We start from the raw sequence: 57,671 nt of genomic DNA, 5'->3' as shown, positions 1-57,671 counted from the left end.
AAAAAAGCACAAAATTTTAAACTAACGGACCGTGGTTCCGCTACTCGGCAAAAAGAACCTGATATGGAGCAGTTTTAGGGGCAATAGCGGATCCTGTGTCCGATAAATTGCCAAATCGAGCAAAATAGAGGAAATAACGGATCCCATGTCCGTTAAGAATATTTTGAAAAAATGTTTTTAAAAGCTGCATTTTTAGGAAATAGTATATCGTAACAAACCATAATTTAAGTTTGATTTCCTAATAGGAGGAGCTAACGTGAAAACATTAGATACGATTGCCCTTACGCTGCTCATTATCGGCGGCATTAACTGGCTGCTAGTAGGATTGTTCCAATATGATCTGGTAGCATCGATTTTTGGCGGTCAAGACAGTGCAGGCGCTCGGATTATCTATACGATCGTCGGAATTTGCGCTTTGTATTGCATCAAATTCTTCGGAGGAACCGCCGTCGACAACAACAGGGCTGCGCGTTAAGCCTATTGCTAACCGCATGGCAGCAGGCGCTTACTCCAGTGGCCAACGATGCCCCGGAGTGATCCCGCTGCCATCGTCGGCTAGCCTTGCAGCCTGGCGCATTCACGCCCGCCAAGTAGGCAAGCCCCATGCTGGTCTGGCAGCAGGCGCTCACTCCGGGGGTAAACGATGCCTCCGGGTGATCCCGCCGCCATCGTCGGCAGCCGCACTGCCCTGGCGCATTCACGCCCGCCAAGGGGGCAAGCCCTATGCTGGTCTAGCGGCAGGCGCTTACTCCGGTGGCCAACGACGGCTCCAGGGTGATCCCGCCGCCATCGTCGGCAGCCGCACTGCCCTGGTGCATCTATGCCCGCCAAGCGCGCTAGCCATGCCACCTCGGCGTAGCCATGCCACCTCGGCGTAGCCGTGCCACCAATAGCCACAGGCATGCAGCCCAAAAAGCCGCCCCGCTCCATCAAAAAGGATGAAGCGGGGCAGCTTTTTTTGCGTCTGCTGCTGATTATACCGCAGAACAATAGTACCTCCGGCCAATAGTACCTCTGGCGCGATGCTTAAACTGTGGATCGTTCAATTAGCTTAAAGCCCAGCTCCTGAATAATCGTGCTGTCGGTCTGTTTGGTAATATGGCGGTAGATGATGCCGAAGGCCTCCGCTCCAATTTCATTCAGCCGGTTATCGATGGTAGTGATGCCAAGAAGCTTGGAGATCGGCTGATTATCCAGACCGATAATGGCAAGCTCGCCGGGAATCCGGATGCCTTCATTCTGCGCGGCAATCATCAATCCGGCGGCAACCTGGTCTCCGGTAATTAGGAGCGCGGTTGGCGGGTCGTCCATAGTCATGATATGTGCCAGCAGTCTGGCGCCATCTTCGAGCTGAAAGCAGTTGTCGAAGATCCAGGCTTCACGGCTCTCGCCTCCGAGGGAGGTCAGCGTATCCACATAAGCTTTGTGGCGGGTGATGCTGCTGGCGCTATTTCTGCGGTTGACCGTGTAGCCGATTCGGCGATGTCCCTTCTCCCACAAATACATGAGAGCCTTTTGGAAGGAGGCATAGTGATCGAAATAGACACTGGATAAGGCTCGCCCGCGCACTTCCTCGCATAACGTAATCGGGCCGTATTTGGCATATTTCTCGATCTGATTCAAGGACAGGGAACGCGAGACGATGATGAGCCCGTCAACGATCTTATCCCGCAGCATGTGAAGCGCCTTTCGTTCCTCATGGGCACGGTAGCCAGTCTGGCACAGCATCAGCTGATAGTTCACCTGCAGCGCGTGCTGTCCGATCCCTTCGACGACCTTTCCAAAGTAAGCATTATTGATCTGGGGAAGAACAACGCCGATTGTCTGCGTAGCTCCCTTGACCAGGTGAACGGCGTTCATGTTCCGCGAATATTGCAGGCGCTCTACGGCCTCCTCAACGGCCTTGCGTTTATCCTCCCGGACGTAGGGGTGATTGTTGAGTACCCGGGATACCGTGCTGATGGAGACTCCGGCAGCCTCGGCGATTTGTTTAATGTTCGGCATGTCAGCAGCCCACCCTTCCATCCCAATTTTTATGAGGTCTTACTTGATCTGAAATGCATTTCATAGTTTAAAATAAGGAAGTACCACAGAAAACAACACCTTGCTGTTCGGCGTGACCGGCTGCTGCGTTCGGGCGTGACGGGCAGGGAGTTGTTTTTTTGCATAATGTAATCGTCCAGTTAATAAAAGACCGATGCCCCTATGGAGCATCGGACATTTCGGTTCCATCAAGCTTCTTCGGATAACGGAATAGGCGAATAGCCTGCCTTATAAATGCGGTACCACATGGCTGCAAAGCCTGCCGCGCCGAATAATGTGAAGGCGACGCCGATGCGGTACATGATGACCGCCCCGAAGCTTTGGAACAGCCAACCGCCGAGGAACCCGGCCAGAATGAAGGCAAGACCGCTCAGTGCGAAGGCGTAGACGGCTTGTCCAGAGGAGCGAAGAGGACGGGGCAGCAGCAGGGCAGTCAGCCGGGTGCCTACATAGAAGAAGCCGCCGAATGTCACCGAATGCAGCACTTGGATAAAAATGATTTGTACTGGCGTAGAGGCTACGGACATCAGCTGCCACCGGAGAGCGAACAGGAGGCTGACGATCGTGATGCAGGCCATTAAATAGGTGATTCTTCGCTTAAGGAAGCGATGCAGCAGCACAAAGGCCCCCGCCTCGAATAGCGTGGACAGGAACACCGCCCCGCCAACCTCCAGCCTCGAGCTGCCCAAATCATTCATGAACAGCGGCATAAATATAGTGTTAATGGCATTGGGGATAGAGACCATCACCCCGAACGCAATAAAGGCGATAAAGTATTTATTCTGCACAGCCCGGGCGATTTCGAAGGATTTCAACCAAGGCGTGTTCGTCGTCTTACGAATGGACGGGAGCATCAAGGCGGAGCCGATCGCCAGCATCAAGGTCGCGGTAAAGAGCAGGGCAATGCCGTTATGTCCGACCTGGTCGATGACGAAGCCCGCGGTTAGCGCCAGCAAAGTCCATCCCAAGGAGCCCCACAGCCGATAAGTGCTGAATCTCAAATCGGTCCCTTCGATATAGCCGAGAATCAGGCTGTTGCTCTGCGATAGCAGGGGACTTTGAAAGAAATACAGCAGAAGCATCGTCAAATAGAGCATAGTAAAGGTATTAACCTGAAATACCATATGGCCGGCGATTAGCAGGCCTGTAAGCATAATTAGCAAGATGATGCGAATATTCTGAGTACGGTCGCTCAAATATCTCCAGAATGGATGGGCAAACAGGGAGACCAGAGGGGCAATCGCCATCAGGCTGCCGATTTCCAGCTTGTCCATGCCGACGTCCAACAAATATAATTGGAAGAAGGCTGCAAAGATAACCATAGTTCCATAAATGAAAAAATTAAGCAGCCCTAAGGGCAGTAAAGAATTTGACGGATTCTCAGTATAATTCCGCAAACGCGCCATTCCCTTCTGTCCAAATCGACACTGAATCGATAGCTCGCAATGATTTAAATGGTTACGTTCTCAATGTAACACAGGGACGAAAAAGGTTACAAACCATCTTTTACCGGATTAACAGAAATATTACTAATTATAACCCTTCTTGAACATAAGGAGACGATAAAATGGAATGGACTGGAATTATTTTGGCTGGCGGCCATTCGAGCCGGATGGGGACCAATAAGGCAGTTCTGCCTCTAGGAGGGCTTTCTGTCATTGAACGCATTGTAGGGGAACTGCAGAAGGCTGCCGGGCATATCGTCATCTCCAGTGGGCAATCAAGCGCTTATGCCGGGCTTGGGCTGCCTTTGCTGCCGGATATCTATCCGGGGTGCGGTCCGCTGGCAGGGATTCATGCCGGCCTTGCGGCATCGCCTCATCGGTGGAGCCTAGTCGTGAGCTGCGACATGCCCTTCGTAAATGCGCCGTTGTTCCGCTTTTTGGCCGAGCAGGTTCGGCAGCATGAGGAACAGGGCAGCGAGCCATGCGGAGAGATCTTGGATGCGCTTGTTCCCCGCATAGGCGGCCGGCCGCAGCCGCTGCTGGCCATGTATAACCGCAGTGTATTGTGCGGGCTGGAGCGTACGCTAGGGGAAGGCCGCCTGAAGGCAAATCAGTGGGTATCAGGGCTTAAAGCCAGATATATTGGAGAACAGGTGCTGAGCGAAGCCTCCGGGCTGTCTGCGGAGCTGGCGGCTTTCAATATGAACCGGCCGGAGGATTACCAGGCTGCGCAGCGGCTGTATGAACAACAGAATTTGCAGTAAAAAAGGCGAACCTTTTGGCGCTCCTGCGTCCTAGGCTCGCCTTTTTTCAAGATTAGCCCGATTTGCGGCATTACATTAAGCATAATGGGGAAGCCCAACGGGAAGCTTCCAGCAGGCAAATTGCAGCGGGCAGCTTTCAGCACACAAATACCAGAACGCATGATTTCCAGCAGGCAGCTTCCAGCACACAAATTCCAGCACACAAATTCCAGCACGCATGAATTACCAGCAGGCAGTTTCCAGCACGCAAACTCCAGCAGGCAACATTCAGCACGCAGCTTCAGTTTGCGGTGTTTTGTTGAATGACGGCGGTCGGTCGGCCATAGCTTCGTCCGCCGCCTGAGAGGAGGCTGCAGCGATCGGTCACAGAAATGCGGAGGAGTCGTGAATCCACCCAAGTCATCCAGCCAGGAATCCAGCAAGCTCCAGCTTAGATTCATCCCAAGCTCCTAGCAGTGCATCAAAAGCTTAGATTCAGCCCAAGCTCCTAGCAGTGCATCAAAAGCTTAGATTCATCCCAAGCTCTTAGCAGTACATCAAAAGCTTAGGTTCAGCTCAACTCCTTAGCAGTGCATCAGCACCCTTTAGCAGGGCATTAAACTTCTATAAAGCTCGCATAGGCCGCATAGGCCGCGCCAATTTTCAGGGTGAACGGCGACGGAGAAAGCGTTAACCAAAATGTAAAATATATCATATAAAGCATTTTCATTGTTAGGCTATAATGAAGGTGAGCGATACATGACCCCCTTAATCATGTGTCGGTATATGTTTACTTGGATGATTTCCGAACCAAGGAGGAAATCATCTTTTTTTCAAACTAAGCGGGGCATAAACCTTAATATACGGGCCTATACTTGTCTTATATTTCTTTGCGGGGAGATGACCGATATGAGCATGTTGTTCAAAGAGCCTGTTCAAGCATCGCCGGAGCAAATCGTATGGCTGGAGCGCCGCGGCTGGGTGTATGAGCTGCTGATGGATTTTTTGAGCCGTCCGCCGCGCATGTCTTTGATTGCCCAATGGCGGCAGCGTGCGGAAGCGACGGATCGAATTCCCAACAGCAGGGGCGGTAAGCGGCTGAGAAGTTATTTGGAGAGCATTCCCGAGCATCAATTTCGCAGTGTATGCCATTTGGAAGCCGAGGAATATCGGCGGCTTTTCATGGGAGATCGGGGCTTGCTGATCCCTTGGGAAGGGACATTTCGGGCAAAACGGGACGGGGCGAATGCCGCTGCGTGCATCTCCCATATCCGGTCCATGTACGCCGATAGCGGGGTAGTGTTCAATAAATTGTCCGGCGAACGGGACGATCACATTGCCATGGAGCTGGAGTTCATGGCCGTCATGGCGGAGGGGATGCGCAGCCGGGCGGATTTGGAACATATGCGAAGCAGCTGCCTGGAGCTGGCTGACGCCCAGATCCGCTTCCTGGAAATCCATTTGCTGAAATGGGCCCCGCGGCTGGCAGAGGAGATGATCCGGGCGACCGAGACTCCGCTCTACAGCGGATTGGCCGAGCTGCTGCGCGAGTTCCTGCACCAGGATCTGGAGCAGCTTCGCAAATGGAAGGCAGATATAAGCTAGTTCAGGCTTCAACCTCATACAGAAGGACGATCCGCCTAGGGGCGCTGAAATCAGGCACCCGGTGATCGTCCTTATTTTGTTTAGTTTCCATTCTCATCGAATTTGTACCCTTATGCGCTATAATGGAGGGAAAGAACATTTTATTAGGAAGAAACTTGCGGATCATGTAAAATAGAATCACTGCAGCATACTGTGAAAAGGAGTACAACCATGAGACGTGGATTGCAAATCTTGATTATTGCCGCCATACTTATTGCATTTTATTATTTCGGCTTCGGCGTCTTCGGCAAGTTCGGCGGTACGCTGGTCAGTATTTTTCAGACCTTGACCGTAATTACGATTGGTTTTGCGATATTTATGGAAAATCGAAACCCTTCGAGTACCGTGGCCTGGATTTTGGTGCTTGGCCTGCTTCCGGTCGTCGGTCTTATTTTTTATTTCCTGTTTGGCCAAAACTACTTCAAACGCCGGAATTTCGATAAAAAGGCCGAGGAGGACCGCAAAAACTACGAACGCATCGATAACAACGCTCATATGCTGCCCCGGGATTTATCGCAGTTCACGCCCGAAGAGCAGCGGCTGCTTCAGCTGTCCCAGCGTTTGGCGCGGACGCCTTTTTCCATGGCTACCCGAACGAAGGTGCTGACGAACGGCGAGGAGACCTTCTCTTCGATCTTAAGGGAGCTGAAGAAGGCTGAGCATCATATACATATGGAATACTATATTTACCGGGCGGACGACATCGGGAGGGAAATCCAGAAGACCCTGATCGAGAAGGCCAAGGCTGGCGTTGAGGTCCGGTTTATGTTCGATGCCGTCGGCAGCATCGGTCTGCCGAAGTCCTTCATCCGCGAGCTGGAGGAGGCCGGGGTCAAGGTCGGCATTTATGGACAGGTCCGTTTTCTGGCCCTATCGAGCCGGGTGAACTATCGGAACCACCGGAAAATCGTCGTCATCGACGGCACGACCGGCTTCATCGGCGGCCTTAACGTAGGGGACGAATATTTGAGCCGGAGCAAGACGTACGGCTTTTGGCGGGACACGCATATGCTCGTTAAGGGAGAGGCGGTCCGCTCGCTGCAAATTATTTTTCTGCAGGACTGGAAATACGTCACCGGAGAGAAGATCATGGATCTGCAATATTTCTCACCGGAGCTGGAGACTGGCTGCGGCGGTGCCGTGCAAATTGTGCCTAGCGGACCCGACAATGAGAGCCGTACACTGAAAAGCATCTTTTTCTCGATGATGTCCTCGGCCAAAAAGTCTATCTGGCTCGCTACCCCGTATTTCATTCCGGATGACGATATTTTTACGGCGCTTAAGATTGCTGGCTTATCCGGTCTAGATGTACGGATTCTATTTCCGGCCAAGCCGGACAAATGGCTGCCGTTTCTGGCCTCTCATTCTTACTTTCCCGAGCTGCTTGAGGCTGGGGTGAAAATTTTTGAATACGAAAAAGGCTTTCTCCATTCGAAGCTGCTCATCGTGGATGGAGAAATCGCCACCGTTGGCACGGCCAATATGGACATGCGCAGCTTCCATTTGAATTTTGAGGTAAACGCCCTGCTCGTGCAGTGCGACAGCATCGCGCAGATGGTGAAGGATTTCGAGCGGGATTTGTTGTTTACGAAGCAAATTGAGTACAAAGCATTTATGGAGAAGAAGCTGTTCGTACGGTTTATGGAATCTGCGGCCCGGCTGTTCTCACCATTGTTGTAGCTTGTTCAAGCTTGTTTTAGTTTGAGATATACGGGATTGCGAAAATAAGGAATAAGGAGGGGCAATATGGGAAATACATCCGGGCGCAAAAGTGAACATATCCGCATTTGTCTGGAGGAGCAGGTAGGCGCGGAAGGTGTGCTGACCGGTTTTCAGAAATATGTGTTCCGGCATAATGCGCTTCCTGAATTGAATTTTGATGAGATTAGCCTGCAAACCATCTTTCTGGGGGCTCCGCTCCGTACGCCGTTCTTGATCAGCTCGATGACCGGCGGAAGCGAGCTGGCCGGCGTGATCAATGAACGATTGGCTGAAGTCGCCGAGCACCGCGGCTGGGCTCTTGGGGTTGGTTCCGTTCGCGCGGCGGTCGAGCGCGAGGAGCTGGCGGCTACATTCGCCGTCCGCGGCAAAGCGCCAAGCATTCCAGTTATCGCCAATCTGGGCGCTGTGCAGCTGAACTACGGCTTCGGCGCCGATGAATGCATGCGTGCGGTAGAGATTGCCGGGGCAGATATGCTCGTGCTGCATTTGAACGGGCTGCAGGAGATTTTTCAGCCAGAAGGCAACACGGCGTTTCGCGGCGTACTGGCCCGCATCGAGGAACTGTGCAGGAAGCTGCCGATCCCGGTCGGCGTCAAGGAGGTCGGCTGGGGGATCGACGGGATGACCGCGAAGCGCCTTCATGAAGCTGGCGCCGCGTTCATCGACGTGGCTGGCGCCGGCGGCACGTCCTGGAGCCAGGTCGAGAAGTTCCGCAGCGCCGATCCGGTTCGGCGCATCGCGGCGGAGGCCTTCGCGGATTGGGGCATTCCTACCGCGGAATGCATCCGCGAGGTGCGGGCGTCGGTGCCGCGCACCGCGCTCGACGGCGGCCCGCATAAGAAGGGCTTCTGTCCCTTATACACATCTAGATGTGGATAAGGGACAGGACGGGGCCGGGTTTGGACGCGCGCTGCTGGAGCCGGCGGTGCACTCGGTAGAGGCGCTTGACGCGCAGCTGGAGCGCGTCGAGCTGGAGCTGCGCACCGCCATGTTCGGGATTGGCGCCGGCAATATTGCGGCGCTTAGAAGCACGGCGCGGCTGGTCCGGCGGGAGTAAATGCGAATTTCGGATAAATCCGATAAAATTACACAGATTTATATTGCGTTTCTACGGGTTCCCCCTTATATTGAAATCAGAAGCTCCTTTGCCGGTACGACATAAGGAACATGCTGACATGTTAGGAACGGCAATGAGCCTGACAAGTTGAGATTAAGGGGGAATGTATCATGAAACCATCCATCTGGAAGTGGAGCACCCGAACGGTTGTGACGATCGGGATTGGTGCTGCGCTGTACGGAGCGACGAGCTGGATCGGCATTCCGATCGGAACGGATACGCAGCTTCGGCCTTCGATCGCTTTGCTGGCGATTTTCGGGGCACTGTTCGGACCTGTCGTCGGCTTCATTGCCGGCTTCATCGGCCATGTTATCAATGATTTCATTACAAGCGGCACGGTCTGGTGGGGCTGGGCTCTCGGCTCGGGAATTTCCGCGGCTTTCATGGGGCTGATTTACCTGGCCAAGGGCTTCAATCCGCAGGATGGAGAGATCAGGAAGGGCCATATCATACAATTTATCGTGTACGGCGTTATTGGCATTTTTGTGTCCCTGGCATTCTCGTATTTGTTCGATATTTATATCATGGGCGAGCCTGGCGGGAAGGTTATCGTTCAAGCGGCAGTTGCAGGGCTTGCGAATACGGCGGTCTTTTTTGTTCTCGGGATACCGGCCGTATGGGCTTATGCGAAGCGCAATCGGAATGACTCGAATTTGAGTGTAGATAGTTAGGAGTTTATGTCCTTATGCAGCCAGTGATTTCATTTCGGAATTTTAGTTTTCGTTATAAGAAGCAGTCCAAGCCGACTTTAATCAATATCAATCTCGACATCCTGCGTGGCGAGAAAATATGGATTGCCGGGCCGAGCGGCTCCGGCAAATCGACCTTAGCCCATTGTATCAATGGGCTAATTCCCTTTTCCTACCGTGGCGACATTTCGGGGGAGTTATGGCTCAACGGGCAGCCTGCGGCTTCGTTAGGGATATTCGAACGCAGCCGCTCAGTCGGGACGATTCTGCAGAACCCCGATGCCCAGTTCGTAGGGCAAACGGTGGGAGAGGATGTTGCTTTTCAAATGGAGAATGAGGCTGTGCCGCAGCCTGATATGAAGGTCAGGGTCCTCTCCTCGCTCGATTTGGTCGGAATGCTCGACTATGAGGCGCAGGGGCCGCATGATTTATCGGGCGGCCAGAAGCAAAGCGTATCGCTCGCCGGCGTGCTGACGACGCAGGCAGATATTCTGCTGTTCGACGAACCGCTGGCTAATCTTGATCCGGTCAGCGGCATGCGAGCTATGGCGTTGATTGAGGATATCCATCGCCGCAGCGGCAAGACGGTGATTATTATTGAGCATCGGGTTGAGGATGTGCTGGAGCAGCCGGTGGACCGGATCATCGTCATGGACGGCGGGGAAATCGTTGCGGCGGGCAGCCCTGAGCGCATATTGTTGGATGGCGTATTGCCTGAGCATGGCCTTCGCCAGCCGCTCTATCTGGAGGCATTGGCCTATGCCGGAGTGCCGGCGGAGGAATGGAGCCATCCGGTCCAGCTAGGTGCAGGCGCGCCCACGCAGCAATCGCCCACGCAGCAATTAGGTGCGGCCCTGGCTAGTGCGGAACCAGACAAGCTCGCGCGGCTTCGCGCGAGTCTTGAGCAGTGGGCCGGTTCTATCCCTGTACGGATACCATCTGTACGGGATGGAGACCCGAAGGACCCTCTGCTTGAGGTCCGGAATGTTACGTATGCTTATCCCGGAGGACGGGAGGTTGTTCGGGGGATTTCTTTTCAAATATACCCAGGGGAAACGGTGGCTCTGCTAGGCAACAACGGGGCAGGCAAATCGACGCTGTCCGGGCTGATCACCGGGCTGATGAAGCCCCGCTCCGGGGCGATTGCCCTGCGGGGGGAGGATATCAGCAGCTGGTCCATACGCCGCCGGGGCGAGCAGATTGGCTATGTCCTGCAAAATCCGCATCAGATGATAACGCAGCATATGATCCGGGATGAGGTGGGGCTTGGCCTCGCTGCCCGCGGCGTTGCTGCGGAGGAGCGGGAGAGGCGGATCGAGGAGGCGCTGCGCATATGCGGGCTGTATCCGTATCGGAATTGGCCGGTATCGGCGCTGAGCTTCGGGCAGAAAAAACGGCTCTGCATCGCCTCTGTACTGGTTCTTGATCCCGCCCTCATTATTCTGGATGAGCCGACGGCCGGGCAGGACTATCGGCATTACACCGAGTTTATGGGCTTTATTGAACGTCTGGCGGCCCGGGGGACGGCCTTCTTGTTCATTACGCATGATATGCATCTGGCATTGGAGTATGCGGATCGCGCGGTTATTCTGGCCGATGGCGAGGCCATCGCCGAGGGCAAGGTCGCAGGCTTACTGTCAGACGCAGAAGTGACCGGCAAGGCCCGTCTGCGGGAGGACAGTCTGTCCCGGTTTGCCCGGTTATGCGGCCTGTCGTCGCCGTCTCGTCTCGTAGAGGCTTATCTTGCTGTGCATAAGGGAGGGCAGCTCTCTGATGAGTAGAACGGGAAGCTTGTATATTGAGGGGAACTCGTTTTTTCACCGGATGGACGGGGCGGTTAAGCTGATCCTGCTGCTGAGCTGGACGGTCGCTACATTTCTGTTCCTCGATTTGCGCATATTTGCCGTCATGCTGGCGGCTGGTGCTGCCATGCTGCTGATGGCGGGGATTCCGCTGAAGCGAATGTCGTTTCTTTTCTGGATACTGACGGTGTTTACCGTCCTGAACAGTGCTTTTATTCTGCTGCTTACGCCGCGCTTCGGGACGACTCTGACGGGCAGCGATACGCCGCTCATCCCTATCGGCTATAGTACGATTAACCGGGAGACGCTGTTCTATGTGCTGACGTTATCGCTGAAGTATATGACTCTGCTGCCGATTACGCTGCTCTTTATTTTTACGACGCATCCGAGCCGGTTTGCTGCAAGTCTCAATAAGCTGGGCGTACCGTATAAAATGGCGTATGCCGTGAGCATCGCCTTTCGTTACATTCCCGACTTGACGCAGGAATTCCGGACGATTCTGAACGCAATGCAAATGCGGGGGCTGGGCATATCGCGGGGAGACGGAAGCTTGCGTAGACGGCTGAAAAATCTGTCCCTGATCGTTGTTCCGCTCCTGCAATCGTCGCTGCAGCATATTGAATCGGTATCGGATGCGATGGATCTGAGAGGCTTCGGCACGGGCCGCAGGCGCACCTGGTACATGGGGACCGTCATGTCGCTAGCGGATAAGCTGGCGATCATGCTGTGCCTGCTGCTTCTTGGGCTGGCGATATTTTTGAAGCTGCAAATTTTCCGGGAGTTCTGGTATCCATTCTAAGGCCGCTGTTGCCAAGCAGGATATTCCACAACGGTTGTCCTTGAAATATGGACGGGGTATATGTACTATGATTGAAGAAGATAAGAAGCTGAGCAATTACTATAATGAGGAGTTGTCATTCATATGGCTTTAAAAGCAGGTATCGTAGGTTTGCCGAACGTTGGAAAATCTACGCTGTTTAATGCAATAACGCAGGCGGGTGCGGAATCCGCAAACTATCCGTTCTGTACGATCGACCCTAACGTTGGGGTGGTTGAGGTTCCGGATGAGCGCCTTGATAAATTGACGGAGCTGGTCGTACCGAACCGTACGGTGCCGACTGCTTTTGAATTCGTTGATATCGCCGGCCTGGTGCGCGGCGCGAGCAAAGGCGAGGGTCTGGGCAACAAGTTCCTGGCCCATATTCGCGAAGTGGATGCCATCGTGCATGTCGTGCGCTGCTTCGAGGACGAGAACATTACTCACGTCGACGGAAAAATCAATCCGATCAGTGATATCCAGACGATTAACCTGGAGCTCATTCTGGCGGATCTGGACAGTGTGGAGAAGCGGATCGAGCGTTCCCGCAAAAATATGAAGGGCGGCAACAAGCAGTATGCGCAGGAGGTAGAAGTGCTCGAGCGCGTAAAAGAGGCGCTGTACAACGACCTGCCTGCGCGCAGTGTGGAGCTGTCCGATGACGAGAAGCTGATCATCCGCGACCTGCATCTGCTGACGATGAAGCCGGTGCTGTATGCGGCTAACGTGAGCGAGGACGGTGTAGCCGATGCGGACAGCAATCCGTTTGTGCAGCAGGTGAAGGAGTTCGCCGCGGCGGAGAACGCTGAGGTGGTGCCGATCAGCGCCAAGGTTGAAGCGGAGATCGCTGAGCTGGAGGGCGATGACAAGGCGATGTTCCTCGAGGAGCTGGGCCTGGAGGCATCCGGGCTGGATCGCCTGATCCAAGCCGCTTACCGCCTGCTCGGATTGTACACCTACTTTACTGCTGGGGTTCAGGAGGTACGCGCCTGGACAATTCGCAAAGGAACGAAAGCGCCGGGTGCGGCTGGAGTTATTCACACGGACTTCGAGCGCGGATTCATTCGCGCCGAGGTTGTGTCCTATGACGACCTGGTGGCTGCCGGCTCGATGAGCGCGGTCAAAGAACGCGGCCAGCTGCGGCTGGAGGGCAAGGAATACGTCGTCCAGGACGGAGACATCATGCACTTCCGCTTTAATGTGTAGGTGCGGGCAACCGAATATTTGCAAATAAAAGCTTGCCGGAATCGGCAGGCTTTTTTATGCGTGGTGGACATTTTAACTGCAGTGAGCTCTACTGTTGATCTGTTGCTTTATTTTAAATACGAACTTCGCTATGCGGCGAATCCCACGCGTTGGGAGCTGCGTTACTGGAGTGTGGGGTATTGAAGAAGCGGAGGTTTAACGAGAACGGACCCTGAGTCCGCTATTTTACCAAAAAGGCCAAAAAATTAAAGCTAACGGACCCAGGATCCTTTATTTGGGCAAAAATGAGTTAAAATACTGTCATTTGCGCTCAATAGCGGAACCACGGTCCGTTAGCTTGTTGAATTTGCCCAAATTCATAGTAATAGCGGATCTCCTGTCCGTTAGCCGAGCGGTCTCCATCATTCAGGTGGTTCAGCAACGTGCTTTTAAGGGATTTCTTCGAAGTATGGCCCCTACTAAAAAGGTAGCCCGAAGCTTGTGCCTAATACCCTAGACTACAGTGGGAGTTAGCGCCAAGACCCAATGCCTGTCTGAACTCTCTGCCACCCCCCTGTTCGTTCGCTGGGATTACGCACTTTGTCCCAGCGTTACAGTCTAGAAGTACTTCAGCTTACCGCACGAGTTAGCGCCAAGACCCAATGCCTGTCTGAACCCTCGGCCACCCCCTGTTCGTTCGCTGGGATTATGCACTTTGTCCCAGCGTTACAGTCTAGAAGTACTTCAGCTTACCGCACCAGTTAGCGCCAAGACCCAATGTCTGTCTGAACCCTCGGCCAACCCCTCTGTTCCCTCGCTCGTATTCAGCACATATTCCCTCGCTACGATTCGGCGCATATTCCATCACCACGATCCAGTACTTTGTCCCAATGCCCCGGTCCAACACATTGTCCCCAACGCAACAGCTTACCCAATACTCCAGCCCGTCTCCAAAACAAAACGCCTAGTTTTCCATGATCTTGTAGGCGGTGGCTTCGTCGGTGACGAGCATGTTGATGTAGCCGCCTGTCAGAGCCGCTCGGATACTTTCAATCTTGTGCAGCCCGAAGGCCAGGCCGACTACGTTGTCGGCTTGTCTCAGTTGTTCAAGCCCGATTCCAATGACTCTTTTGTTGATCGGGTGATCTACGATTTCTCCATTTCGGTTAATGAATCTCGAGTTGATGTCGGCTACGGTATCCAGCTCTTTTAACTCGCGCAGCACCGTTTCATTCAAGTAGCCGTACCGTTCCATAGTGGACATGGAGTAGGGGTTGCCGATCCCCACAATCGCCAAATCTATCTGCTCCCCCTCCTGCAGGACGGATGCTATATTAGGCAGCTTGACGATTTGTCCATGTAGCTCTTCCGTCTCGACAATCGAAGGGGCATACAGCGATTCGCATTTTCCGCCGAGCCTTTTGGACAGCTCGTAGGCAATTTGATTCGAGTGAACCTCGGTTCGCTCGTTGCCGGTTCCCCCAATGAGCGGAATAATTTTGACGTCGTCCTTTTTATCCAGCGGGAACTCTCTGACCATATGATACAACGAATTCCCCCAAGACACTCCGATCCGGTCCCCGTTTTTGATCAGCTTCTGTACAAATTGAGCCGCAGCCTTGCCCACGGCGCTGGTAACAAGCTCTTTATTTAAATCCCGCGTAGGCACAACGAGCACCTGCTGCAGCCGGTAAGCCATTTCCAGCTCTTTTTCCAGCTCCGTCGTTTGCTGCGGGTCATCATGCACGATGATTTCTACAATGCCGATCTCCCTGGCTTTCTGAATCATCTTGGAAATGATCGGGCGCGATATGCTGAATTTCTCAGCGATTTTCTCCTGTGTCCAGGATTCATAGTAGTAGAGCTTGCAGATTTTCGTCATCATTTTGATGTTGTCGTCATTCACGGCAAAGCCACCTTTATCTTTAAAAATCTCTCTCTAACGTAGGATCACAACATAGTATACACGATTATTTGGCGCAAAAAAGTGAGGCGGCCTCGCTTGCGGCAGATTTTACAATCGGATGATGCAGTTTTAACGTAACAAAAACAATGCTGTTTTACAATTGTATTGTGCCTGAACAAATGTAAAGCGAATAACGGATGATAGGCACAGGTAATTTCCGCATAAGAAGAGCTTGAGGTGAGTGGATGTAATGGACATCAAAATTCTAGGTTATTGGGGAGGTTATCCTTCGGCAGGCGGGGCTACGGCTGGATATTTGATCAACACTGGTGAAGGTCAGATTCTCCTGGACTGCGGCAGCGGAGTGATGAGCCGCCTGGTGCAGCATACGAGCGTGGACAAGCTGGACGGGGTCATTCTGTCCCACCTTCATTATGATCATATGGCGGACATCGGCATTTTGCAGTATGCGGCGGTAAACGCCATCCGCAACGGGAGAATGAAGAAGAGGCTGAATCTGTACACCCCCGATGAGCCTGCCAATATTTTAGATACGCTGTATGGAGATCATTCCGAGATTCACCGGATCGATTCGGGCCGCATCATCCGGCTAGCCGGAGCGGATATTGAATTTGTACCCGTGTCCCACACGGTCCCATGCTACGCAGTGAAGGTGACCTATCAGGGTAAGGTGCTGGTTTACTCGGGCGATACTTCCTACTGCGATGCTCTGGTGGAGCTTGCGCGAGGGGCGGATATTTTTCTCTGCGAGGCAACGATTTGCGAAGGGAGCGTACATACGACCGGGGCAGGCCATATGAACGCAAGCCAGGCGGGAATGATTGCGGATCAGGCGAACGTCAAGCGGCTGGTGCTGGTCCATTTGCCGGGGGACGGCGACCTGGAATTCATGCGCCAATCGGCCAGCGAAGTCTTCGGCGGACCCGTTGAGCTTCCGAATACCTCGGTCCTTTATAGCGTTTAATGTGATATGGCAACAAAAGAGGACGGGAAATAAAGAAATGAATAGGCCAGCCATAACATATTCGACTATTCAAGAAGAGGGCGGGGATTAAACATTGCAAATGGCATTAAGCAGGCAAGACTCGGGAATCGCCCGGGTGCAGGGGTTGTATCGGCTGTTGGCATTGGACATGGATGGAACGCTGCTTAATCCTGACAAGGTCATAACGCCAGCCGTCCATGAGGAGATCAGAGCATACATGCGCAGAGGAGGGCGAGTTACTATCGCTTCCGGCCGCTTTCCGGCTTCGGTCTGGCTGCATGCCAGGGCAGCGGAAATGAACGCTCCTCTAATTGCGCTTAATGGAGCCGTGATTCTGGATGAAGCGACCGGTGGGCTAAAAGCGGGTACTCCGTTGCCGCCGAAGCGTATCCAGGAGCTGATCCGGTTTGCGGATGAGCATGGCGCTTACGTTCAGCTGTATGGCTATAACAAGCTTTATGTTCGCGAGATTAACGAGATGAATGCCCGCTGGCCGCTGGCAAATGTCGTCGTTTCCCCGGACAAGGAACTGAATGAGCAAAATTACGCCGAGCAGCTAGGCATGATCGAGGTCGTGGCGGTCGGGGATTTGCTGCAGTTCGTGTCCGGCATCTCCATGCCGGCCCCGCCGATTTATAAAGCGACGGTCATCGGCCCGTCCCCGGACTTGATCTCGGAATGGATGAGGCGGTTGGGGATGGAAGCAGAAGCTCCACAACTGGCGAAGCCATCGCAGGAATTGCATTTGCTGGCTATGCCGCAACAAGAGGCGGCTCAACCAGAGGGGGTGCAGGAATCGCCTCAGCTGGCAATAGCCCGGAGCGAGCCGGCTTTTACGCTGACCCGGACCGGCCGGCATCGCTTCGATGTAAATGCGTACGGGGTAAGCAAGCGCTCGGCATTGGAGCAGCTTTGCCGCGAGCTCCATATCCCGAGCTCGGAGGTAGCGGCGGTCGGCGATTACGACAATGATGCCGACATGCTGGCCTGGTCCGGACTCGGTGTCGCGATGGGCAATGCCAAGCCGCATATCAAGCGGCTGGCCAAGGCCGTCACAAGCAGTAATGGAGAAGACGGAGTAGCGAAAGCCATTCAAAAATTTTTACTTTAGGATAAGGGGAGAAACCTACGATGTTCATAAACCAAGAGAGATTGTTCACCTTTAAAAAGACCTCAGTCATGGCCGTCATGGCAGCAGCTATGATGCTGTTCAGCGCTTGCGGTTCGCCGGCCAAGCCGGCCGCTAACGGGAGCACAGACAGCTCTGCTGCCGGAACGGAGCAGTCCCAGTCCGCCGGGGCAGCGCCTGCCAAAATAGCGGGACAGCTCGCATTCTATACGTCCCAGCCGGAGGAGGACGCCGCGCAGCTGGTTCAAGCATTCAACAAGAAATACCCGGATGTCAAAGTGGAGACCTTCCGCTCGGGAACAGAGGAGGTTACCGCCAAAATCCAGGCGGAGAAGCAGGCGGGCGGCGTGCAGGCCGATGTCCTGCTGCTGGCGGATGCTGTTACCTTTGAAGGCCTGAAGCAGCAGGATTTGCTGCTGCCTTACAAGTCTCCAGAGGCGGTGCATATTGCCGATGAGCTCGTAGATCCAGACGGCATGTATACCGGTACGAAAGTGATCGCCACGATCCTGGCTGCCAATACCGACAAGGTGCCTGTGCTGCCGACATCCTGGCAGGCTCTAGCCGCTGCGGACAGCAAGGATGCCGCGATTATGCCGAGCCCGCTCTATTCCGGCGCTGCGGCCTATAATATTGGCGTATTCTCGCGGTCGGAAGGCTTTGGCTGGGATTATCTCCAGGTGTTGAAGGACAACAACATGTCGGTCATTAAAGGGAATGGCGCCGTATTAAAAGCAGTTGCCAGCGGAGAGAAATCCTACGGCATGGTCGTAGACTATATGGTCGTACGTGAAAAAGCCAAGGGCTCCCCGATCGATTTGAGCTATCCGACCGAAGGGGTGCCGATCATTACAGAGCCGATTGCAATCATGAAGGGCACGGATAATCAGGAAGCGGCGCAGGCCTTTGTGGACTTCGTCCTGTCCGAAGAAGGACAGAAGCTGTCCGTGGACATCGGGTACACGCCGATTCGCGAAGGGGTCGCACCTCCAGAGGGGCTGAAGGGAATCGCCGACATCAAGATTCTATCTGCGGATCTGAACACGCTGACCCAAGAACGCGAGGCTGACAAGAAGAAATTTACGGAACTATTCGGTAACTAAAAAGGTGGCATGCAGCTTATGACGAATATCAATACTCCCGGCGCGGAGCTGAGGGCCAGGAAGGGGAACGGGGGCTTCCCCTTTGCCCTTCCCGGCGCATCCCCGGCGGGTCGCAACATCGGCGCTGCTGTAGGGATTATCGCGACATTGTTTTTCTTCGTTCTGCCGATCGTCAAGCTTGTTATGCTCAGCCTACAAGGGGAGCAGGGCCTCTCTCTCAATTATTATGCGGAGCTGCTGCAGCAGGAACGCTTCTGGAGAACGATGAAGCACACGTTCGTCATCGTCGCCGGTTCAACCCTGCTGTCCGCCGTTCTGGGCGTGACTGCGGCCTGGCTGATGGCCTACACCGATTTATCGCATAAAAAACTGCTGCATCTGCTGATGCTGCTCTGCTTCGTACTGCCCTCCTACGTGCTGACGTTGTCATGGTCGTCGTTTATGAGCCCGCAGGGCTGGATGGCGAGTCTGCTGCAGTGGTTCAATCCGGGGGCCAAGCCTTGGAGCATGTACAGTGTGGGCGGCATTATATTTGTCATGGGCATACATCATTTTCCGCTTGTGTATTTATTTACGGTCAACGTGCTGAAAAAAATCCCCCGGGATCTGGAGTGGGCCGCGAGCACAGGCGGAGCCGGGAGATGGAGGACCTTCGCCCGAATCACGATGCCCTTGGCACTGCCTGGCATCACAGCAGGCGGTCTGCTCGTCTTCCTCGCTTCCCTGGATAACTTCGGCATTCCCGCTTTTCTCGGGACGCCGGTCAACATTAGCGTATTAAGCACACTCATTTATGAGGAGATTATAGGCTTCGGTCCCTCTGCCTTCGGGCGGGGCGCCTCCTTGTCCGTAATCCTCGGCTTGATTGCCGTCGCAGGCACGCTTCTGCAGTGGCTGTCCGTTCGCAAAAGCAAGCAGGCGGAAGCCCTGCGAGCCGATGAGGAGCCGCGCTATTTGCTCGGCAAGCACCGCTATTGGGTCGGACCCCTTCTGTGGGGCGGTCTTATTTTCATCACGATCATTCCGCTATTTGCGATGATTTCCCTTTCGCTCAAAAAATCCTACGGAGGCAAGGGGCTCGGCAATTTAACCCTGGACAACTACCGGTATATCCTGCTGGACAACCCGTCCACCTGGAAATCAATTCAGAACAGTCTGCTGCTCTCCTTCACAACGCTGATCGTTTGTCTGGTCATCGGCACCTTGTTCGCCTATTTCCGGGTGCGCCGGCCTTCGAAGCTCAACCGGCTGGCAGAGCTGGCCATTTCCGTCCCTTATACGCTGCCGGGGATCGTCTTCGCTTTATCGATGATTCTTGTATGGATGGAGCCGATCCCGGGCTGGAATCCGGGCATCTACGGGACGACGACGATTCTATTCATCGCCTATGTCTGCCGGTTTCTCATCCTGCAGATTCGGGCGGGGGTCACTGCGTTCACGCAGGTCGACGCCTCAATGGAAGAAGCCGCCCGCATATCAGGAGCCGGAGCCTGGCGGCGCTGGCGCAAAATCCTGCTGCCGATGCTGCTCCCGGGGCTGATTAGCGGAGCCCTGCTTGTCTTTCTGACCGCGCTGACTGAATTGACGGTCTCGGCGCTGCTCTACTCCTCCGGCTCGCAGACGATTGGGGTTACGATTTTCGGATTTGAGCAGGCCGGGAACACCCTTTATTCCACGGCTCTGTCCAGCCTGATCGTATTCCTGATCTTCGCAGGCGCGGGATTGCTGGGGCTTCTTCAGAAATTTTCCTTCAAAAAAGGGGTGCAGTCATGACGATTCAATTAAAACAGGTGAGCAAGACTTTCGGAAGCTTTCAGGCATTGAAATCCATCGATTTGAATATAGCCGATGGCGAATTCGTAGCCATCCTCGGTCCTTCCGGCTGCGGCAAAACCACTTTGCTGCGCATGCTGGCGGGCTTCGAACAGCCGACCTCGGGGGAGATTGCCATCGACGGCCGCGTCGTAGCGACGTCACGGTCCAGCCTTCCCCCGGAAAAAAGACGGATCGGCATGGTATTCCAGAACTTTGCCCTGTGGCCGCACATGAATATTTATGAGCATGTCCGGTTCCCGATCCGCATGCATAAGGAGACGCCGCAGGCAATCCGCGAGCGGGAGGATGAGCGGATTAACGAGGTGCTCCGCCTGGTGGGCCTGGGTGAGCTGGCAAAACGGATGCCGCATGAGCTGTCCGGCGGCCAGAAGCAGCGCGTGGCCATTGCCCGGGCGATCGCGCCCGAGCCAACGCTGCTGCTGATGGACGAGCCGCTGAGCAGCCTGGACGCGATGCTGCGGATGGACATGCGGCGGGAGATCCAGTCGGTGCATCGCGAGACAGGCTCCGCCATCGTCTACGTGACGCATGACCAGGGGGAGGCCTTGTCTATGGCGGATCGGATCGTCGTCATGAAGGATGGGCAGATCGAGCAGGTCGGCACACCGCAGGAAATTTATTTGCGTCCGGAGACCGAATTCGTTGCCCGCTTCGTATCCAAGGCCAATTTAATTCAGGGAAGCTGGAGCCAGAACCGCTTTACGCCGCTCGGCGCCGATTCTTCGATATTCTGGCCTGGAGAGGCTGTAGCGGACTGCTTCAAGTCACAGGGGCTGTACCCGGTGCGTCCCGATCAATTCCGGCTGGAGCCGGCTCATGCTGGAGGATTGTACGGCGAGATCGTGAACGTCCAGTTTCAGGGTAAAGAATTCAACTATGACGTCCGCGCAGCAGGCCAGCAGTGGGAAGTGATCTCCCCGGCCGCCTTCAAGCTTCATGACCAGGTATCCTTGCATATTCCCGGTATGGTCTCCAATGCGTCGCCGGGTGAAGCTGTGCTGCAGCAGGCTACAGCAGGGTGGTGAGCATGAATGGCAATCAGGCTCGCAGGAAGCAGTGTCCTTAGGGACACTACCTCAGGAAATAACATAGGGACGGCAAGTAAAAAAATGATATTTTTCGATATTGACGGAACGCTGCTGGATCACCGCAAGCAGCTGCCCGTTTCAGCTAAAGAAGCCATTCAGGCTTTGAAGGAGCTCGGCCACGAGGTAGCACTGGCGACAGGCCGCTCTCCCTTTATGCTGCGGCGAGTGGCCGAAGAACTGGGAATCGACTCTTACGTCGGCTTTAACGGCCAGTATGTTGTGATGAGGGGGGAACGCATTTACACGAACCCTTTCCGGGAAGAGGAGCTGGATGAGCTGTCCCGGTTCGCCGCGGCCAGCGGCCATCCCCTGGTCTACCTGGATGAAGATTTCATGCGCAGCAGCATAAAGCATCATTCCTATGTGGAGCATTGCATGGCGTCGCTGGAATACGCTCATCCCGAGTATGATCCCGGATTCTTCCGGGGGCGGCCGATCTATCAGACAATGCTGTTCTGCAAGGAGCCGGAGGAACGCCAATACCGGGAACGATTCGCGGAGCTTAGCTTTGTACGATGGCACCCCTTCTCGCTGGATGTGCTTCCCGGCGGAGGCTCGAAAGCGAGCGGCATCGCCTAGCTCATTCACAGCATGGGCTTCGAGCGGGAGGAGGTCTATGCGTTCGGTGACAATCTGAACGATTTGGAGATGCTGCAGTATGTAGGGCACGGCATTGCTATGGGAAATGCGCCGGATTGCGTCAAGCAAGCTGCAAGGTATGTGACCGCAGACGTAGACCGGCACGGAATTGCCCGCGGACTATCCATGGTCGGTCTGCTCCCTTGAGTGAGGAAATGGGTGGATTGCCGACGCATCGAGGTACGCAAAATGATCGCGATGGCTGAACAGGGTGCTGATTTGCCGCTGTATTGCTGTTGTATTTGCCGCTGCATCCCGCTGCATCCCGCTGCATCCCGCTGCATTTCAGCTTTATTGCTGCTATAATGCCGCTGTAATGTCGCAGTAATGTCGCTGGATGCCGGTGGCGACAGGTGCTGTAAGTTCGCTGCACTGTTGCTGTACGGTTGCTGTACTAGCGCTATGTTATTGCTCAAATATTGTTAGGTTGCCGTTGTACTGCGCGAAGGATTTTAACAAATGGCAAATGCAGAGGCTCGGGATCTCTCGTATGGAAGCGAGAAGCCGGGAAGAGGATTCGGTTGGGGGGTCTATTCAGAAGCCGGAAGTTATGGTATAATAAACAGTCGTTTGCTCTTGATGTGTTGAACGTTGAGGGACGGCTATTTTCAGGAAACTTCCATGTAAAGAGAGGTGGCTTCCCTTGTTAGATCGACTTCAATCCCTGGCTGATCGCTATGAGAAATTAAGCGAATTGCTCTGCGATCCGGATGTAGCGAATGACACGAAGAAACTAAGGGATTATTCTAAAGAACAATCGGACTTGCAGCCTGCTTACGAGGCTTATACCGAATATAAGAAAGTCATTGAAGAGCTCGAGGCGGCGAAAGCTATGCAGGCCGAGAAGCTGGACGATGAAATGCGCGAAATGGTCAAGATGGAAATTGAGGAGCTGTCCGCCCGCCAGCAGGAGCTGGAGGAACAGATTCGTATTCTGCTTCTGCCGAAGGACCCGAACGATGACAAGAACGTTATCGTGGAGATCCGCGGCGCGGCTGGCGGAGACGAAGCGGCTCTGTTTGCGGCCGACCTGTACCGCATGTATACGCGCTTTGCCGATAACCAAGGCTGGAAGGTCGAGGTTATGGACGTCAATGAGAGCGATCTCGGCGGCTTCAAGGAAATCATCTTTATGATCAACGGCCGCGGCGCTTACAGCAAGATGAAATACGAGAGCGGCGCGCATCGCGTGCAGCGTATTCCGGCGACGGAGTCGGGCGGACGGATTCATACTTCCACCTCGACGGTAGCGGTCATGCCGGAGGCCGAGGAAGTGGACGTCGAAATTCTCGACAAGGATATCCGCGTCGATACGTTCTGCTCCAGCGGGGCAGGCGGACAGTCCGTTAACACCACGAAGTCCGCAGTACGGGTAACGCATATTCCGACGGGGATCGTAGCGACGTGCCAGGACGGCAAATCGCAGAACTCCAATAAGGAGAAGGCGCTGCAGGTACTTCGGGCCCGGATTTCCGATATGATGCGCCAGGAAGAAGAGGCGAAATACGCCGGCGAGCGGAAGAGCAAGGTGGGTACGGGCGACCGCAGCGAGCGGATCCGGACATACAATTTCCCGCAGAGCCGGGTTACGGATCATCGGATCGGCCTGACCGTTCACAAGCTGGATCAAGTGATGAACGGGGACATCGAAGAGTTTGTTGCCGCGCTGACTTTGGCGGAGCAGGCTGAAATGATGGAAAAAGGAGAATAACGCTTTGAACAGAGACGGCGTAAGCTATACCCTATCTGACAAGCATAATATTTCGGAAGCCCGCAGAGAGGCTTCTTCTTTTTTAGCGGCGGCGGGCGTGCAGGAGCCGGATTCCAATGCCGAGCTGCTGATTAGGCATGTGCTCGGCCTGGAGGGCGCCGCATATTTGGCGGCGCTGCGCGATCCGTTCCCGCGCGAGAAGAAGGAGGCGTGGGAGGAAGTGATCCGCCGCAAAGCGGCGGGCGAGCCAGCGCAGTACATTATCGGGGAACAGGAATTCTACGGCTTGACCTTCCAGGTCACGCCGGCTGTGCTGATTCCCCGTCCGGAGACGGAGCTGCTCGTGGAGGCGATCGTGCAGCAGGCCGATCGCCTGCCCGCCGGCGGCGCGCTGTATGCCGCCGACATCGGCACCGGCCGCGGTGCGATTGCCGCTGCCCTCAAGCCCCTGCGCCCGAGCTGGCGCGGGGCGGCGCGCGATGTCTCGCCGGACGCCCTGGCCGTGGCCCAGGGCAATGTCACGCGGCGCGGCCTGGCCCTATCATGCAGAGCTTAAGCGCGGCCGATGTCTCCGTATACGCGTCGCAGTTCTGCGTGGCGTCAACGAGCTGGCCTGCCGAGAACATAGGATGTCCGGCGGCTCGGCCTGGACGTGGCGTTCAAGCAGGGGAACCTGCTTGAGCCGTTTGCGGGCGAGCCGCTGGACATCGTGGTGTCCAATCCGCCGTATATTCCGGCGGATGTGATCACGGGCCTCCAGCCGGAGGTGCGCGACTATGAGCCGCGCACCGCGCTCGACGGAGGCCCCGACGGGCTGGCGCCATACCGCGAGATGATGGCGCAGCTGGCGCTGCTCCCGCAGCCGCCCCGAGTGCTCGGCTTCGAGCTCGGCATGGGCCAGGCTGCTGACGTAGCCGCTATGCTTCGCGCCGCCGGGCACTGGCAGGAGATTATTACGATCCCGGATTTAGCAGGGATCGATCGGCATGTGCTGGGATTGCGGCTTTTTAAAGATGAATAGAGTATGGCGATGGGATAAATCCTCGGACGGATTAACGGGTGCGAAGCCTGTTAAAAATGTCCGGGGATTTTTTGTTCGAAAAAGATTTACAATAAATCCGGAAATATAGAAAATAATTTTCCTGAAAGCATTTACAGGATTCGTTTTTTTTGTTAGCCTAGGATTAGAAAGCGGATCATTTTAATCATTTTATTTGGGGAGAGGGGTTTGGGAATGGAAAATACACAACAATTTGACGTAGTTGTCATGGGAGGCGGCATTTCCGGCGCCATGGCGGCAATAGCCGCTTCCAGCACGGGCGCAAGGACACTGATCATTGAGTCGCATGGCTTCCTGGGCGGAACGCTTACCGCTAACGGGGTAGGGCCGATGATGACATTTCATGCGGGCGAGAAGCTGGCGATCCAAGGGTTTACGAATCAGCTTATCGAGCGCCTTCAGAAGCTGGGGAAATCGCCGGGCCATATTTTTGACACAGTAGGCTTTACGTATTCCGTTACGCCATTTGATGCGGAGGCGATGAAGCATGAGCTGGAATTGATGGTGGTCGAGAACGGCGGCGAAATTCTGTATCATACGATGCTGGCCGGGGTGAAGACGGAAGAGGGCCGAATTACCGGCATTACGATATGCAATAAATCCGGACTTAGTGAAATTCGCGCCAATGTATTTATCGATGCTACCGGAGACGGAGATTTATCGGCCGGAGCAGGAGTCGAGTATACGATCGGCCGGGAGTCCGATGGAGCAACACAGCCGATGACGCTGAAAATGAAAATGTACAACGTGGATATCCCGCGAGTGAAGCAATATATTCATGAGCATCCCGAGGATTTTCCGCTGTACAACGGCGACACCTCGATCATTGAGAAATCGCCGCGATTGTCGGTGGGCGGCTTTGACAGCCTGTTCAAAGAGGCGAAGGCGAAGGGAGAAATCTCGATTCCGCGCGAGAACATCCTGTTCTTTGAGACGAACAACCCAGGCGAGGTGATTTTGAATACGACCCGGATTCTAGGCCACGACGCGACGGATGCGTACAGCTTGAGCAAGGCGGAGATGGAAGGCCGCAAGCAGTGCCGGGAACTGGAAGCATTTCTACATAAATATGTTCCAGGCTTTGAGAACGCTGTCGTAGAATCGACAGGGCCGTCCATTGGTGTAAGGGGCTCGAGACAGATCAAAGGAATGTATACACTGACGGCGGAGGATATTTTGGAGCAGCGGAAATTTGAAGATACGATCGCCCACTCGGGATATCCGATTGATATCCACAGTCCGGACGGGGAAGGAACGAAGCATCAGAAGCTGGAATGGGGCGGCATGTACAGCATACCGTACTCCTGCATGATTACGGATTCGGTCAAGAACCTCATCGTTATTGGCCGGTGTATCTCGGCAACATTTGAAGCTCAGGCCGCGATGAGAACAACGCCTACTACGGGAGCGATTGGCCATGCTGGAGGCGTAGCTGCGGCGATTGCAGCTAAGGAGGGCATACCGGTCCAGGATATAGACATTAAGAAAGTGCAGACCATGCTGAAGGAGCAGGGAGCCTATTTGGAGGTCTAGCAGGGTCATGGCCATTAAAGTGAACATGCATCTAATTCGAGAGGGGAAATTACAGTGACATCTTTGATGTGGTTTCAAGCTATTGGAATTCTAGTCGTCTTCCTGGTATTCGTAGGGCTGATGATGACAAGGAAGCTTCCGACGATACTGGCCTTGCCGGCTATGGCGATTCTGTTCGCGGTGATCGCCGGGGTTCCGTGGATTTCGAATGATCCTGAAGCAACCTCTATTGCCAAGACCATTTTATCCGCTGGCTCGATGCGGCTGTCGGGAGCGATCGCGGGTCTGGTGTTCGGTGCCTGGTTCGGGCAAATTCTCAATAAAGTGGGCATTACGAAATCGATTATCCGGAAAGCTGCAGAGCTTGCCGGGGATAAGCCCGTTATGATAGCGATTCTGTTCTTTGTTACCGCTTCAATTATTTTCTCGGCGGCGGGCGGTCTGGGCATGGTTATCCTGGTCGGTACCATTGTCATTCCGATCATGCTGACCGCTGGAATATCCCAGTTCGTCGCTTCCATCGTCGTGATTTCAGCCGTTGGGGTAGGCGCCTTGTTCAACGTATCGAACTGGGCCGTATACGTAGACGTGCTTGGTCTTTCCGTTCAGACGATTGCGGATTACACGCTGGTTGCCGCACTGCCGCTAATTATCGTTTCCTTGGCCATGATTGTGTTCTATATCAAAAAAGACGGCAAAGGCCGCAAGGCTTGGGCGATGCCGACCGCTAGCGGAGGAGAAGGCAAGAAGGTTCCCGCCTTTGCCCTGATTAGCCCGCTCGTTCCGGTTATCCTCGTCTTTGCGTTCAAGATTGATATCGTACCGGCTGTTATTATCGGTGCGCTGGTGACGATTCTTTTGACCTTGCCGAAACGGCCGATTCATGTGCTCTCCAGCGCCCTTGTTGAGGGAATTCAAGATGTGGCAGGAGCTATGGCCCTGATGATCGGTATCGGTATTTTGCTCAATTCGGTTATGGCTCCTCAGGTGGCATCGCTTATTTCGCCGCTGATCGAGAGCGTGCTGCCAAGCAGCCCGTTAATGTATATCATTTTCTTCACCCTGCTATCGCCTCTTGCGATTTATCGCGGTCCTCTGAACGTATGGGGACTTGGCAGCGGGATTGCCGCCCTGTTCGTTACTGCGGGAATGACTCCGGTAGCAGCTATGCTGGCTCTGCGCGTCGTAAGTAATGTTCAGGCGGTATCCGATCCGACGAACTCGCACAACGTGTGGGTTGCTGACTTTACGAAGAGCGATATTAACGAGATATTGAAAAAGACGCTGCCTTGGATGATGGTTGCTGTACTTGTTTCCATGATTTTCGGGTCATTCATGGTCTTCTAATTGTAGAGATTAGCCCGGGCGGGGAGCCGCTGCAGCCCTCCGCCCGTCATTCCAGGAGGAGAATATGGAGAGAAGAAAGGTTAGAGTTGGGATCGACGTCGGAGGCACGTTTACCGATGCTGCCGTTATAGATAATGAAACGTTTGAAGTTATTGAGAAGATGAAAATTCCGACCACTCACCACGACGAAGATGGCGTGGCGAAGGGGATCGTTCAAATTTTGAATCGGATTTTGGAAAGTCAGGGCATTCTCCCGGAGGATGTGGCCTTCATCGCCCATGGAACGACCCAGGCGACGAATGCGCTGCTGGAGGGTGACGTAGCCCGGGTAGGCATTATCGGCATGGGCTCGGGGCTGGATGGAATCAGCGCCCGCTCGGAGTCTAATCCGGGCGATATTGAGCTTGCCCCGGGAAAATTCTTGAAAACCTACCATACGTACCTGGATTCGAAGGATCTGAAGGAGGAGCAGATTGCTGCGGCCATCGATGAGCTTACCAGGCAAGGGGCAGAGGTAATCGTCGCTTCGGAGGCGTATAGTGTGGATGACCCGGCGAATGAGCTGCGCGTCGTCGAAATTGCGAACAAAAAAGGAATCTATGCTACTGGCGGTCATGAAATATCCCAGCTATACGGACTTAAGACCCGAACCAGAACGGCTGTGGTCAATGCCTCTCTCATTCCCAAAATGATGGAGACCGCCAACATGACCGAGAAATCCGTCAAGAATGCGGGCATCCAATCCCAGCTGATGATTATGCGCTGCGATGGCGGGGTGATGAGTATCGATGAGGTGCGGAAACGGCCGATTCTTACGATGCTCTCCGGCCTTGCGGCAGGCGTCGCCGGGGCCTTGATGTATGAGAAAATCTCGGACGGGATTTTCTTTGAGGTCGGCGGGACAAGCGTGGATATTTCCGTAATCAAGAACGGGAAGGTTATGATCAAGAATGCCCAGGTGGGCGGACACCGTACGTATTTGCAGTCGCTGGATGTGCGCACTCTCGGAATCGCCGGGGGCAGCATGATCAAAGTGGCCGATGGCAAGATTATCGATGTGGGTCCGCGAAGCGCTCATATTGCCGGCAAGGAATATGAGTCGTTTGCGCCTAGTGATCAGATCGTGAATCCTAAAGTGAAATTTATAAGTCCCAGGGACGGAGATCCGCAGGAATATATCATTTGCGAAAGCGGGAATGGGAAGGAATATTCTTATACCTTGGCAGGAGCGGCAAATATTCTCGGCTACATCCCTGAGGGAGATTATGCCCGGGGGAATAAGGAGGCGGCCATCAAGGCCTGGGAAGCGCTCGCCTCTCATGTCGGCTTGACGGTGGAGGAAGCGGCCAGACAGGTGATGGATATCGCGATCGACAAGACGATGAAGGTAGTCAATGAAATGATTGAGGACTATGAGCTGGATCGTTCCTTTACAACCCTGGTTGGCGGTGGAGGAAGCGGGGCGGTTCTCGTGCCGGCGATGGCGGAGCGGGAGAAGATGAAGTGCAAAATCGCAAGCAATGCTCCGTATATATCGACGATCGGCGTCGCCTTGGCCATGGTGAAGGAGCAGCTTGAGAGAACCATCGTCAATCCGACGGAGGAAGACATTAAACGGATTCGTGCGGATATTGTGGAACGGATCGTGAAGTCCGGAGCGAATGAGGATACCGTTGAGGTTACGATTGAAATTGACAGCCAGAAAAACATTCTGCGTGCAGTAGCAACCGGCTCGACGGAGCTCCGTTCCAAGGATTTGGGGCAGGATGCCATGGCTGAAGAAGATATGCGCGTCATTGCAGCCAAATCGGTGGACCAGCCGGTGGAATCTACAAAGCTGGCCGCCCAGACCGGAAGATGGAGTCTCTTTAGCAGCGAGAGCGTGAAGAAATCATTTTTCGGGCTGCTGAAGAAGAGATCGACCTATGCGAGCGTGCTGGACCGGGAGGGTGTCGTACGCTTCAAGAAGGGGAATGTCCATTTTACGAAAATCACCAAATCCCAGTTCGGAGGGGAGCTCAGTCATTTTCTGGACGATAATACGATCTATTCCGATGCCAATGCGACACTGCCTAAGGTATTTGTCTTTTATAAAGAGAAAATGCTGGATTTGACGGGGATGCAGACGAAGGAGCAACTGATGTCGATCCTGGAGATCGAGACCGAAATGCTGGCAGCGGGAGACGAGCTCATTGTCGTTGCGTACCAATAGGATGCTTATGCTCGCCATGTACTAGCTTGCCGTGGCCCGGTAAGCAGCTTACCGTCGCGGCGCATTATTTAGGATGCTTATCGCAGAATCGTATCTTTAGAAAGGAGATGGGGGCCATGCTGCAGGAAGCGATAGATGCCCTTACTGATGAGGTGCTGGCTTGCGCGGAGCTCGCGCAGGATCCTTTGTTTCATAAAATCCCGAAGGATAAAATCCCTTATTATGTCAGGTCATCTCTGGACAGGGGAAAACAAATGGCCGGGAGCTATGCTGGTGCTTCCATAAGGGCGCTGTGTCAGCGCGAGGGATTGAGGTATGAAATTTCGGGCAGGTCCGGTAAATTCCATCACGTCTCCTTTCGGGCCCAGATCGATTTTGCGAAGAATCCTCCGGAAATTATCGTGTATTCCTCTTCCCTATCCGAGATGCAGCAGGCTGTAGAGGCCATCCTGGGCCATGAGGGGAGCCCGGATATGGATCGTCTCATCGATATTCACTTGGCGCATGAGTTCTACCATTACCTTGAATACAAGGCGGGGCGCTTCACCAACGAATTGCTGGAGCCGATAGAGGTGCTGAGGCTAGGCTTCTACACCAAACGATCCAGTGTCGTGAAATGCAGTGAAATTGCAGCGCACGCCTTCTGCAAGGAATTGATCGGGCTCCCCTATTTGCCGAATTTGCTGGATTATGCGTACCTGATCAAGACCCGGGCAATGCCGCTGGAACAATTTCAGCGAAGTATGGAAGAATGGCAGGGTTGGTTATAATTTACTTTCGGCACTCTTAATACCTTACTCGGTATGATATAATGAAGGATGCTAGCGGGGATACCGGATAGCATTATCCATCGTTAGATCAGGAGGAGGTATCATGTCTTCACAAGTTCCGGCAGTCATTGCAAAGATCGTATCGCAAACGCAAAAGCTGACATTTGGAGAGAATCAAATTGCCAATTTTGTCATTCATAATCCGGAGTTCATTACTCGCAATACGATCACGGCCATTGCCAATGAGATCGGCGTGTCGGAGACGAGTATTAACCGTTTCTGTAAAAAGGTGGGCTTCAAGGGCTTCAATGATTTCAAAATAGCTTTTGCCCAGGATTCTTTTTACCGGGAAATGCAGGCGAAGAAGAAAGAGCGGCGTGAGATCAATCCGATTGACGCGCTCGCGCTTGACTATAATGAGCTGATCGTCAATACTTCGGCACTGATTACCGAGGAGCAGCTCAATCGCGTGGTGGATATTCTCAAGAACGCACGCAGGATTTATATGTTCGGGCTGTTCGACTCTTATTTGGCAGCGATTGCGCTAAAGAACCGCTTGGCCCTTATCGGCATCATGTCCGAGGCGATCAGTGATAGCAGAGCGATGCGAATCGCAGCCTCCCAATGCACCTCCGAGGATGCGGTCATTGCCTTCTCGCGCTCGGGGTCGACCAATGAAATCGTGGACGCGGTGTCGATGGCCCAGGTCAATCAGGTGAAGACGATTGCGATAACCTGTTATGACTCTTCGCCGATTACGGAAAATGCGGATGTCGATATTATTGTTCCGGATAAAATATCCGTAAATAACAGTGCCTTAATGTCGAACCATATCACGTTCTTGTTCGTCGTGGATTTGATTATGAGTGTCTTCATTTCCTCCGACAAGTCCTACTTGAAGAAGAAGCTGGATAGTGAAGCGGTACTGGCTCAGGGCCAATTGATTACCAATTATTTTCTCTAGTCCGAAAAAGGGCGCTTGACAGACGCAAGTTAGGTCTGCCAGAGCGCCCTTTCTTGGCGTGGCCAGATGGACTTTGAACTGACTTTTACTTACAATGATGAAGGAGCAATTATTTTAATTCATCATTTGGAGCAGGAGGACGGCAAATGCTTAACAAGCTCAAGAAAATAGACTTCACCATCGTATTTATTTTGCTAATCCTCATGGGTATCAGTATTGCGGTTCTTTACAGCGCGACTTCGGGGACGAAGTACAGCGGGTATCACCTTCAAATGCTGAAATATTACATTTTGGGCTTCGTCGTGTTCTTTCTCGTATCCCTGCTCGATTTCCGATGGCTGATCAAATATGCGATCTATATATACCTTTTCGGGTTAGGCCTGCTCGTTGTAGTCATGTTCATCGGCAACACGTATCATAACGCGACGGGCTGGATGACGCTGCCGGGAGGAGTGAGCTTCCAGCCGGCTGAGTTCTTCAAGCTGATTCTCGTCATTTTTCTCGGGTTTCTGCTAGTTCGCAAACGAAAAACTGGGCTGCTGTTCTGGCGGGACGTTGTGCCGATTTGCTTGCTGACCTTTATCCCGTTCATGGCGGTAATGGCCCAGAACGACCTTGGGAATGCGCTTAGCTATCTCGTGATTCTAGCGGGGATGCTCTGGATCGGGAATATCAAATACACGCATGCCCTGATCGCCCTGGCGATTTTTGCAGGCTCCGCCATCGGAGGGATCAGCGCCTATAAAATATATCACGAGCAGGTCTATGCGTTCTTCGAAAATATCGGGCGGGAGCACTGGATTGAGCGGATCGATCCCTGGCTGATGCCTGAGAAGGCCACGGACAAGGCGATCTACCATACGAGAAACGCCAAGCTGGCTATCGCCACGGGCGGGATGACCGGGGAAGGGTTCATGAAGGGAGCCAACGTGCAGGCGGATCTCGTGCCCCTGACGTATTCGGACTCAATCTTTGTCGTCATTGCCGAGGAGTTCGGTTTTATCGGGTGCTCGGTTCTATTATTGCTATACTTCGTGTTGATCCACAGGCTGATCCTGATCTCGCTGGAATGCCGAGATCGGTCCGGTCCGCTCTTGATCGTCGGGGTTGTAGCGATGCTGCTGTATCAGATTTTTGAAAATATCGGCATGTTCATCGGTCTCATGCCGTTAACGGGGATTACCCTGCCGTTTATCAGCTATGGCGGAACGTCCCTGATCATCAATATGGCGAGCATCGGGGTGGCGATGAGCATTTTGATCCACGGCAAGGAAGCGGAAGAGGACCCGCACCTGGCCCCTGCACAGTATGCCTCCATGAAATCGCAGTAGCTTGCGGTCTGCGGCGAGATAAAGCAATCTTTGGCTGAATTATCGATATATGCGGCTGTGGCGAGATGCGACGCGCGGTGTGGTCGACCGACCGCCGTCATGCAGCGAACCCCGTACCGCAGAGTGAGGGAACTGAAGTAAATGCGCTTCATAGGATGCCAGGAGGATGGAATAATAGAATAAAGCATTGAACATAGAATCATAGAATTATAGCGGAAAATGATAGGTTTACGTTTCTCTTAAACGGACATACTGATAGACATCAGTAGTTTTGTGGAGGGGGAAACGGCAATGAGGCAGCAGTTCCGTGGTTTTGGACTTATTTTTTGCAGCTTAATGATCTTGTTCATGTCATGGGAAGGGCAGAAAAGCGATGCGGCCGCTCTTGGCGGCTCTATTCCCGAAGAATCGATCCGGCTGCGCATTCTGGCCAACTCCGATCGGCCCGGCGACCAGGTGATCAAGCGGCAGGTCCGCGACGCGATCGTGGAGCAAATGAACGGATGGGTTCAGCAGCTGGAGAATCCGCTCAGCTTGGCGGATGCCCGGCAGATTATAGAGGACAATCTCGCTCTTGTGGAGGATACGGTCAAGCGTACGCTTGAAAGAAGCGGCAAAAACTATGCTTACAAAGTGGAGCTGGGAGTCGTGCCTTTTCCGACGAAAATGTATGGCGGTACCGTGTATCCGGCGGGCGAATACGAAGCGCTTCGCGTCACCCTGGGGAAAGGCGAGGGCAAGAATTGGTGGTGCGTGCTGTTCCCGCCTCTATGCTTCGTGGATGCTGGCAGCGGGGAAGCGCTGGCGAAGGGCGGGAACGAGGCTGACCTTAAGCATGCCGCCGCTGCAGCAGACGGGAGCAAGCCTGCATCAGGCGCTGCGGAGGACGCTGCCAAAGCTGCCAAAGCGGAAGGAGCCGGCTCAAAGGACCGGGCGGTGCAGGTGCAGGCGCAGCAGGAGGAAGCGGAGGTTCGTTTCTTTCTGTGGGATCTGTTGTCGGGTTTATGGGATTGGATCGTCAGCTTGTTTAAGTGATTTGTACAGCATTGAAATGATGAAGGATAGAGGCTTGTCCTGCCGATCGTGGAACCGGGATGTTTGGTTAGGCGGCGGGGCAAGCTTTTTGCGTCTTTAGGCTTGGGTTATAATAGAAAGGCATGGCTGATGCCGCTCTGCGGACAGAATGCAGGACAAGCTCAAAGGTTTGCGACTATAGATGGAAAGTTAGAGTGGATGCGCAATGAACGAATATGATCCGGCTGAGAAGCCGATGAGGGAATGTCAAATGACAGGGCCAGAAGGTGAAGGAAACCGGACGCGCTGGTGGGATGTCCGAGGTCAGGGCGGTGAAACGGCGATAGCGGAGGCGGCGGCGGTGCTGGCGGCCGGAGGGACGGTCGCTTTTCCGACCGAGACGGTGTATGGCCTCGGCGCAGACGCTCGGAGCACGGCAGCGGTGGAGGCGATTTTTGCCGCCAAAGGGCGGCCCTCCGACAACCCGCTGATCGTGCATATCGCCGAGATGAAGCAGCTGGAGGGTCTCGTTGGCGAAGTGAACGAGACGGCTCGGGCGCTCATGGAGGCTTATTGGCCGGGGCCGCTGACGCCGGTCTCTTCTACACATCTAGATGTGTATAAGAGACCACCGTCGAGCTTCCTGACTGCGGATCCCGCCGCCGAGGCCGTGGCAGCCCGCATCGCTGCCGAGCTCGAGGCCGCGAAGCGGTGCGGGGAAGTGACGGGTGTGCTCGCCTTCGACGAGCACCTTCCCCGCTACCGCGCCGACTGTGTGCTCTCGCTCGGCAGCGTCCATGCGCTGGAGACGGCGGCGCACCGTCTCTATGGGGCGCTCCGCCGCTTCGATGAGCGCGGCGTCACTTATATGCTGGCCGAGGCTTGTCCTGAGGACGGCCTCGGAGCCGCCGTCATGAACCGCCTGCTTAAAGCGGCGGGACATGACGTAATAGATATATAGGGGATTGAATGTAGAAAGGCGGTGAGGTCGGATGATATCCATTGGGCTTACCGGGTGGGGAGATCATGATGATTTATATCCGCCCGGAACCCCGTCCAAGCAGAAGCTGGGGCTATACGCCCGGCATTTTCCCGTCGTGGAGGTGGACAGCTCGTTCTACGCCGTGTTGGGCAGGGAGACGTATTCCCGCTGGCTGGACATGACGCCGCCTTCGTTTACTTTTATTCTCAAGGCTTATCAAGGCATGACCGGGCACGCCCGCGGCAAGGTTCCCTTCGAGGGTCCGGGGGTTATGTTCCAGGCCTACCTGGATTCGATCGCTCCGGTCGCTGAGTCAGGCCGGCTGCGCGCGATCATGTTCCAGTTCCCGCCCTGGTTCGATTGCAATCCCGATCATGTAAGGCAGCTGCGGGCCGTAAGGAAATGGATGGGCCGGCTGCCGCTGGCCCTGGAGTTTCGCCACCAGAGCTGGTTTGCCCCGGACATGCGGGAGCGAACCCTCGAATTCATGCGCGAGGAAGGCTGGATTCACATTGTGTGCGACGAGCCGCAGGCAGGGCTGGGATCCGTTCCGACGGTGCTTGAGCCGACGGATGAGCAGCTGACGATTGTCCGGCTGCACGGCAGAAATGCGGCCGGCTGGACGCAGAGCGGGGCCCCTAATTGGCGGGAGATCCGCTATTTGTACCGCTATAATCGGGAGGAGCTGACGGAGTGGCGCGATAAGCTGCGCGAGCTGAAGTCGAAGGGCGCCCGCGAAATCTGCATGATTTTTAACAATAATTCCGGCGGCGATGCCGCTGCGAATGCCCGCGAGATGATGGAGATCCTGGGGATGGAGCCGGCTGAGCTGCCGCCTTCCCAGCTTGATCTGTTCGGCGGGGGACTGGACGGATAGGGCGCTTGCCCTTCGCTTTGGCTGCTAGTCATGAATTGTCCCATGTACGCATATGGTTGTACAAAACCATTCTCGGACATGGGAGCGTGGCGTGATGACGGCATTATACGAGCGGCTGGGGGAGCTGTTGACAATTGTGTTGATGGCCGTCGCATTAGGAATGGACGCCTTTTCCTTAGGGATCGGCATAGGCATGAGAGGCATAAGGCGCGTGGAAGTGCTCCGCATCGGCGTGCTGGTAGCTGCCTTTCATCTGCTGATGCCGCTGCTGGGCATCGTTGCCGGCCAATATGCCGGGGAATTGCTGGGCGGCATGGCCAAGTACGTATCCGGCGGCCTGCTTATGCTTCTAGGGGGGCATATGATATGGAGCTCTCTGTTCGGCAGTGAGGAACAGACTGTTGATTACCGCTCTTTCTTAGGCATACTGCTGTTCGCTCTGAGCGTAAGTATAGATTCGTTCTCTGTAGGCGTATCCCTGGGCATGTTCCATGGCGACCTGCTGCTGACAGTCATCGCCTTCGGCGTGTTCGGCGGGATCATGTCCATGCTCGGTCTGCTGCTCGGACGGGGCGTGGGAGCCCGGCTTGGCGAATATGGAGAGGCGGCAGGCGGGGCCATATTGCTTGCATTTGGACTAATTTTCATCTTCTGATACAATGACACAGGAGATATACCCGGATAACAGGCAGGAGGTGGATAGGCCTTGCGAATATTGTTTGTGTGCACCGGAAACACTTGCCGCAGCCCGATGGCGGAAGGGATCTTCCGCAAGCTGGCGCAGGAGCGGGGAATGAAGGTGGAGGTTGCTTCGGCTGGGGTTGCAGCCGTGGAAGGGCTCCCGATCTCCCGGCACGCCGAGGGGGTGTTGAAGGATTTGGGGATCGAGGATCGGATCACGTCTACTCCGCTTCATGCGGAGCTGATCGAATGGGCCGATCTCGTTCTTACGCTGACCCAGGGGCATAAGCGGCAGGCAATAGCAACGTTTCCAGCTAAGGCGGATAGAATCTATACATTGAAGGAATACGTGGAGGAAGATGAGGCGGTTCTCGCTGAGCAGGCTGAACTCGGCCAATTGATCGCAGAACTTGAGCTGAGCCGGGCGCTGGGACAAGCGTTCGAAGAGGCCAAGGAGCGGAGGATTCGCGAGCTGCTGCAGCGGATGCCGCAATACGACATATCCGATCCGTTCGGAGGCGGCCGAGAGGACTATGATGCGGCAGCCCGGGAGATTCGCGCGGCCTTGGAGAAGCTCATTGTCAAACTGCAGAGAGAGCGTTTTCGTTAGAAATTCGGCAAAATGCAGGTTGCATTTGTGACGCGCATGTTTTATTCTTAAGTGGAATGGAAATGAATCCGATGTAACTGGCGACGATAGTGGACCAAACCACAATGGAGCATCGGAATATACGGCCGGTCGCCTGGGCAAAGAGCACGACGCATTACTGCGTCATGCTCTTTTTCGTCATTTCGGTATGATTACCTCCGCCGCCATCCTGCCGCCTCAAGTCTTCTTAATTTATTTGTTCCATGGCGGAAGCGAGTTTGTCGTCACGATCCCCCGGTTATATTAGGTATAATAAAAGCAGGCTTGTCTTGTGAAGGGTGGTTACGAGAATGGATAAAGATCAGCGGAATCAACAGTCGCTTCGCGAGGAAGCGGCCGAGGCTCTGGAAGAGCTGGCGACGGCGGCTTCACTCCGCTCCGGGCACCTCGTCGTAATCGGGGCCAGCACGAGTGAGGTAGCAGGCCAGCGGATCGGTACCGCCGGTGCGGAGAATATTGCCGCCGAGCTGTATGCCGGGCTGGCTGAGGTGCAGAGCAAGCATGGCTTCGATTTGGCGTTTCAATGCTGCGAGCACTTAAACCGTGCGCTCGTCATGGAGCGCTCTGTGCTGGAGCGGCTGGGGCTGACTGAGGTAGCGGCGGTTCCCGTCCCCAAGGCCGGGGGCTCGATGGCTGCAGCGGCATATCGCCGAATGAAGCAGCCCTGCCTGGCGGAGAGCATCCAGGCCCATGCCGGCTTGGATATCGGCGAGACTTTAATCGGCATGCATCTCAGGCATGTGGCGGTGCCTTATCGCCCGGCGCGGCGGTATATCGGGCAGGCCAGGGTGACTGCGGCCTGGACGCGGCCGAAGCTGATTGGCGGGGAACGGGCGGTCTACAAGCTGCCGGAGGTGCAGGAGTCGCATTTATGCGATTGATATTTTTCAGTATGTCTTCACATTTTATAATTTTATATATAGGGAGGATTTTTGGATAATGGACCATTTGAAAAAACAAGACCCTGCAGTACTGGAAGCGATGAACCTGGAGCTCAAGCGACAGCAGAACAACATTGAGCTGATTGCTTCTGAGAACATTGTAAGCGAAGCGGTTATCGAGGCTATGGGCTCTGTGCTGACGAATAAATACGCTGAAGGATACCCGGGCAAACGCTATTACGGCGGCTGTGAGCATGTCGATATCGTAGAAGATATCGCTCGTGATCGCGCGAAGGAATTGTTTGGAGCGGAGCATGCCAATGTTCAGCCGCACTCCGGTGCCCAGGCGAACCTGGCGGTATACCTGGCTGCGCTGAATCCTGGGGATACCGTCCTGGGCATGAATCTGGCCCATGGCGGACACTTGACGCACGGAAGTCCGGTTAACGCCTCCGGTCTGCTGTATAACTTCGTGGCTTATGGTGTGCAGGAGGATACTTTCCTGATCGATTACGACGAAGTGCGCAAAGCCGCGTTCAAGCATCGCCCCCGTCTCATCGTGGCTGGTGCCAGCGCTTATCCGCGTATCATTGATTTTGAGAAATTGGCTTCTATCGCTAATGATGTCGGCGCGCTCTTCATGGTAGATATGGCCCATATCGCGGGTCTGGTTGCTGCCGGCCTGCATCCAAATCCGGTTCCTCACGCGCATTTCGTCACTACGACGACGCATAAGACGCTTCGCGGACCGCGCGGCGGTATGATTCTGTGCCGCAAGCCTTGGGCGGCAGCGGTTGACAAAGCGGTATTCCCGGGCACGCAGGGCGGACCGCTCATGCATGTCATCGCCTCCAAAGCGGTTGCCTTGGGAGAGGCTTTGCAGCCTTCGTTCAAGACCTATGCAGAGAACGTCGTCAAGAATGCCAAGGCGCTGGCCGAGACGCTTGTTTCCGAGGGGCTTAACCTGGTATCCGGCGGTACGGACAACCATTTAATGCTGATCGATACCCGCAACCTGAACATCACGGGCAAGGATGCCGAGCATGTGCTTGATTCCATCGGCATTACAGTGAACAAGAACGCGATTCCGTTCGATCCGACCAGCCCATTCGTGACAAGTGGCATCCGCATCGGTACGCCTGCGGCTACTTCCCGCGGCATGGATGAAGCGGCGATGAAATCGATCGGACAAATCATTGCCAATGTGCTTAAGAACTCGAAGGATGAATCTGTTCTGGAGCAAGCCCGCAAGCAGGTCAGAGCTTTGACGGATCAATTCCCGCTTTACCCTGAACTGAGCTACGAATAAATACGGCTGAAGCTATAAGCCGATGCTTTAAATGGAAGGAGCATCCCGCTGCCGCAAGGCGGAAGGCGCTCCTTTTTATTATGGCCTTTACTATTGGTTAGGACTTGCGGCTTGCTCCTATCCTGTCTTATTTATGGCCATTGCCGTCGTCCTCCGCGCTAATTCAGCCGACAGTTCTTTGTTGATGGCAAACAAGCGGAATTGGCCTTGCCAGCTGCAGCAATAATATAAAGCTCGCACTATTGCGGATACTAGGAATGCTCACGGACAGACAGGCCGAAAGTCGGGTTGATACAGTTCGTAGCAATCGGAAAAAGACAGTGATATAATAAACAGGATTTGTGCATCATTTGATGTAAAGGATCATCATTTGATGCCGGAGATGGTCATCTGATGAGAAGACTCAGCTATAAACCGGAGGGACAAATAATGGGAAAACTGGTGGTATGTGATCACCCTTTGATTCAGCACAAACTGACTTTTATTCGAGACATGCAAACGAACACGAAGGACTTCCGCGAATTGGTGGATGAAGTGGCCACGCTGATGGCTTATGAGATTACGAGAGAGGTTCCGTTGGAGTCGATTACGGTGCAGACGCCTGTATGCGAGGCTGAGGCTAAAGTGATTTCCGGACGGATGCTCGGATTGATTCCTATTCTTCGCGCGGGCCTAGGCATGCTTGATGGCGTGTTAAAGCTGCTTCCTGCGGCCAAGGTAGGCCATGTAGGGCTGTTCCGCGACCCGCATACGCTTCAGCCCGTGGAATATTACGTCAAGCTGCCTACGGACGTTCAGGAGCGCGAGCTTATTGTGATCGATCCGATGCTGGCTACCGGCGGTTCAGCGATTGCGGCGATCGATGTGCTGAAGAAGCGCGGCTGCACGCAGATCAAAATGATGAACCTGATTGCCGCGCCTGAAGGTGTACAAGCCGTACAGGAGGCCCATCCGGATGTAGACATTTACGTCGCTGCACTGGATGAACGCCTGGATGAGCACGGCTATATCGTTCCGGGGCTGGGGGATGCTGGCGACCGGCTGTACGGAACAAAATAAGGGTTTCGCAACGATATATTAATTAAGGAAAGGAATTATTATGGCAAAAATTAAAGTAATGACAATTTTTGGTGTAAGGCCTGAGGCAATCAAGATGGCTCCGCTCATTCTTGAGCTGCAAAAGCATAAGGAGCATATTGAATCGATGGTCTGCGTTACAGCCCAGCATCGCGAGATGCTGGACCAGGTGCTCGAGGTATTCAGGATCACTCCGGATTATGATCTGGATGTCATGAAGCCGAACCAGACCCTGAACGAGATCACGATTCGGGTTCTGGACGGTCTGGAACGCGTGCTGCGCGAAGCGAAGCCGGATATCGTGCTTGTCCATGGGGACACGCTTACGACATTTCTGGCCAGCTATGCGGCGTTCCTGCAGGGAATTAAAATCGGGCATGTCGAGGCTGGTCTGCGTACCTGGAATAAATGGTCGCCGTACCCTGAGGAAATGAACCGCCAGTTGACGGGCGTGCTGGCAGATCTTCATTTCGCTCCGACCGAGTGGTCGGCTGACAATTTGCGCAAGGAGAACAAGCCGGAGTCAAGTATATATATCACAGGCAACACAATAACTGATGTGTTTCAATATACAGTACAGCCAAATTACAAGAATTCAGTGCTGGACTTTGCCGCAGGAAAGCGGCTTATTCTTATGACGGCTCACCGCAGGGAATCGCAAGGGGAGCCGCATATGAACATTTTCCGTGCCGTGAAGCGCATTGCCGACGAGTTCGAGGATGTAGCCATCGTGTATCCGGTTCATCCTAGTCCTCCGGTTAAGGAACCGGCTTATAGAACGCTGGGAGACCATCCGCGCATTAAGCTGATCGAGCCGCTGGATGTCGTGGACTTCCATAATATCTATCCGCATACTCACCTGATTGTGACGGATTCGGGCGGCATGCAGGAGGAGGCTCCTTCGTTTGGCGTACCGGTTCTCGTGCTGCGGGATACGACGGAGCGACCGGAAGGGATCGAAGCGGGCACGCTTGAGCTGGTAGGCACGGAGGAGGAGATGGTCTATGGACGGATCAAGGCACTGCTTACAGACGGCTCGTTATATGAATCTATGAGCCGCGCAGCTAATCCTTACGGAGACGGGAAAGCGTCAGAAAGAATTGTCAATGCGATATATCACCATTTCGGTGTAATTGATCAACGGCCGGAGAATTTTCACAGAAAGTTCACAAATTCGATTGATCAATAATTGTGTTTCTGAGGAAGATAGCATACAGTTATACTGTACGGTTTATAACGCTTTCGTTGACAAAAAGTAGACGCATTCAGTAAAATAAGTTGGGATTGTTCCGTATGAGAATTCCTGATAATAATGGCAATCCTTGGATTGCTGCCGCTTACATTAGCGGGGCGGGCTTTTTGCTGGCTATGTATATTGTTGTCGGCTTTTTGAGTGCAAGATGGCTGACGGAGCGTTTTGACGGCCCGAATTATTGGATTGCTATCGGGGCGATAGCCGGTCTCGTCCTCGGAATCGTCAACGTATTTATACTAATCAAAAAGTTTTTGGGGGCGCAGAATGGATGATTTAGGTTCGATCGTCACAGCCGTATTCCGGATTACGTTTCTGCTGCTATCCGTGTTATTATTCGGATGGGCTGTACTCCCGGAGTATAGGCCGCTTCTCGCCGGATTCATTTTGGGACTGGCTGTCGGATTGATCTACGTCCGTTACTTATCCCTTAAAGTGCGGCAGTTGGTTCAGCTCGTTGTCAGTCAGGAGCAACGCAGGTTTAGTTTCGGTTTCGTTACTAGAATTTGTCTAGTTTTTCTAGCTGTCATGGTTGCAGTAAAGTTTGAACAAGTGTCGTTAGTAGCTGTTCTTTTAGGCTTATTCATTCCGCAGCTATTGACGATCCCGGTGAGTATTGTCATCGGAATTCGCAACAAGGCTTGAACATCTTAAACGGGGAAAGGGGTGAGTACATATAAATGCATGACGCACCGATAATTATGCTTGGAGGATTTCACCTGGATTTATCCGCCGTTATGATGCTTCTAGTAAGTATGCTCATCGTATTTGTCATATGTCGATTAGCTGTAGCGAATTTATCGGTCGAGAATCCATCCAAGATGCAGAACTTTATGGAATGGGTCGTTGAGTTCGTTCAAGGGATTGTTGGAAGCACCATGAGCTTGAAGAAGGGCAGGCCTTTTATATCATTAGGATTGACCCTGATTTTATTCATATTCGTATCTAACCTTCTGGGGCTTCCGCTCGGTGTAATCACTGAGGCCCATAAGCCTGAGATGGTATTTGGGAAGGTCATTGAAGCGACGGCTACTTTGAAGGACGGGGAACATGCCCACATTCTATGGTGGAAATCTCCTACCGCGGATATTGCCGTAACGGCTGGACTTGCACTGGTCGTATTTATTCTAATGAACTACCTGGGGATCAAGAATAATAGGAAGCATTATTTCAAGCATTATCTTGAGCCGTTTCCAATTTTCTTGCCGCTGAACATCATCGAGAACGTGTCCAAGCCGATCGCTTTGGCCATTCGTCTATTTGCGAACATCTTCGCGGGTGAGGTTCTGATCGCGGTTATCATCAAGATGGGTTACCTCGGGATTCCGTTTATGGGCATTTGGCAGGGCTTCAGTATATTCGTTGGCGCACTGCAGGCATACATTTTCACCATATTGACAATGGTTTATATTTCACAGTACGCGATTCACGAGGAAGAGCATTAGTAAACTCTGCAGAAGTGGCCTTGCGGCTTCGTCCTGTAAGAGATCTATTATAACTAAACTAATATAGGAACATATTAAAGGAGGATATTTAAGATGGGATTTTTGGCAGCAGCTATTGCAGTAGGTTTGGGTGCACTTGGTGCAGGTATCGGTAACGGGATGATCGTAAAGAGCACAGTTGAATCTATCGCTCGTCAGCCAGAAGCGGCTAACAAGCTTCAAACAACGATGTTCATCGGTGTTGGTATCGTTGAGGTTGTTCCGCTCGCGGCAACAGTTATCGCTTTCTTGATCATGTTCTCTTAATAATAGTTTCGGTTTGGCGGGGAGGGCCTATGCCATCCACGCCTTCGTTTTAAGAACAAGAAATAACACAAGAAACTATTATTAACGGAAAGGAGTGACATCCGTGCAGGTCCTTTGGGAGAATATTGTCATTACTATGCTTGCGTTTGGAATTCTTTATTGGCTGCTCAACAAGTTTGCATTTGGCAAACTGTTTGAAGTAATGGAGAAGCGCCGCGAGCTGGTACTTGGACAATTAGAGGAAGCTAAGCAAACAAGAGAGCAAGCGAATGCGTATGTCGAAGAGCAGAAAGAGGCTCTTAGCCAGGCACGTCAGGAAGCCTATGAAATCATTGAACAATCGAAGCAAAGCAGCAGTAAGCAAGCGCGTGATTTGCTGGAGCAGGCGAAACAGGATGCTACTCGCTTGAAGAACGAAGCAATCCGCGATATCGAGAACGAGAGAAGCAAGGCCGTGGAAGCTTTGCGCGGCGAGATTGGTACTTTCTCCGTCAACATTGCCTCCAAGCTGATCGAGCGTGAGGTTGAGAACAATCCGGAAGAACAAGAGAAGCTTGTTAACCAATATCTTAAAGAGGTAGGTAGCAAATCATGAGCCGTGAAGCTGTTGTAGCGGGCAGATACGCCAAAGCCCTGTATGAGATTGCTGCACAGGAAGGGCGTACACTGGAAGTTGAACAGGAAATCAGAGCTCTCGCATATGCTTTTAATGAGGATCAGGATGTACAAAATTTTATAGCTACCCCGAATATTTCGGAAGCGGCTAAATGGGAAGCGCTTGAAAAAGCCCTGGAGGGCAAACTATCCAAGCCTGTTGTCTCATTGGTGAAGCTGCTCGTAGAGCGGGGAAGAATCGGGATTTTGCCGGAATTGCTGGACCGTTACATCAAAATTACGGGCGAAGCACTTGGACTGGCTACCGCTACGGTCTACACGACTTACCCTCTGAATGAAGAGGAGAAGGCGGCGATCGCGGACGAATTTGGGGCTTTGGTCAACAAGAAAATTCGTGTTCTGAACGAGATTGATAAGAATCTGCTCGGCGGAATGAAAGTCAGAATCGGCGATACGCTGTATGATGGAAGTTTGGCCGGGAAGCTTGAACGGCTTGAGAAGTCTTTTCGAAGACAAGCACTGTAGATAGGGGTGAAAAACTTGAGTATCAGACCTGAAGAAATCAGTACGCTGATTAAAAGTCAGATCGAACAATATAAATCGGAAATTGAAGTGGCCGAAGTCGGCACCGTTATTCAAGTTGGTGACGGTATCGCTCGTGTCCACGGGCTTGAGAACGCCATGGCAAACGAACTGCTCGAGTTTGAAAACGGCGTTTTTGGCCTTGCGCTGAACCTGGAAGAAAGCAACGTCGGGGTTGTTATTCTAGGACCATACAGCGACATTCGTGAAGGTAACCAAGTTAAACGCACCGGGCAAATTATGCAGGTACCCGTTGGGGATGCCCTGCTTGGCCGCGTCGTTAACCCGCTCGGCCAGCCGGTCGACGGCAAGGGGCCTATCGCAACGACGGAATTCCGTCCTGTTGAGAACAACGCACCAGGCGTTATCGACCGGAAATCGGTTCATGAGCCGATGCAAACCGGGATCAAAGCGATCGATTCCATGGTTCCTATCGGCCGCGGACAGCGCGAGCTGATCATCGGTGACCGTCAAACGGGTAAAACCGCTATTGCGATCGATACGATTATCAACCAAAAGGGCAATGGCGTGAAATGCGTATACGTAGCTATCGGACAGAAGCAATCCACTGTCGTTAACGTGGTTGAGACGCTTCGCCGCCATGGAGCGCTTGATTACACGATCGTTGTTACGGCATCCGCTTCGGAGCCGTCCCCGCTTCTTTACATTGCGCCATATGCGGGCGTAGCGATGGCTGAGCACTTTATGTACAAAGGTGAACATGTCCTTATTATTTATGATGACTTGTCCAAGCAAGCAGCTGCTTATCGTGAGCTGTCCCTCTTGCTTCGCCGTCCTCCGGGCCGTGAGGCGTATCCGGGTGACGTTTTCTATCTGCACTCCCGCCTGCTGGAGCGTGCAGCGAAGCTGAGCGATGAAATGGGCGGCGGTTCCATTACCGCGCTTCCATTCATTGAGACACAAGCTTCTGACGTGTCGGCGTATATTCCGACGAACGTAATTTCCATTACGGACGGTCAGATCTTCCTGGAGTCCGACTTGTTCTACTCCGGTCAGCGTCCGGCGATCAACGTCGGTATCTCGGTATCCCGGGTAGGGGGATCTGCCCAAATTAAAGCCATGAAAAAGGTTGCCGGTACGCTTCGTCTGGATTTGGCGCAGTACCGCGAGCTTCAGGCATTCTCCCAGTTCGGCTCCGACCTCGACAAATCGACGCAAGCTCGTCTGACTCGTGGTTCCCGCATGATGGAAATCCTGAAACAGGGCGTAAACCAGCCTCTTTCCGTTGAAAAACAAGTAATTAGCTTGTATACGGCTGTCAAAGGATATCTTGACGATATTCCTCTCGGCGATGTGCGCCGTTTCGAAGCTGAATTCCTCTCCTTCGTAGATAGCCAACACGAAGAAGTGCTGCAGTCGATCCGCGATACGAAAGACTTGACGGCAGAGAACGAGGAAAAACTGAAAGAAGTTATCGAGAAGTTCAAAAGAGGTTTTTCCGTTTCTAGTTAATCCAGCTCCATGAATCGGCTGATTCTGTCGGTTCATGGTTATGTATGAGAATACTCGTTTTTGGTTCTGCCAAAGCTTGATCGCATTTGAGCCTTAGTTGGGCTGCTGCCCAAGACCAGGACTTATAGCTGGATTAGCTTTGGCCAAGAGCCGAAATTTGAGAATATGTTAACTTGAAGTTAAGCGTGTGCTTACGAAGTCACTTTGGCTTTAAGCCAAAGTTTGAGGGTGGTGAAATCATGGCAAAAGGGATTCGCGAGATAAAGCGTCAAATCAAGAGTGTTCAGAATACTCGTCAGATTACAAAGGCGATGGAGATGGTCGCTTCGGCGAAGCTCAGAAGAGCGCAGGAGAAAGCCCAATCTTCACGCCCGTACGCAGAGAAGCTGAAGGAAGTCGTGAGCAGCATCGCTGCCAGCTCTGACGGAATTACGCATCCGATGCTTGTGAATCGCCCGGTGAAACGGACGGCCTATATTGTCATTACGGCTGACGGCGGGTTGGTCGGCGGATACAATACGAACATTCTTCGCAGAGTGATGGACGAGATCAACAAGAAGCATGAATCCAAATCCGAATATGGTTTGTTCGTCATTGGACGCAAAGGCCGGGATTTCTTCAATCGCCGGGGGCTTCCTGTGATGATGGATGTCGTCGAATTATCGGATGCGCCGAAGTTCGCTGATATTAAGTCTTTAGCCTATGCGGCTGTACAGAGCTTCGAGGAAGAACAATTTGACGAGATCTATATTTGCTATAACAGATTCATTAATGCGATGAGCCAGTTGCCGACCATAGATCGACTGCTTCCGTTCGACAGTGTCGAAACGAGCGGACCTTCAGCAGAATATGAGTATGAGCCTTCTCCTGAAGCAGTGCTTGAGGTTCTGCTTCCGAAGTATGCTGAAACACTGATCTTTGGTGCCCTTTTGGAAGGAAAGGCGAGTGAGCTTGGAGCGAAGATGACGGCAATGGGCAGCGCGACGAAAAACGCAACGAAAATGATCAATGAGCTGACCCTGACGTATAACCGTGCTCGACAAGCGGCTATTACCCAGGAAATTACGGAAATTGTGGCGGGTGCGAACGCCCAAGGCTAGCATTCCGTTTTCGAAGATAGTTTGCGGACATGCAGGAACACCAAGTATTGTGCAGCTTTCAGCCATAGAGAAGCCGCGATGCTCCCAACCGAAGGTATGCTTCGGTCTCTCTTTTTGGGCTAAAGCTAAGAAGTACAGCTTATTCACTAAGAATGCAGTGTCTTGAGGTTTGCTGGCGGCCATTTATGAATGAAGCATAACTCCGCAAAACTAGGTGCATGCTTTCGAGGCAGTTTTGCTGCGCAGCAATCAACCGATAATTATAGCTTCGCAGAACTTATATTATGCTTTCGAAGTAGTTTTGCTGCGTGGTCAACTAATGACGCATAGCTCCGCAAAACTTTAAGGAGGGAAACAACAATAATGAACAAAGGACGCGTTGTTAGCGTAATGGGTCCGGTTGTTGACATTGAATTCGGACGCGGACAACTCCCGGATATATTCAACGCTATTAAAATTGTGAAACAGGGCGCGCAGGAAGAAGGCGGCGAGCTGATCCTGGAAGCATCCAATCACTTGGGCGACAACCTTGTCCGCTGTATCGCCATGTCCTCGACGGATGGTCTTGTACGTGGTGTGGAAGCAGTAGACTTGGGCGCTCCAATTTCTGTTCCAGTAGGAGAAGTGACTCTGGGCCGTGTATTTAACGTGCTTGGAGAGACGATTGATAATAAGGGACAGGTAGCGGGGGATAGAAATCCGATCCACCGCGATCCGCCTACATTTGAAGATCTGTCGACGCAATCGGAAATTCTGGAAACGGGCATTAAAGTTATCGACTTGCTTGCTCCATATGCCAAGGGTGGTAAAATCGGCCTGTTCGGTGGAGCGGGTGTTGGTAAGACCGTTACGATTCAGGAGCTAATCAACAACATCGCTCAAGAGCACGGCGGTATTTCTGTATTTGCCGGCGTGGGCGAGCGTACTCGTGAAGGTAATGACTTGTACCATGAGATGACGGATTCCGGCGTTATCAGTAAAACGGCGATGGTATTCGGGCAAATGAACGAACCGCCAGGCGCCCGTCTTCGCGTAGCCTTGACTGGACTTACGATGGCGGAATATTTCCGCGATCAAGAGGGACGCGACGTTCTGCTCTTTATCGACAACATTTTCCGCTTTACTCAAGCGGGCTCTGAGGTTTCCGCACTTCTTGGACGCATGCCGTCCGCGGTAGGTTACCAGCCGACGCTTGCGACGGAGATGGGTCAGCTTCAAGAACGGATTACGTCAACGAAGAAAGGTTCCGTAACCTCTATCCAAGCGATTTACGTTCCTGCGGATGACTATACGGACCCTGCTCCAGCCACAACATTTGCTCACTTGGACGCAACGACGAACCTTGAGCGTAAAATTTCCGAGAAAGGGATTTTCCCTGCGGTTGACCCGCTGGCTTCCAGCTCCCGGATTTTGACGCCTGAAATCGTTGGCGAAGAGCACTATAACGTAGCGCAAGGTGTAAAACAGCTCTTGGCCCGTTATAAGGAATTGCAGGATATTATCGCGATCCTCGGTATGGATGAGCTGTCTGAGGACGATAAGCTGATCGTATCCCGCGCACGGAAGATTGAGCGCTTCCTGTCGCAGCCGTTCCACGTTGCCGAGCAGTTTACCGGAATCAAAGGTAAATATGTACCGATTGCTGAAACGGTACGCAGCTTCAAGGAAATCCTCGAAGGCAAGCATGATTCCCTTCCGGAAGCCGCTTTCCTCTTCGTAGGCACGATCGAGGAAGCTGTAGAAAAGGCAAAAACGTTGTAATATGCACCGTGAACTCGGATGCTTCAGAAATGAACTGTCCCACGAACAGGAGGGATGACTAGTGAGCACCTTTTTATTGGAAATTGTTACGCCGGAACATGTGGTGTTCTCCGAACAGGTGAATAGCCTGACCGTCCGCGGTGTCGAGGGCGAACTTGGCATTTTGCCTCATCACGTTCCATTGGTAACACCGCTTCAGGTTGCTCCAATTGTGGCCAAAGCCGGTGGAAATTCGACCACAATTGCGGTGCATGGCGGTTTTGTTGAAGTCCAGAAAGACAAGGTTATCATTCTCGCCGAAAGCGCCGAGCTTCCGGAGGAGATCGATGTCGATCGCGCGGTAGCAGCACGCGAGCGTGCTGAGCGCAGATTGTCTGCGGCTAAAAATCAGGATCGTATTGATCATCGCCGTGCCGAGCTGGCTCTGCAAAGAGCGACTACGCGAATTAACGTGTCGGGGAACGCGAAGATCAAGAAGCATCATTAATAGTACGGAAAAAACAAAAACCGAACACCTTTGTGTTCGGTTTTTGTTTTTTCACGTGAACGAAGCGGCATAACTAGAGCCATAGTTTCATTAAAAGCAGGTATAAATTAAGCAGTACTTGTAAAATGTACTAATTAATAGTTGGATTAAGTTATTTCCTTAGCCCCGTTTATAACCAACTAAAGTTTCAATCTGTTTTGGGACAACTGACCGATTCATGAAGGAATTTAATCAAAGGCGGTCTGCGATATTGCGTACCTTAAGCAGCAATTTGGGATCAATCGACTGAAGAAGATTGCCCTCCAGCCTTACTCCAGAGCCCATGTGGAACTCGGTAACCGAGGTTTTGCGGAGGAACGCCTCCAGAGCCCCGTGATGAAGACCTCCGCCGGGCATGATGGTAATACCGTATGGTTGACTTAGCCCTACCAATTCGGATATAGTATCCACGGCTGAGTCTTCCAGCGACGAGGGTCGACCGCCGGAGGTCAGAATATGCGTGATCTGCGGAAAGCGGCTTAAAGTATGCAGTGCCTCTGTTAAGTGGGCTGTTTCGTCAAATGCTTTATGAAATGTCACGGGAAGGCCGTCTGCGGCATCCAGCAAACGTGCCAGGGCATTCTCGTCTACTGCCCAGCTTGGGGTTAAGACTCCTAATACAAATCCCGAGACGCCCAACTGGCGAAAGGCGGCAATATCTTGCATCATGGTAGCTATGTCCTCTTTATCATAGCAAAAATGGCGACTGTGAGGACGAATCATCACCCGGATGTCGATTGAAGTCTGTTCCCGGATTTGCTGCACAAGACCATAGCTGGGTGTTAATCCGCCTTCTTGGGGGGCGGTAATGACCTCTAAGCGATCGGCTCCGGAACGGGCGGCCAGTATCGCATCGCCCAGTGTATATGCTATAACCTCGACTTTCATTTAAACGCTCCTTCCTGCATTTTCGGTAACTATATTATAGCCCATTTGCAGAAAGGGGCCTGGCTAAATCAGGATTTTTAAATTTATTCAATTGGAAGCCCTCACAATAGAAAGAAATGCTGGATTATTGTCACTCAGGCAAGTATGATATATAAGGTCTATAATTTTTTTATATTATGCTTGCCGATATATATTTATAGTGTTTTAACCCTTTTAGGGGCGGTTGCATAAGAATAAAACAAGGCGGGGGGAGCGGAGATGAATCCTATGGATTCTGTGCCGGCTTCGGTTGGCATGAATGGCCTAACGGCTATTTTAGTATCGCTGGCTTGCATTGTCCTGTCCTGGTGGGCGCTGCAGAATCTCAAGCTGGATTTAATAATCCGACATCCGAAGGGACCGCAGGGCAAACTGCTTCAATTGCTTCTGGCTATTGTGCTGGGACGCTTTGTTGCAGCCTTCGTATTGGAGTACTTGGAATATACGCAGATGCTTCGCTACATGTTTTAATTTCTAAGTCATTGGTTATAAGTGTGTTAGACTACGAGGGGTTGTCAGGGCTCTCGGGCTAGTGCAGACCATTGCGTTCAACAATGCGATTCGGGAAGCTAAATTCAGGGGCCTGGAAATGAAATGTAACATTGCGTGCTGTTGCACAGAGAGAATTTTGTCGAATAACAACAAAACATTGTGTCAACAATGGTGAATAAGGATTAAGCCAAGGGGATCTATGGATTGCTTGCAAATAAGACGAAATCCTCCATGATTCGTGTTATTTCTACAAGTTTAGAGCCTTGTGCGCCTCAAGCTACCGATGATATGATGAAATTTAGGGAAATGAGCGGGTTGCCTTTGTTTTGCATCGAAATAAAGGTGAAAATGAACGCGCGGAGGGAAACAAGATGAGCAAATTTATCGTCCGCGGCGGCAATATTTTGTCCGGGAACGTTAAAGTTAGCGGAGCTAAAAATTCAGTGCTGCCGATCATCGCAGCATCGCTATTAGGGGAGGAAGGCGTAAGCGTAATTCGTGATGCCCCGCCGCTAGATGATGTGATGACCATCATTAAAGTATTGGAATCGCTAGGAGCGACCGTTACATATGACCGCGAGGTAGTCACGGTCAATGCGCAGAAGATCGCAAATTGTGAAGCTCCGTACGAATGGGTACGGAAAATGCGGGCATCTTTTCTTGTGATGGGGCCTTTGTTGACTCGCACGGGATATACGCGAATTTCTCTACCCGGAGGCTGTGCGATCGGTACAAGACCGATTGATCAGCATTTGAAAGGGTTCGAAGCCATGGGAGCCGAGATTACCTTGGGTCAGGGCTTCATCGAAGCCAAATCAAATGGCCGCCTTCGCGGAGCGAAAATTTATCTGGACGTAGCCAGTGTCGGTGCCACGGAGAATATTATGATGGCGGCTACTCTTGCTGAGGGCACGACGGTGATTGAAAATGCGGCAAAAGAGCCTGAAATCGTCGACCTCGCCAATTATTTGAACGGGATGGGCGCGGTTGTCCGCGGTGCCGGAACGGGCGTTATCCGCATCGAAGGCGTTGAGAAGCTCCGCGGCGTCGAGCATACTGTTATTCCGGACCGTATTGAGGCAGGCACATTTATGATTGCTGCGGCTACGACGGGCGGAAATGTGTTCGTGGAAGGTGCTATTGCCGATCATCTTGGTCCCGTTATTGCTAAGCTCGAGGAAATGGGCGCACAGGTGGAAGTGCACGAGAACGGCGTTCGCGTGATCGCGGACCGGCCGCTGAAAGCCGTGGACGTTAAAACGCTGCCATATCCAGGCTTTCCGACAGATATGCAGTCGCAAATGATGGCGCTGCTGCTTGTGTCCGAAGGCACGAGCGTTGTAACGGAAACCGTCTTTGAGAATCGTTTTATGCATGTGGAGCAATTCGCCCTGATGAATGCCGAAATCAAGGTGGAAGGACGTACTTCGATCATTACGGGCGGAGCCAAGCTTAGCGGAGCTAAAGTATGCGCTACCGATTTGCGTGCCGGGGCAGCACTCATTATTGCCGGGCTCGTGGCTGATGGCACAACGGAAGTAAGCGGAACGCATCACATTGATCGCGGCTATGTAAATTTGGCCGAGAAGCTGTCTGGGCTCGGAGCCGATATTTGGCGGGTCACTGTCGATGAGAAAGAATCCGCGGCCCAAAACGAAAGGGTTCCTGTCCATATCAAGGAAGAGCTCCCCGTGCTGAAAGTGCAGCCAACCTGGGCATGATTGCGGAATAATTTTATTAACTATAGCTGAATTCTAAAAGACCGTGTTCTAAGCACGGTCTTTTTTTGTGCGGTTCGGCATGAGTCGCGTTATGCGTGAAGCGTGGGGGAGTGCATGTTGAAGTAGAGCACGGGTGGATGTTGATTGGTGAAGTGTGGTGGTATGTTGAGAGGAGAGTGCAGCTGGATATTGAGTGTGAAATGCTGGTGCATGTTGAAATGAGGAGAAGAGCACGGTTATGGTGGGACCGTAGGTAGAGGAGAAATTAGAAGCGCGACTTTAAATGGATCTACATTTGTAGGTAGCGTAAGAACCTTAGGATTGTTGAAAGTGAAGCATAGCTGCCTATGGACGTTGATTGGTGAAGTGCGGTGGTATGATGTGAGGAGAGCGCAGGTGGATATTGAGTGTAAAATGCAGGTGCATGTTGGGAGTGAGGCGTTGGTGTAGTGGAAAGTGAGTATAGATGGACGTTGATTGTGAAATGCGCTGGTATGTTGAGTAAGGGGTACGGTTGCTACTGAGTGTGAAATGCGGGTATATGTTGCGAGTAAGCTTGGGTCTATGTTGATAGTGAGGTGTGGTTCGGGTAGATTCGTCGCGTTACGAATGAAGTGTGGGTATATGTGGAAAATAAAGTACAGGTGGATATTGGTCGGGGTAGGGGGGAGGTACATATTGAATTGATAGTGGATCGTAGGCGGGGTGGAGGGCAGAAGCATGGCTTTAAGTGGATGCTGTATTTGTATTTAGCGTAAGAGCATTTAGCGTAAAAGTTATGTAGCGTAAAGATCGCTTTAGGGTTACTTCTCATGACGGTGGTCAACCATATGCCAATGACCCGAATTTGTGAATTTGAGCAGGACAAAATAAATTTGTTTCTGGATTATCCACCTGTTGTTTGAGGGGTAAAATCGGCTTAGAACAAAGGGGATCGGACCGTAGATCCGTTATTTTGGATAAAAAGCTTAAATTCTGATGTTAACGGACCTTGGTTCCGTTATTTCGCTAAATGACTACCTTTATAGAAGGAAAATACTTAAATAAGGGATCCTGGGTCCGATAGCCTTATCGATCCATGTAATTTAGCGGGAATAGCGTCTTCTGTGTCCGTTAAACTAAGGGAGAGGAGCAAGAGTTGTAAGTGATGACGGGGAAAGGGGATAGTAAGTTTACATTTGCAGCTGCATTCATACTAAATTTACTCTATTCTCATATATTCAGATCGTTTTGCCCATTAATACAGGTTCTATTAGACGCAGGGGCATCATATCTATGAGTATAGCGAATAAAAAGTATAACGAATTCAATCGCTAGGGTCGCAGTGTTTCTTATATTGTATGGGAGGCCTGCGGCTGCAGCATGAATCGGGATGGAGGTTGCTTGCTTTGGGTATGGATTTGAAAAAAGAACCTTTGGTCATTCATCTATCGGCTCGTAAAAATAAAAGAGAGCAAAGCTGTGCATCTATAGGAAGGGGTCTGGAAAGCAGACAGCGCGAAAGAACGGTAGCCGGGCAAGGGCTGTGTGAAGTATCGGCAGCACGGTATGGTTCACTGCCGAGCCGACAAGCTGCGCCACTGGCATCTTTGGCAGCACAAGACACGGCGCAGGGTAGATTACAGGCGGTGGACGGCCGAGAGCATAAGGAGGCGCTGCTTGTACCTGGGGCGCTAAGCCGGGCGGAGCTCCAGCCGCGTAGGTCGGCGTCCGCGCTAGGCATCTCTCTTTTGCTCACTACGTTCATGATAAGCCCGTCCGCGTGCGCGTCCCTGCGGGCACGCGCGCGTACCGTTCCTTCCGCCACAGCGGAAGGAACGGCGCCAAGCTCGGCGCTGCGCTTGTCTCGCTGGCCGCGGCCGCCGTGCTGCTGGCTGCCCTTGTCGGCAGCCGCAGCGGCGGTCCGGGCCCGGCGCCAGCGCCGCTCCCGGGGACAGCTGGCCAGCCCGCTGTGCCCGGGCCAGCCAGCGGAACCGGCGCTGTAGCGGTGCAGCCTGCGGCCCAGCTCCCGGCTGCGCCGGCCGTCGCCGAGCTGCCCTCGGTCAGCGTCTATCTGACAAAGACCGGAGGCATCGAGACGCTGCCGCTCGAGCAGTACGTGACCGGCGTGCTGGCTGCGGAAATGCCGGCTGATTTCGAGTTGGAGGCGCTGAAGGCGCAGGCGATCGCCGCCCGGACGTTCATCGTTCGCCGGCTGGCGGAGGAGGATCAGAGCGGCGTTCCAATCCAGGGCGCGGACGTCGTCGATTCAGTCGCGCATCAAGCCTATCTGTCCAGCGCAGATCTGGAGAAATGGCCTGAGCTTGGCAAGGGCGAGCAGCTGGCCAAGCTGCGCCAGGCAGTGGAACAAACGAAAGGAATCATTATGACTTATCAGGGCAAGCCGATCACTGCGACCTTTTTCTCGGCCAGCGGTGGCTACACCGAGAATTCAGAGGAATACTGGTCGCTGAAGCTGCCTTATCTGCGCAGCGTGCCTAGCCCTTGGGATAAGGACGTAAACCCCGCCTTCAAGGAGACGGTCAGCATTCCGGTAAATGAGCTGTTCAACAAGCTCGGTCTGAAGGCGCCGGATCTTCCTGCGGCGGCTTCCTCGGCGGACAAGCCTGCTTCATTACCTGCGCTTTTTCAAATCAAATCCTATACGGCGGGACACAACATCAAAACGATGCTCATCGGAGGCCATAGCTTTACCGGACGCGAGCTGCGGGAGAAGCTGGGTCTGCGCTCCGCCCAGTTCAGAATGAGCCTGGATGGAGATGACGTCAAAATTACGACGTACGGCAACGGGCATGGCGTCGGCATGAGCCAGTGGGGGGCCCAGGGGATGGCGAGGGAAGGCTATACGACGACGCAAATTCTCAAACACTACTACACAGGCATATCCTTTGCTCAGGCGTCTGCTCTGTTAAAGAGCTGATTTTTGGAAGCTCTAGAATAAATAAAGTTTTGCACAGCCCTAGCTTCCATCCACAGCTGGCAAAGCTCTCGCCAAATGCGGACTGTCCTCTTTAAAACCAAGCCTTCAAGTCTTTTTCTGAAAATATTACTATAATGGAAGTATAAAAGAGTCGGCCTCGGTAACACTGGTTATTGAGGTGATACCAAATGAATGAACAAAAACCAAAAAAACAGCCCCATGAGGAATCTCCCAAAAATATAATGGGCGAGCCGGAAGTTCCGGTATCCGCATGGAAAAAAGTATTGTCCAAGAGATGGGTATATCCGGCAGCGTATGTGGCGGCAGCGGCAATTATACTAACCTTAGTGTGGGTCTACCAGGATGCAGGCCGCAAGCCTATGGAATCGACCCCCGCCAGCGTAACGGATACCGTTCAGCTCCCGGATGACGAAATCGTACGGGACAATGCCCCTGACCAGGCAGATGCCACGAAGACAGCCAGCACGGAGGATTTGATCTGGCCGGTAGCCAATGCATCGGAAGTCTCCATTGTGAAGCCTTTCTATGAGAAGGAAGGTTCGGCAGAGGATCATCAGGCAGCGATGGTTGAGTACAAGGATACCTTTACTCCGAATACCGGCATCGATTTGGCGCGTGAGGACGACAAGCCTTTCGAGGTTAAAGCCGCTCTCGCAGGGAAAGTAACCCGGGTCGAGGAGCATCCGCTGCTCGGCTATGTCGTAGAGATTACTCATGCGAACAACCTGAAGACGGTATACGAAAGCTTAACTGACGTTAAAGTGAAGCAGGGGGCTGAGGTGAAGCAGGGCGATTCCATTGCCAATGCCGGGCGCAACGAGATGGAGAAGGATCTTGGCAACCACCTGCATTTTGCGGTATATGAGAATGGCGAATTAGTCAACCCGGTTACTGTGCTTCCAAAAAATTAATTCGGACTGCCGGGTCTGAAAAGGCGAAGAGCATCATAGCTCTCCGCCTTTTTTGCCGTTTGGAGGGCTTTTGTAAAATAAATGATCTTGTCCGGGCTTGTCATGCCTCCGAAACCGTGAATATATGGGCACGCCCCTCATATAATGTACCAAACTATCTCGAGTAGGGAGGCGGGAGCGTGCACGATTACATCAAAGAACGTACGATTAAAATAGGACGCTGCATCGTGGAGACCCGGCACACGGTTCGTACGATTGCCAAGGAATTTGGCGTATCGAAGAGCACGGTGCATAAAGATTTGACCGAGCGTCTTCCGGAAATCAATCCGGATTTGGCAGACCAGGTGAAGCACATTCTCGAATATCATAAGTCGATCCGGCATCTCCGGGGAGGAGAGGCAACCAAGATCAAGTATAAAAAGAAAGGGCAAACGAAACGCGAGGCCATCGGCTCGGCAAAATAATCCGCCGAAAAGTTATGAAATGCCTAACCGGACAGCTCTGATTGTCATTGAACACATCCCCCAAAGTATGGTATTTTTAAATATGGCATGGAAAAGCGGAGTTTTATCTATAAATCTCGAAATATAAAGGATTAATCGAAATTTTTGTCGAATAATAACGGAGTAATGAAGGGAAGCTTTTACCATAAATCAAACGCAGCGTTTTCCATGATTTACAAAATACGCTTTGGGGGAGCATCGGGATAATGGGCAAGGATATTGGGATTGATTTAGGCACGGCAAATGTATTGATTCACGTAAAAGGAAAAGGGGTCGTTCTCGATGAGCCGTCCGTAGTAGCGATAGAAAGCGACACGAAGCGGGTGCTCGCCGTCGGCGAGGATGCCAGGCGAATGGTAGGGCGCACGCCCGGTAATATCGTTGCGATCCGTCCGCTAAGAGATGGCGTCATTGCTGATTTTGAAATTACGGAAACGATGCTGAAGCATTTTATTAACCGGGTCGGAGCGAAAAGCTGGTACAGTCATCCCCGTGTTCTCATTTGCGCGCCGACAAACATTACTTCAGTAGAGCAGAAATCGATTCGCGAAGCCGCAGAACACAGCGGTGCCAGAGATGTATTTCTGGAGGAGGAGCCGAAGGCGGCAGCCATCGGCGCAGGCATGGACATTTACGAGCCGAGCGGTAACATGGTGGTCGATATCGGCGGCGGTACGACGGATGTGGCGGTGCTCTCGATGGGAGACATCGTCACAGCTTCGTCGATTAAAGTTGCCGGAGACACTTTTGATACCGCCATCATTAAATATATTAAAGCGAAGTACAAGCTGTTGATCGGAGAAC

The 57,671-nt window shown here is 52.9% G+C and carries 52 protein-coding genes, 4 pseudogenes and 1 riboswitch (1 of these 57 cut by a window edge); of the genes and pseudogenes, 50 read left to right on the top strand and 6 right to left on the bottom strand.

The window, feature by feature from the left end; all coding sequences use genetic code 11:
- Positions 1 to 256 precede the first annotated feature (256 nt).
- Positions 257 to 475 (top strand): DUF378 domain-containing protein, encoded by a 219-nt coding sequence (locus BN2762_RS06130; RefSeq protein ID WP_055106138.1) that lies wholly within the window; start codon positions 257 to 259, stop codon positions 473 to 475.
- 80 nt (positions 476 to 555) lie between these two features.
- Here the strand turns inward: BN2762_RS06130 and BN2762_RS26810 are convergent, their stop codons facing one another.
- From BN2762_RS26810 to BN2762_RS06120, 3 genes are all read right to left on the bottom strand, one after another.
- Positions 556 to 903, bottom strand: a complete 348-nt coding sequence (locus BN2762_RS26810; protein ID WP_148499887.1) for a hypothetical protein — start codon at positions 901 to 903, stop codon at positions 556 to 558.
- A gap of 123 nt (positions 904 to 1,026) precedes the next feature.
- Positions 1,027 to 2,004: a LacI family DNA-binding transcriptional regulator gene (locus BN2762_RS06125; RefSeq protein ID WP_055106137.1), complete on the bottom strand. Its 978-nt coding sequence runs from the start codon at positions 2,002 to 2,004 to the stop codon at positions 1,027 to 1,029.
- Positions 2,005 to 2,231: 227 nt separating this feature from the next.
- Complete coding sequence (locus tag BN2762_RS06120) at positions 2,232 to 3,449, bottom strand: MFS transporter (protein WP_055106136.1); 1,218 nt, start codon at positions 3,447 to 3,449, stop codon at positions 2,232 to 2,234.
- Positions 3,450 to 3,610: 161 nt separating this feature from the next.
- Here BN2762_RS06120 and mobA point away from each other — a divergent pair, with 161 nt between their 5' ends.
- Entirely contained in the window at positions 3,611 to 4,252 is a 642-nt protein-coding gene (mobA, locus tag BN2762_RS06115) for a molybdenum cofactor guanylyltransferase (protein ID WP_055106135.1), read from the top strand.
- On the opposite strand, the gene BN2762_RS26805 is transcribed toward mobA, so the two are convergent.
- Positions 4,207 to 4,692: a hypothetical protein gene (locus BN2762_RS26805; protein ID WP_148499886.1), complete on the bottom strand. Its 486-nt coding sequence runs from the start codon at positions 4,690 to 4,692 to the stop codon at positions 4,207 to 4,209. The two genes, mobA and BN2762_RS26805, sit on opposite strands and share 46 nt — an antisense overlap.
- A 448-nt stretch (positions 4,693 to 5,140) precedes the next feature.
- Here BN2762_RS26805 and BN2762_RS06110 point away from each other — a divergent pair, with 448 nt between their 5' ends.
- The 7 genes and pseudogenes from BN2762_RS06110 to ychF all read left to right on the top strand — a co-directional run bounded on the left by BN2762_RS06110 (position 5,141) and on the right by ychF (position 13,228).
- Positions 5,141 to 5,836 (top strand): TorD/DmsD family molecular chaperone, encoded by a 696-nt coding sequence (locus BN2762_RS06110; protein WP_055106134.1) that lies wholly within the window; start codon positions 5,141 to 5,143, stop codon positions 5,834 to 5,836.
- 210 nt (positions 5,837 to 6,046) lie between these two features.
- On the top strand, positions 6,047 to 7,555 hold the full coding sequence (cls, locus tag BN2762_RS06100) for a cardiolipin synthase (protein ID WP_055106132.1): 1,509 nt from the start codon (positions 6,047 to 6,049) through the stop codon (positions 7,553 to 7,555).
- Between the two features lie 66 nt (positions 7,556 to 7,621).
- Positions 7,622 to 8,654, top strand: a pseudogene (fni, locus tag BN2762_RS06095) (type 2 isopentenyl-diphosphate Delta-isomerase).
- A gap of 170 nt (positions 8,655 to 8,824) precedes the next feature.
- Complete coding sequence (locus BN2762_RS06090) at positions 8,825 to 9,385, top strand: ECF-type riboflavin transporter substrate-binding protein (RefSeq protein WP_055106131.1); 561 nt, start codon at positions 8,825 to 8,827, stop codon at positions 9,383 to 9,385.
- 14 nt (positions 9,386 to 9,399) lie between these two features.
- On the top strand, positions 9,400 to 11,184 hold the full coding sequence (locus BN2762_RS06085) for an ABC transporter ATP-binding protein (RefSeq protein ID WP_055106130.1): 1,785 nt from the start codon (positions 9,400 to 9,402) through the stop codon (positions 11,182 to 11,184).
- On the top strand, positions 11,177 to 12,004 hold the full coding sequence (locus BN2762_RS06080) for an energy-coupling factor transporter transmembrane component T family protein (RefSeq protein ID WP_055106129.1): 828 nt from the start codon (positions 11,177 to 11,179) through the stop codon (positions 12,002 to 12,004). Before BN2762_RS06085 ends, BN2762_RS06080 begins: the two co-directional genes overlap by 8 nt.
- A 123-nt stretch (positions 12,005 to 12,127) precedes the next feature.
- Positions 12,128 to 13,228, top strand: coding sequence for a redox-regulated ATPase YchF (gene ychF, locus BN2762_RS06075; protein ID WP_055106128.1), 1,101 nt, complete (start codon positions 12,128 to 12,130; stop codon positions 13,226 to 13,228).
- 943 nt (positions 13,229 to 14,171) lie between these two features.
- On the opposite strand, the gene BN2762_RS06070 is transcribed toward ychF, so the two are convergent.
- On the bottom strand, positions 14,172 to 15,113 hold the full coding sequence (locus tag BN2762_RS06070; RefSeq protein WP_083484787.1) for a sugar-binding transcriptional regulator: 942 nt from the start codon (positions 15,111 to 15,113) through the stop codon (positions 14,172 to 14,174).
- Between the two features lie 250 nt (positions 15,114 to 15,363).
- Between BN2762_RS06070 and BN2762_RS06065 the strand changes: the two genes are divergently transcribed.
- From BN2762_RS06065 to BN2762_RS05900, 34 genes and pseudogenes are all read left to right on the top strand, one after another.
- Positions 15,364 to 16,098, top strand: coding sequence for an MBL fold metallo-hydrolase (locus BN2762_RS06065; protein WP_055106127.1), 735 nt, complete (start codon positions 15,364 to 15,366; stop codon positions 16,096 to 16,098).
- A gap of 100 nt (positions 16,099 to 16,198) precedes the next feature.
- A complete protein-coding gene (locus BN2762_RS06060; RefSeq protein ID WP_055106126.1) occupies positions 16,199 to 17,230 on the top strand; it encodes an HAD hydrolase family protein in 1,032 nt (343 codons plus the stop codon).
- A gap of 20 nt (positions 17,231 to 17,250) precedes the next feature.
- Positions 17,251 to 18,351 (top strand): ABC transporter substrate-binding protein, encoded by a 1,101-nt coding sequence (locus tag BN2762_RS06055; RefSeq protein ID WP_055106125.1) that lies wholly within the window; start codon positions 17,251 to 17,253, stop codon positions 18,349 to 18,351.
- Between the two features lie 18 nt (positions 18,352 to 18,369).
- Complete coding sequence (locus BN2762_RS06050; protein ID WP_055106124.1) at positions 18,370 to 20,124, top strand: ABC transporter permease; 1,755 nt, start codon at positions 18,370 to 18,372, stop codon at positions 20,122 to 20,124.
- Positions 20,121 to 21,212: an ABC transporter ATP-binding protein gene (locus BN2762_RS06045; protein WP_230202437.1), complete on the top strand. Its 1,092-nt coding sequence runs from the start codon at positions 20,121 to 20,123 to the stop codon at positions 21,210 to 21,212. The genes BN2762_RS06050 and BN2762_RS06045 overlap by 4 nt, the downstream gene beginning before the upstream one ends.
- 84 nt (positions 21,213 to 21,296) lie before the next feature.
- Positions 21,297 to 22,061, top strand: a pseudogene (locus BN2762_RS06040) (Cof-type HAD-IIB family hydrolase).
- A gap of 496 nt (positions 22,062 to 22,557) precedes the next feature.
- Positions 22,558 to 23,625, top strand: coding sequence for a peptide chain release factor 1 (gene prfA / locus BN2762_RS06035; protein ID WP_055106123.1), 1,068 nt, complete (start codon positions 22,558 to 22,560; stop codon positions 23,623 to 23,625).
- A gap of 4 nt (positions 23,626 to 23,629) precedes the next feature.
- A pseudogene (locus BN2762_RS25850) lies at positions 23,630 to 24,156 on the top strand (N5-glutamine methyltransferase family protein); the annotation flags it as partial.
- Between the two features lie 112 nt (positions 24,157 to 24,268).
- Positions 24,269 to 24,646 (top strand): annotated as a pseudogene (locus tag BN2762_RS25845) (protein-(glutamine-N5) methyltransferase, release factor-specific); the annotation flags it as partial.
- Between the two features lie 213 nt (positions 24,647 to 24,859).
- Positions 24,860 to 26,218: an FAD-dependent oxidoreductase gene (locus tag BN2762_RS06025; RefSeq protein WP_055106122.1), complete on the top strand. Its 1,359-nt coding sequence runs from the start codon at positions 24,860 to 24,862 to the stop codon at positions 26,216 to 26,218.
- A gap of 54 nt (positions 26,219 to 26,272) precedes the next feature.
- A complete protein-coding gene (locus BN2762_RS06020; RefSeq protein ID WP_230202436.1) occupies positions 26,273 to 27,565 on the top strand; it encodes a transporter permease in 1,293 nt (430 codons plus the stop codon).
- 64 nt (positions 27,566 to 27,629) lie between these two features.
- Positions 27,630 to 29,777 (top strand): hydantoinase/oxoprolinase family protein, encoded by a 2,148-nt coding sequence (locus tag BN2762_RS06015; RefSeq protein WP_055106121.1) that lies wholly within the window; start codon positions 27,630 to 27,632, stop codon positions 29,775 to 29,777.
- Between the two features lie 116 nt (positions 29,778 to 29,893).
- On the top strand, positions 29,894 to 30,547 hold the full coding sequence (locus tag BN2762_RS06010) for a hypothetical protein (protein WP_055106120.1): 654 nt from the start codon (positions 29,894 to 29,896) through the stop codon (positions 30,545 to 30,547).
- A gap of 103 nt (positions 30,548 to 30,650) precedes the next feature.
- Positions 30,651 to 31,511, top strand: a complete 861-nt coding sequence (locus tag BN2762_RS06005; protein ID WP_055106119.1) for a MurR/RpiR family transcriptional regulator — start codon at positions 30,651 to 30,653, stop codon at positions 31,509 to 31,511.
- A 146-nt stretch (positions 31,512 to 31,657) separates the two neighbouring features.
- The gene (locus BN2762_RS06000) at positions 31,658 to 32,842 is read left to right on the top strand and encodes an FtsW/RodA/SpoVE family cell cycle protein (protein WP_055106118.1); all 1,185 of its coding nucleotides are present in this window, start codon (positions 31,658 to 31,660) and stop codon (positions 32,840 to 32,842) included.
- A 291-nt stretch (positions 32,843 to 33,133) separates the two neighbouring features.
- The gene (gene spoIIR, locus BN2762_RS05995) at positions 33,134 to 33,877 is read left to right on the top strand and encodes a stage II sporulation protein R (protein ID WP_055106117.1); all 744 of its coding nucleotides are present in this window, start codon (positions 33,134 to 33,136) and stop codon (positions 33,875 to 33,877) included.
- 205 nt (positions 33,878 to 34,082) lie between these two features.
- A complete protein-coding gene (locus BN2762_RS05990; RefSeq protein ID WP_055106116.1) occupies positions 34,083 to 34,817 on the top strand; it encodes an L-threonylcarbamoyladenylate synthase in 735 nt (244 codons plus the stop codon).
- A 31-nt stretch (positions 34,818 to 34,848) separates the two neighbouring features.
- Complete coding sequence (locus BN2762_RS05985) at positions 34,849 to 35,715, top strand: DUF72 domain-containing protein (RefSeq protein WP_055106115.1); 867 nt, start codon at positions 34,849 to 34,851, stop codon at positions 35,713 to 35,715.
- A gap of 94 nt (positions 35,716 to 35,809) precedes the next feature.
- On the top strand, positions 35,810 to 36,370 hold the full coding sequence (locus BN2762_RS05980) for a manganese efflux pump MntP (protein WP_055106114.1): 561 nt from the start codon (positions 35,810 to 35,812) through the stop codon (positions 36,368 to 36,370).
- Between the two features lie 51 nt (positions 36,371 to 36,421).
- Entirely contained in the window at positions 36,422 to 37,006 is a 585-nt protein-coding gene (locus tag BN2762_RS05975; RefSeq protein ID WP_074048576.1) for a low molecular weight protein arginine phosphatase, read from the top strand.
- Positions 37,007 to 37,069: 63 nt separating this feature from the next.
- A riboswitch (ZMP/ZTP riboswitch) is annotated at positions 37,070 to 37,152 on the top strand.
- 183 nt (positions 37,153 to 37,335) lie between these two features.
- Positions 37,336 to 37,926 carry a TIGR01440 family protein gene (locus BN2762_RS05970; protein WP_055106113.1) on the top strand — a complete coding sequence of 197 codons (591 nt, stop codon included), beginning with the start codon at positions 37,336 to 37,338 and terminating at the stop codon, positions 37,924 to 37,926.
- A gap of 58 nt (positions 37,927 to 37,984) precedes the next feature.
- Complete coding sequence (glyA, locus tag BN2762_RS05965) at positions 37,985 to 39,235, top strand: serine hydroxymethyltransferase (protein ID WP_148499885.1); 1,251 nt, start codon at positions 37,985 to 37,987, stop codon at positions 39,233 to 39,235.
- Positions 39,236 to 39,664: 429 nt separating this feature from the next.
- A complete protein-coding gene (gene upp / locus BN2762_RS05955; RefSeq protein WP_055106111.1) occupies positions 39,665 to 40,294 on the top strand; it encodes a uracil phosphoribosyltransferase in 630 nt (209 codons plus the stop codon).
- A gap of 40 nt (positions 40,295 to 40,334) precedes the next feature.
- Entirely contained in the window at positions 40,335 to 41,501 is a 1,167-nt protein-coding gene (gene wecB, locus BN2762_RS05950) for a non-hydrolyzing UDP-N-acetylglucosamine 2-epimerase (RefSeq protein WP_055106110.1), read from the top strand.
- Between the two features lie 104 nt (positions 41,502 to 41,605).
- Positions 41,606 to 41,839 carry an AtpZ/AtpI family protein gene (locus BN2762_RS05945; protein ID WP_055106109.1) on the top strand — a complete coding sequence of 78 codons (234 nt, stop codon included), beginning with the start codon at positions 41,606 to 41,608 and terminating at the stop codon, positions 41,837 to 41,839.
- On the top strand, positions 41,832 to 42,209 hold the full coding sequence (locus tag BN2762_RS05940; protein WP_055106108.1) for an ATP synthase subunit I: 378 nt from the start codon (positions 41,832 to 41,834) through the stop codon (positions 42,207 to 42,209). The genes BN2762_RS05945 and BN2762_RS05940 overlap by 8 nt, the downstream gene beginning before the upstream one ends.
- A 35-nt stretch (positions 42,210 to 42,244) precedes the next feature.
- Complete coding sequence (atpB, locus tag BN2762_RS05935) at positions 42,245 to 43,009, top strand: F0F1 ATP synthase subunit A (RefSeq protein ID WP_055106107.1); 765 nt, start codon at positions 42,245 to 42,247, stop codon at positions 43,007 to 43,009.
- Between the two features lie 93 nt (positions 43,010 to 43,102).
- Entirely contained in the window at positions 43,103 to 43,315 is a 213-nt protein-coding gene (atpE, locus tag BN2762_RS05930; RefSeq protein WP_055106106.1) for a F0F1 ATP synthase subunit C, read from the top strand.
- A gap of 103 nt (positions 43,316 to 43,418) precedes the next feature.
- A complete protein-coding gene (gene atpF / locus BN2762_RS05925) occupies positions 43,419 to 43,910 on the top strand; it encodes a F0F1 ATP synthase subunit B (protein ID WP_055106105.1) in 492 nt (163 codons plus the stop codon).
- Positions 43,907 to 44,455: a F0F1 ATP synthase subunit delta gene (locus tag BN2762_RS05920; RefSeq protein WP_055106104.1), complete on the top strand. Its 549-nt coding sequence runs from the start codon at positions 43,907 to 43,909 to the stop codon at positions 44,453 to 44,455. Before atpF ends, BN2762_RS05920 begins: the two co-directional genes overlap by 4 nt.
- Positions 44,456 to 44,470: 15 nt before the next feature.
- Positions 44,471 to 45,985, top strand: coding sequence for a F0F1 ATP synthase subunit alpha (atpA, locus tag BN2762_RS05915; protein WP_055106103.1), 1,515 nt, complete (start codon positions 44,471 to 44,473; stop codon positions 45,983 to 45,985).
- A gap of 239 nt (positions 45,986 to 46,224) precedes the next feature.
- A complete protein-coding gene (atpG, locus tag BN2762_RS05910) occupies positions 46,225 to 47,085 on the top strand; it encodes an ATP synthase F1 subunit gamma (RefSeq protein ID WP_055106102.1) in 861 nt (286 codons plus the stop codon).
- Positions 47,086 to 47,448: 363 nt separating this feature from the next.
- Positions 47,449 to 48,846, top strand: a complete 1,398-nt coding sequence (atpD, locus tag BN2762_RS05905; protein WP_055106101.1) for a F0F1 ATP synthase subunit beta — start codon at positions 47,449 to 47,451, stop codon at positions 48,844 to 48,846.
- A gap of 61 nt (positions 48,847 to 48,907) precedes the next feature.
- Entirely contained in the window at positions 48,908 to 49,333 is a 426-nt protein-coding gene (locus BN2762_RS05900; RefSeq protein WP_055106100.1) for a F0F1 ATP synthase subunit epsilon, read from the top strand.
- Between the two features lie 231 nt (positions 49,334 to 49,564).
- Here BN2762_RS05900 and BN2762_RS05895 read toward each other — a convergent pair whose 3' ends face one another.
- The gene (locus tag BN2762_RS05895; RefSeq protein ID WP_055106099.1) at positions 49,565 to 50,260 is read right to left on the bottom strand and encodes a copper homeostasis protein CutC; all 696 of its coding nucleotides are present in this window, start codon (positions 50,258 to 50,260) and stop codon (positions 49,565 to 49,567) included.
- Positions 50,261 to 50,518: 258 nt separating this feature from the next.
- Between BN2762_RS05895 and BN2762_RS05890 the strand changes: the two genes are divergently transcribed.
- The 7 genes from BN2762_RS05890 to mreB form a co-directional block, all read left to right on the top strand.
- Positions 50,519 to 50,770 (top strand): DUF1146 family protein, encoded by a 252-nt coding sequence (locus BN2762_RS05890; protein WP_055106098.1) that lies wholly within the window; start codon positions 50,519 to 50,521, stop codon positions 50,768 to 50,770.
- A 392-nt stretch (positions 50,771 to 51,162) separates the two neighbouring features.
- Positions 51,163 to 52,512: a UDP-N-acetylglucosamine 1-carboxyvinyltransferase gene (gene murA, locus BN2762_RS05885; RefSeq protein WP_055106097.1), complete on the top strand. Its 1,350-nt coding sequence runs from the start codon at positions 51,163 to 51,165 to the stop codon at positions 52,510 to 52,512.
- Between the two features lie 1,400 nt (positions 52,513 to 53,912).
- Positions 53,913 to 54,497, top strand: a complete 585-nt coding sequence (locus BN2762_RS28300; RefSeq protein WP_392391564.1) for a hypothetical protein — start codon at positions 53,913 to 53,915, stop codon at positions 54,495 to 54,497.
- On the top strand, positions 54,380 to 55,432 hold the full coding sequence (spoIID, locus tag BN2762_RS05880) for a stage II sporulation protein D (protein WP_392391567.1): 1,053 nt from the start codon (positions 54,380 to 54,382) through the stop codon (positions 55,430 to 55,432). Before BN2762_RS28300 ends, spoIID begins: the two co-directional genes overlap by 118 nt.
- A 188-nt stretch (positions 55,433 to 55,620) precedes the next feature.
- Positions 55,621 to 56,364 (top strand): M23 family metallopeptidase, encoded by a 744-nt coding sequence (locus tag BN2762_RS05875; RefSeq protein WP_055106096.1) that lies wholly within the window; start codon positions 55,621 to 55,623, stop codon positions 56,362 to 56,364.
- 179 nt (positions 56,365 to 56,543) lie between these two features.
- The gene (gene spoIIID, locus BN2762_RS05870) at positions 56,544 to 56,828 is read left to right on the top strand and encodes a sporulation transcriptional regulator SpoIIID (RefSeq protein WP_055106095.1); all 285 of its coding nucleotides are present in this window, start codon (positions 56,544 to 56,546) and stop codon (positions 56,826 to 56,828) included.
- Between the two features lie 242 nt (positions 56,829 to 57,070).
- On the top strand, positions 57,071 to 57,671 hold the 5' portion of the coding sequence (gene mreB / locus BN2762_RS05865; protein WP_083484785.1) for a rod shape-determining protein. It continues 398 nt past the right edge of the window; the window shows 601 of its 999 coding nt (coding positions 1–601); its start codon is at positions 57,071 to 57,073; the stop codon falls past the right edge of the window.

This window comes from Paenibacillus ihumii (assembly GCF_001403875.1).
Classification (GTDB): Bacteria; Bacillota; Bacilli; order Paenibacillales; family Paenibacillaceae; genus Fontibacillus; species Fontibacillus ihumii.
Note: the sequence above shows the minus strand (reverse complement) of the source record. Positions and strands in the feature narration are given on the sequence as shown.

Bases quoted from the DNA above. Each gene is read 5' to 3' on its own strand.
- BN2762_RS05895 (WP_055106099.1), bottom strand. From the start codon at position 50,260: ATGAAAGTCGAGGTTATAGCATATACACTGGGCGATGCGATACTGGCC.
- BN2762_RS05980 (WP_055106114.1), top strand. From the start codon at position 35,810: ATGACGGCATTATACGAGCGGCTGGGGGAGCTGTTGACAATTGTGTTG.
- spoIIR (WP_055106117.1), top strand. From the start codon at position 33,134: ATGAGGCAGCAGTTCCGTGGTTTTGGACTTATTTTTTGCAGCTTAATG.
- BN2762_RS06045 (WP_230202437.1), top strand. From the start codon at position 20,121: ATGACGATTCAATTAAAACAGGTGAGCAAGACTTTCGGAAGCTTTCAG.
- BN2762_RS05890 (WP_055106098.1), top strand. From the start codon at position 50,519: ATGAATCCTATGGATTCTGTGCCGGCTTCGGTTGGCATGAATGGCCTA.
- BN2762_RS05940 (WP_055106108.1), top strand. From the start codon at position 41,832: ATGGATGATTTAGGTTCGATCGTCACAGCCGTATTCCGGATTACGTTT.
- BN2762_RS06025 (WP_055106122.1), top strand. From the start codon at position 24,860: ATGGAAAATACACAACAATTTGACGTAGTTGTCATGGGAGGCGGCATT.
- BN2762_RS06060 (WP_055106126.1), top strand. From the start codon at position 16,199: ATGGCATTAAGCAGGCAAGACTCGGGAATCGCCCGGGTGCAGGGGTTG.
- BN2762_RS06050 (WP_055106124.1), top strand. From the start codon at position 18,370: ATGACGAATATCAATACTCCCGGCGCGGAGCTGAGGGCCAGGAAGGGG.
- BN2762_RS06010 (WP_055106120.1), top strand. From the start codon at position 29,894: ATGCTGCAGGAAGCGATAGATGCCCTTACTGATGAGGTGCTGGCTTGC.
- BN2762_RS06085 (WP_055106130.1), top strand. From the start codon at position 9,400: ATGCAGCCAGTGATTTCATTTCGGAATTTTAGTTTTCGTTATAAGAAG.
- upp (WP_055106111.1), top strand. From the start codon at position 39,665: ATGGGAAAACTGGTGGTATGTGATCACCCTTTGATTCAGCACAAACTG.
- BN2762_RS26805 (WP_148499886.1), bottom strand. From the start codon at position 4,692: ATGAATCTAAGCTGGAGCTTGCTGGATTCCTGGCTGGATGACTTGGGT.
- BN2762_RS05875 (WP_055106096.1), top strand. From the start codon at position 55,621: ATGAATGAACAAAAACCAAAAAAACAGCCCCATGAGGAATCTCCCAAA.
- BN2762_RS06080 (WP_055106129.1), top strand. From the start codon at position 11,177: ATGAGTAGAACGGGAAGCTTGTATATTGAGGGGAACTCGTTTTTTCAC.
- BN2762_RS06000 (WP_055106118.1), top strand. From the start codon at position 31,658: ATGCTTAACAAGCTCAAGAAAATAGACTTCACCATCGTATTTATTTTG.
- atpG (WP_055106102.1), top strand. From the start codon at position 46,225: ATGGCAAAAGGGATTCGCGAGATAAAGCGTCAAATCAAGAGTGTTCAG.
- BN2762_RS06120 (WP_055106136.1), bottom strand. From the start codon at position 3,449: ATGGCGCGTTTGCGGAATTATACTGAGAATCCGTCAAATTCTTTACTG.
- BN2762_RS06125 (WP_055106137.1), bottom strand. From the start codon at position 2,004: ATGCCGAACATTAAACAAATCGCCGAGGCTGCCGGAGTCTCCATCAGC.
- atpE (WP_055106106.1), top strand. From the start codon at position 43,103: ATGGGATTTTTGGCAGCAGCTATTGCAGTAGGTTTGGGTGCACTTGGT.
- BN2762_RS06090 (WP_055106131.1), top strand. From the start codon at position 8,825: ATGAAACCATCCATCTGGAAGTGGAGCACCCGAACGGTTGTGACGATC.
- BN2762_RS06110 (WP_055106134.1), top strand. From the start codon at position 5,141: ATGAGCATGTTGTTCAAAGAGCCTGTTCAAGCATCGCCGGAGCAAATC.
- BN2762_RS06065 (WP_055106127.1), top strand. From the start codon at position 15,364: ATGGACATCAAAATTCTAGGTTATTGGGGAGGTTATCCTTCGGCAGGC.
- wecB (WP_055106110.1), top strand. From the start codon at position 40,335: ATGGCAAAAATTAAAGTAATGACAATTTTTGGTGTAAGGCCTGAGGCA.
- murA (WP_055106097.1), top strand. From the start codon at position 51,163: ATGAGCAAATTTATCGTCCGCGGCGGCAATATTTTGTCCGGGAACGTT.
- BN2762_RS05990 (WP_055106116.1), top strand. From the start codon at position 34,083: ATGAACGAATATGATCCGGCTGAGAAGCCGATGAGGGAATGTCAAATG.
- cls (WP_055106132.1), top strand. From the start codon at position 6,047: ATGAGACGTGGATTGCAAATCTTGATTATTGCCGCCATACTTATTGCA.
- BN2762_RS06015 (WP_055106121.1), top strand. From the start codon at position 27,630: ATGGAGAGAAGAAAGGTTAGAGTTGGGATCGACGTCGGAGGCACGTTT.
- mobA (WP_055106135.1), top strand. From the start codon at position 3,611: ATGGAATGGACTGGAATTATTTTGGCTGGCGGCCATTCGAGCCGGATG.
- glyA (WP_148499885.1), top strand. From the start codon at position 37,985: ATGGACCATTTGAAAAAACAAGACCCTGCAGTACTGGAAGCGATGAAC.
- BN2762_RS06055 (WP_055106125.1), top strand. From the start codon at position 17,251: ATGTTCATAAACCAAGAGAGATTGTTCACCTTTAAAAAGACCTCAGTC.
- BN2762_RS05985 (WP_055106115.1), top strand. From the start codon at position 34,849: ATGATATCCATTGGGCTTACCGGGTGGGGAGATCATGATGATTTATAT.
- BN2762_RS05920 (WP_055106104.1), top strand. From the start codon at position 43,907: ATGAGCCGTGAAGCTGTTGTAGCGGGCAGATACGCCAAAGCCCTGTAT.
- ychF (WP_055106128.1), top strand. From the start codon at position 12,128: ATGGCTTTAAAAGCAGGTATCGTAGGTTTGCCGAACGTTGGAAAATCT.
- BN2762_RS05945 (WP_055106109.1), top strand. From the start codon at position 41,606: ATGAGAATTCCTGATAATAATGGCAATCCTTGGATTGCTGCCGCTTAC.
- atpB (WP_055106107.1), top strand. From the start codon at position 42,245: ATGCATGACGCACCGATAATTATGCTTGGAGGATTTCACCTGGATTTA.
- atpD (WP_055106101.1), top strand. From the start codon at position 47,449: ATGAACAAAGGACGCGTTGTTAGCGTAATGGGTCCGGTTGTTGACATT.
- BN2762_RS05970 (WP_055106113.1), top strand. From the start codon at position 37,336: ATGGATAAAGATCAGCGGAATCAACAGTCGCTTCGCGAGGAAGCGGCC.
- BN2762_RS26810 (WP_148499887.1), bottom strand. From the start codon at position 903: ATGCCTGTGGCTATTGGTGGCACGGCTACGCCGAGGTGGCATGGCTAC.
- BN2762_RS06005 (WP_055106119.1), top strand. From the start codon at position 30,651: ATGTCTTCACAAGTTCCGGCAGTCATTGCAAAGATCGTATCGCAAACG.